Annotated in this window: 47 protein-coding genes and 2 pseudogenes; 8 read left to right on the plus strand and 41 right to left on the minus strand. The window is 65.2% G+C overall.

All coding sequences use genetic code 11. The features are described 5' to 3' along the window. Positions 1–105 precede the first annotated feature (105 nt). From VSX60_RS15240 to VSX60_RS15250, 3 genes are all read right to left on the minus strand, one after another. A complete protein-coding gene (locus VSX60_RS15240; protein WP_327625110.1) occupies positions 106–2,094 on the minus strand; it encodes a PhoX family protein in 1,989 nt (662 codons plus the stop codon). Between the two features lie 109 nt (positions 2,095–2,203). Then, positions 2,204–3,148 (minus strand): DMT family transporter, encoded by a 945-nt coding sequence (locus tag VSX60_RS15245; RefSeq protein ID WP_327625111.1) that lies wholly within the window; start codon positions 3,146–3,148, stop codon positions 2,204–2,206. Positions 3,149–3,230: 82 nt separating this feature from the next. Continuing rightward, positions 3,231–5,531 carry a xanthine dehydrogenase family protein molybdopterin-binding subunit gene (locus VSX60_RS15250; protein WP_327625112.1) on the minus strand — a complete coding sequence of 767 codons (2,301 nt, stop codon included), beginning with the start codon at positions 5,529–5,531 and terminating at the stop codon, positions 3,231–3,233. A 228-nt stretch (positions 5,532–5,759) separates the two neighbouring features. On the opposite strand from VSX60_RS15250, the gene pepN reads away from it, so the two are divergent. Both pepN and VSX60_RS15260 read left to right on the plus strand, forming a co-directional pair. Then, the gene (gene pepN / locus VSX60_RS15255) at positions 5,760–8,408 is read left to right on the plus strand and encodes an aminopeptidase N (protein ID WP_327625113.1); all 2,649 of its coding nucleotides are present in this window, start codon (positions 5,760–5,762) and stop codon (positions 8,406–8,408) included. A 132-nt stretch (positions 8,409–8,540) separates the two neighbouring features. After that, entirely contained in the window at positions 8,541–10,916 is a 2,376-nt protein-coding gene (locus tag VSX60_RS15260; RefSeq protein ID WP_327625114.1) for a PAS domain-containing sensor histidine kinase, read from the plus strand. Positions 10,917–10,941: 25 nt separating this feature from the next. On the opposite strand, the gene VSX60_RS15265 is transcribed toward VSX60_RS15260, so the two are convergent. The 32 genes and pseudogenes from VSX60_RS15265 to VSX60_RS15420 form a co-directional block, all read right to left on the minus strand. Next, positions 10,942–13,944 carry a bifunctional [glutamine synthetase] adenylyltransferase/[glutamine synthetase]-adenylyl-L-tyrosine phosphorylase gene (locus VSX60_RS15265; protein WP_327625115.1) on the minus strand — a complete coding sequence of 1,001 codons (3,003 nt, stop codon included), beginning with the start codon at positions 13,942–13,944 and terminating at the stop codon, positions 10,942–10,944. Then, a complete protein-coding gene (locus tag VSX60_RS15270) occupies positions 13,931–15,343 on the minus strand; it encodes a sensor histidine kinase (protein WP_327625116.1) in 1,413 nt (470 codons plus the stop codon). Before VSX60_RS15270 ends, VSX60_RS15265 begins: the two co-directional genes overlap by 14 nt. Positions 15,344–15,365: 22 nt before the next feature. Then, positions 15,366–16,082, minus strand: a complete 717-nt coding sequence (locus VSX60_RS15275; protein WP_327625117.1) for a response regulator transcription factor — start codon at positions 16,080–16,082, stop codon at positions 15,366–15,368. Positions 16,083–16,224: 142 nt separating this feature from the next. Continuing rightward, a complete protein-coding gene (locus VSX60_RS15280; RefSeq protein ID WP_327625118.1) occupies positions 16,225–17,745 on the minus strand; it encodes a Do family serine endopeptidase in 1,521 nt (506 codons plus the stop codon). A 189-nt stretch (positions 17,746–17,934) separates the two neighbouring features. Next, positions 17,935–18,429 (minus strand): cytochrome c-type biogenesis protein, encoded by a 495-nt coding sequence (locus VSX60_RS15285; protein WP_327625119.1) that lies wholly within the window; start codon positions 18,427–18,429, stop codon positions 17,935–17,937. 3 nt (positions 18,430–18,432) lie between these two features. Then, on the minus strand, positions 18,433–20,418 hold the full coding sequence (locus VSX60_RS15290) for a heme lyase CcmF/NrfE family subunit (RefSeq protein ID WP_327625120.1): 1,986 nt from the start codon (positions 20,416–20,418) through the stop codon (positions 18,433–18,435). Beyond that, the gene (gene ccmE, locus VSX60_RS15295; protein ID WP_327625121.1) at positions 20,415–20,912 is read right to left on the minus strand and encodes a cytochrome c maturation protein CcmE; all 498 of its coding nucleotides are present in this window, start codon (positions 20,910–20,912) and stop codon (positions 20,415–20,417) included. The genes VSX60_RS15290 and ccmE overlap by 4 nt, the downstream gene beginning before the upstream one ends. After that, positions 20,909–22,405: a c-type cytochrome biogenesis protein CcmI gene (ccmI, locus tag VSX60_RS15300; RefSeq protein ID WP_327625122.1), complete on the minus strand. Its 1,497-nt coding sequence runs from the start codon at positions 22,403–22,405 to the stop codon at positions 20,909–20,911. The genes ccmE and ccmI overlap by 4 nt, the downstream gene beginning before the upstream one ends. 142 nt (positions 22,406–22,547) lie before the next feature. Further along, a complete protein-coding gene (locus VSX60_RS15305) occupies positions 22,548–22,952 on the minus strand; it encodes a hypothetical protein (protein WP_327625123.1) in 405 nt (134 codons plus the stop codon). 101 nt (positions 22,953–23,053) lie between these two features. After that, on the minus strand, positions 23,054–24,439 hold the full coding sequence (locus VSX60_RS15310; protein WP_327625124.1) for an ATP-binding protein: 1,386 nt from the start codon (positions 24,437–24,439) through the stop codon (positions 23,054–23,056). Beyond that, the gene (locus VSX60_RS15315; protein ID WP_253963704.1) at positions 24,420–25,091 is read right to left on the minus strand and encodes a response regulator transcription factor; all 672 of its coding nucleotides are present in this window, start codon (positions 25,089–25,091) and stop codon (positions 24,420–24,422) included. Before VSX60_RS15315 ends, VSX60_RS15310 begins: the two co-directional genes overlap by 20 nt. Positions 25,092–25,708: 617 nt before the next feature. Further along, the gene (locus VSX60_RS15320; RefSeq protein ID WP_327625125.1) at positions 25,709–25,915 is read right to left on the minus strand and encodes a hypothetical protein; all 207 of its coding nucleotides are present in this window, start codon (positions 25,913–25,915) and stop codon (positions 25,709–25,711) included. A 33-nt stretch (positions 25,916–25,948) separates the two neighbouring features. Further along, a complete protein-coding gene (locus VSX60_RS15325) occupies positions 25,949–29,839 on the minus strand; it encodes a baseplate multidomain protein megatron (protein WP_327625126.1) in 3,891 nt (1,296 codons plus the stop codon). Positions 29,840–29,842: 3 nt separating this feature from the next. Beyond that, positions 29,843–30,274, minus strand: coding sequence for an NlpC/P60 family protein (locus tag VSX60_RS15330; RefSeq protein WP_327625127.1), 432 nt, complete (start codon positions 30,272–30,274; stop codon positions 29,843–29,845). Further along, on the minus strand, positions 30,271–30,726 hold the full coding sequence (locus VSX60_RS15335) for a DUF2163 domain-containing protein (RefSeq protein ID WP_327625153.1): 456 nt from the start codon (positions 30,724–30,726) through the stop codon (positions 30,271–30,273). Before VSX60_RS15335 ends, VSX60_RS15330 begins: the two co-directional genes overlap by 4 nt. Next, positions 30,618–31,118, minus strand: coding sequence for a DUF2163 domain-containing protein (locus VSX60_RS15340; RefSeq protein WP_327625128.1), 501 nt, complete (start codon positions 31,116–31,118; stop codon positions 30,618–30,620). Before VSX60_RS15340 ends, VSX60_RS15335 begins: the two co-directional genes overlap by 109 nt. Beyond that, positions 31,115–31,756, minus strand: a complete 642-nt coding sequence (locus VSX60_RS15345; RefSeq protein WP_327625129.1) for a DUF2460 domain-containing protein — start codon at positions 31,754–31,756, stop codon at positions 31,115–31,117. Before VSX60_RS15345 ends, VSX60_RS15340 begins: the two co-directional genes overlap by 4 nt. 3 nt (positions 31,757–31,759) lie before the next feature. Next, positions 31,760–32,332 (minus strand): phage tail tape measure protein, encoded by a 573-nt coding sequence (locus VSX60_RS15350; protein ID WP_442872886.1) that lies wholly within the window; start codon positions 32,330–32,332, stop codon positions 31,760–31,762. 4 nt (positions 32,333–32,336) lie between these two features. After that, complete coding sequence (locus VSX60_RS15355; protein ID WP_327625130.1) at positions 32,337–32,573, minus strand: rcc01693 family protein; 237 nt, start codon at positions 32,571–32,573, stop codon at positions 32,337–32,339. Between the two features lie 5 nt (positions 32,574–32,578). Next, positions 32,579–32,923 carry a gene transfer agent family protein gene (locus VSX60_RS15360; protein WP_327625131.1) on the minus strand — a complete coding sequence of 115 codons (345 nt, stop codon included), beginning with the start codon at positions 32,921–32,923 and terminating at the stop codon, positions 32,579–32,581. A 2-nt stretch (positions 32,924–32,925) separates the two neighbouring features. Continuing rightward, positions 32,926–33,339, minus strand: coding sequence for a phage major tail protein, TP901-1 family (locus tag VSX60_RS15365; RefSeq protein ID WP_327625132.1), 414 nt, complete (start codon positions 33,337–33,339; stop codon positions 32,926–32,928). 129 nt (positions 33,340–33,468) lie between these two features. After that, a complete protein-coding gene (locus VSX60_RS15370; protein ID WP_327625133.1) occupies positions 33,469–33,879 on the minus strand; it encodes a DUF3168 domain-containing protein in 411 nt (136 codons plus the stop codon). Between the two features lie 86 nt (positions 33,880–33,965). After that, entirely contained in the window at positions 33,966–34,220 is a 255-nt protein-coding gene (locus VSX60_RS15375; protein WP_327625134.1) for a hypothetical protein, read from the minus strand. Next, entirely contained in the window at positions 34,220–34,552 is a 333-nt protein-coding gene (locus tag VSX60_RS15380; RefSeq protein ID WP_327625135.1) for a phage head closure protein, read from the minus strand. Before VSX60_RS15380 ends, VSX60_RS15375 begins: the two co-directional genes overlap by 1 nt. Next, entirely contained in the window at positions 34,552–34,917 is a 366-nt protein-coding gene (locus tag VSX60_RS15385; protein WP_327625136.1) for a head-tail connector protein, read from the minus strand. Before VSX60_RS15385 ends, VSX60_RS15380 begins: the two co-directional genes overlap by 1 nt. 65 nt (positions 34,918–34,982) lie before the next feature. Then, positions 34,983–36,233 carry a phage major capsid protein gene (locus VSX60_RS15390; protein ID WP_327625138.1) on the minus strand — a complete coding sequence of 417 codons (1,251 nt, stop codon included), beginning with the start codon at positions 36,231–36,233 and terminating at the stop codon, positions 34,983–34,985. Positions 36,234–36,292: 59 nt separating this feature from the next. Beyond that, a complete protein-coding gene (locus VSX60_RS15395) occupies positions 36,293–36,784 on the minus strand; it encodes an HK97 family phage prohead protease (RefSeq protein WP_327625139.1) in 492 nt (163 codons plus the stop codon). Beyond that, entirely contained in the window at positions 36,781–37,122 is a 342-nt protein-coding gene (locus tag VSX60_RS15400) for a DUF6107 family protein (protein ID WP_327625140.1), read from the minus strand. The genes VSX60_RS15395 and VSX60_RS15400 overlap by 4 nt, the downstream gene beginning before the upstream one ends. A gap of 157 nt (positions 37,123–37,279) precedes the next feature. Further along, positions 37,280–38,487 (minus strand): annotated as a pseudogene (locus VSX60_RS15405) (phage portal protein). A 46-nt stretch (positions 38,488–38,533) separates the two neighbouring features. Then, complete coding sequence (locus VSX60_RS15410; RefSeq protein ID WP_442873109.1) at positions 38,534–39,754, minus strand: DNA-packaging protein; 1,221 nt, start codon at positions 39,752–39,754, stop codon at positions 38,534–38,536. A gap of 134 nt (positions 39,755–39,888) precedes the next feature. Then, positions 39,889–40,371, minus strand: a complete 483-nt coding sequence (locus VSX60_RS15415; protein WP_327625141.1) for a hypothetical protein — start codon at positions 40,369–40,371, stop codon at positions 39,889–39,891. Between the two features lie 172 nt (positions 40,372–40,543). After that, positions 40,544–41,020: a YcgN family cysteine cluster protein gene (locus VSX60_RS15420; RefSeq protein WP_327625142.1), complete on the minus strand. Its 477-nt coding sequence runs from the start codon at positions 41,018–41,020 to the stop codon at positions 40,544–40,546. A gap of 161 nt (positions 41,021–41,181) precedes the next feature. Here VSX60_RS15420 and VSX60_RS15425 point away from each other — a divergent pair, with 161 nt between their 5' ends. The 4 genes from VSX60_RS15425 (at position 41,182) to VSX60_RS15440 (ending at position 46,125) form a co-directional block, all read left to right on the plus strand. Continuing rightward, entirely contained in the window at positions 41,182–43,335 is a 2,154-nt protein-coding gene (locus tag VSX60_RS15425) for a transglycosylase domain-containing protein (RefSeq protein WP_327625143.1), read from the plus strand. Between the two features lie 156 nt (positions 43,336–43,491). After that, entirely contained in the window at positions 43,492–44,076 is a 585-nt protein-coding gene (locus VSX60_RS15430) for a DUF1214 domain-containing protein (protein WP_327625144.1), read from the plus strand. Then, positions 44,069–44,692 (plus strand): DUF1254 domain-containing protein, encoded by a 624-nt coding sequence (locus VSX60_RS15435; protein ID WP_327625145.1) that lies wholly within the window; start codon positions 44,069–44,071, stop codon positions 44,690–44,692. The genes VSX60_RS15430 and VSX60_RS15435 overlap by 8 nt, the downstream gene beginning before the upstream one ends. A 371-nt stretch (positions 44,693–45,063) precedes the next feature. Further along, positions 45,064–46,125, plus strand: coding sequence for a hypothetical protein (locus tag VSX60_RS15440; protein WP_327625146.1), 1,062 nt, complete (start codon positions 45,064–45,066; stop codon positions 46,123–46,125). Positions 46,126–46,206: 81 nt separating this feature from the next. On the opposite strand, the gene VSX60_RS15445 is transcribed toward VSX60_RS15440, so the two are convergent. The 3 genes from VSX60_RS15445 to VSX60_RS15455 are packed head-to-tail and all read right to left on the minus strand — an operon-like array spanning position 46,207 to position 49,121. Further along, positions 46,207–46,539 (minus strand): DUF1491 family protein, encoded by a 333-nt coding sequence (locus VSX60_RS15445; RefSeq protein WP_327625147.1) that lies wholly within the window; start codon positions 46,537–46,539, stop codon positions 46,207–46,209. Positions 46,540–46,555: 16 nt separating this feature from the next. After that, positions 46,556–47,266: a peptidoglycan-binding domain-containing protein gene (locus VSX60_RS15450; protein WP_327625148.1), complete on the minus strand. Its 711-nt coding sequence runs from the start codon at positions 47,264–47,266 to the stop codon at positions 46,556–46,558. A 40-nt stretch (positions 47,267–47,306) separates the two neighbouring features. Next, a complete protein-coding gene (locus VSX60_RS15455; RefSeq protein WP_327625149.1) occupies positions 47,307–49,121 on the minus strand; it encodes a sensor histidine kinase in 1,815 nt (604 codons plus the stop codon). Positions 49,122–49,542: 421 nt separating this feature from the next. Between VSX60_RS15455 and VSX60_RS15460 the strand changes: the two genes are divergently transcribed. Together VSX60_RS15460 and VSX60_RS15465 are read left to right on the plus strand one after the other, a co-directional pair. Then, positions 49,543–50,061 (plus strand): DUF5330 domain-containing protein, encoded by a 519-nt coding sequence (locus VSX60_RS15460; RefSeq protein WP_327625150.1) that lies wholly within the window; start codon positions 49,543–49,545, stop codon positions 50,059–50,061. A gap of 188 nt (positions 50,062–50,249) precedes the next feature. Beyond that, positions 50,250–50,672 (plus strand): SufE family protein, encoded by a 423-nt coding sequence (locus tag VSX60_RS15465; RefSeq protein ID WP_327625151.1) that lies wholly within the window; start codon positions 50,250–50,252, stop codon positions 50,670–50,672. 36 nt (positions 50,673–50,708) lie between these two features. Here VSX60_RS15465 and VSX60_RS15470 read toward each other — a convergent pair whose 3' ends face one another. From VSX60_RS15470 to VSX60_RS15480, 3 genes and pseudogenes are all read right to left on the minus strand, one after another. Beyond that, on the minus strand, positions 50,709–51,209 hold the full coding sequence (locus tag VSX60_RS15470; RefSeq protein WP_442873108.1) for a DUF6456 domain-containing protein: 501 nt from the start codon (positions 51,207–51,209) through the stop codon (positions 50,709–50,711). Then, a complete protein-coding gene (locus VSX60_RS15475; protein ID WP_327625152.1) occupies positions 51,209–51,670 on the minus strand; it encodes a helix-turn-helix domain-containing protein in 462 nt (153 codons plus the stop codon). The genes VSX60_RS15470 and VSX60_RS15475 overlap by 1 nt, the downstream gene beginning before the upstream one ends. 231 nt (positions 51,671–51,901) lie before the next feature. Further along, positions 51,902–51,990: pseudogene (locus tag VSX60_RS15480) on the minus strand (IS5/IS1182 family transposase); the annotation flags it as partial.

Here is a 51,990-nt window from a genome sequence, read left to right on the forward strand (position 1 = left end):
GATCTCTGGCGTGCAGTCGGCAACATCTGCGACCTGTTCGAGCCCAAAGAATGTTGGAACTACCTCAAGGCCACTGGCTATGTTGCAGATTAATCGCATGACGCTCTAGGCGATCTTGCCGCCGCCCTGCTTGGTGATAGCGATCAGCGACGGGCGCACCGGCATGTCGTCCTTGAAGTCGGGCCAGCGGGTCGAGGGATCCTCATAGTAGGACGGACGGCCAAAGCCCTCCCAGTCCTCGCCGCCATCCGCCGGATGCTGGACCGCGACGAAGGCGGTCTGCATGTCGGGCAACAGCAGCGGCCCGCACATTTCCGCGCCGATCGGCACCCGGAAGAACAGCTTCGACGTACCGCGCGCCTCGCCCTCGGTATCGACGGCGAACAAGCCGTCGGTGCGCCCGGTTTTCTTCGGCGACATGCCGTCGGTCGCGACCCACAACCGGCCCTCGCTGTCGATCGCGCAATTGTCCGGCATGCCGAACCAGCCGTTCTTGGTCGTCTCGGTGGAGAACGTCGCGCCAACCTCGGCGACGGACGGATCGCCGCATTTGAGAAGGATTTCCCATTTGCCCGTCGTCGCGGCGAAATCTCCCCCGTCCTCGGCGATCTCGATGATGTGGCCGAAGGCATTGTCGACCCGCGGATTGGCCGGATTCGGCTCCTCGCGCTTGGTGTTGTTGGTCAACATGACGTAGACGCGGCCATTGGAGCCATTGGGCTGGATGTCCTCCGGGCGATCCATCTTGGTCGCCTCGAGCAGATCGGCGGCCAAGCGGGTTTCGACGAGCACGTCCGCCTGGCTTTCGAAGCCGTTCTCGGCCGTGAGCGGTCCCTCGCCAAAGGTCAGCGGCAGCCAGGCCACCGTTCCGTCCTCGGCGAACTTTGCGACATAGAGCGTGCCCTCCGCCAGCAGATCCATGTTGGCAGCGCGATCGTCGGCGTTGTAGGTGCCCACGGTGACGAATTTGTAGACATAGTCGAAGCGCTCGTCGTCGCCGAGATAGAAGACGACGCGGCCGTCCCCGTTGACGATCGACTCCGCGCCCTCATGCTTGAACCGCCCCATCGCGGTCCGCTTCTTCGGCACCGAGTTCGGATCCTCCACGTCGACCTCGACGATCCAGCCGAAGCGGTTCGGCTCGTTCGGCTCCTTGGAAACGTCGAAGCGGTCGTGGAACTTGCCCCACGCATAGGTCGCGTCCGGCACGCCGTAGCGCTCGTAGTTCCTGGCCTCGCGGTGATCCGCGGCCAATTCGCCCATGAAATAACCGTGAAAGTTTTCCTCGGCCATCACGTAGGTGCCCCAGGGAGTGACACCGCCGGCGCAGTTGTTGAACGTGCCGAAAACCTTGCGGCCAGTCGGGTCGGCGTTGGTCTGCATGCGCGGATCGCCGGCCGCGGGGCCGGTGAGTTCCATCTCGGTTTCGGCGGTGACCCGGCGGTTGTTCGCGCCGTCCTTCACCACCTGCCACTTGCCGCCCTCCTTGCGGATTTCGACGACCGAGCCGCCATGCGCGGCCATTTCGACATTGACCTGGTTTTCGTCGGCTTCGGCTACGACGAGCTTGTCGCCGTCCACCGTAACGATCCCCGGGAACATGAGATGATCGTTGGTGTATTCGTGATTGACGACCAACAGGCCGTGCTCGGACGAGCCGTCGATCGGGACGTAGCCGACATAATCGTTGTTGTAGCCAAATTGCCGATTCTGGGCGTCCGGCGTCTGGGCCGTCGGATCGAACTCGGGCGAGTCAGGAAAGATCCCGTCGCCCCAGCGCAGCAGCACGTCGGCATCGTAGCCCTCGGCGACATGGTGGGTTTCGTCGACGCCAGCTTCGACTTCGGTGAAGTCGAAGCGCGATCCCGATGCGCTCTGCGCCTTCGCTTCGTCGGCGGCGACAAGCGCTAGGGGGCTCACCGTCGCGGCGATAGCCGTCGCGGCCAACGAGCCGCGCAGAAAGTCACGACGTGAGAAGCGCGCGGCAATGATCTCGCCCATCGTGCGATTGTCGGTCGGATTATGACCCTCGCCCGCCGCGTCCTCAAGCTGCGTGGTCCGGAAGACCGTGCCGTTTCCAACATGTTCGTTCATCGAATGACCCCTTTATTGAAAGGTTAAGAACAATCCATCTTGCAATGGTTCTGCTCTCACCTAAAGGGCCAATGTCACGATGCGATGACGGTGCGCTGTCGGCGCTCTCTCAACCGCTGGGCGGCGTCACCCGCCGGGCCTTCGAGCGCTCGATACCCAGTTGATGCTCCCGCCAGATGATGAAGATGCCGGCGGAAATGACGATGGCAGCGCCGGCGAGCGTCGTCGAACTCGCGGCCTCATCGAAGGCGAAATAGCCGATAGCGATGGCTAGCAGCATCGAAGTGTATTCGAACGGCGCGATGGTCGAGGTATCGGCGAAGCGGTAGGCCGAGGTCAGCAGCAACTGCCCCACGCCGCCGCACAGCCCCGCCAGGACCAACAGCACCGCCTGTTCCCATGTCGGCAGCACCCACCCGAAGAAGATCGAGAAAAGCGCGATGCCGGACGACGTCAGCGAGAAATAGACCACGATCGTCGCGGTCTTCTCCGTGCGGACGAGTCGGCGGATCTGGATCATCGCGACGGCCGCCACCGCAGCCGAAATCACGGCCGCGATAATGCCGATCGCCTCCGCACCGTCGACGGCGTCGCCGCCAAGGGTCAGCTTCGGCAACGTCACCACCACGATGCCGACCAGACCGATCAGTGCCGCGGTCCAGCGATAGAGGCGCACGACCTCCTTGAGGAAGACGGCGGCGAAGACGACCGTGAGCAGCGGCGCGCCATAGGTGATGGTGATCCACTCGGGATAGGGCAGTCGGGTCAGCGCGTAAAAACCGAGCCCCATCGAGGTGACGCCGATCAGCCCCCGGCCGATATGGGCGGGCAGATTGTCGGTCTTGAGCGCCGTCTTCAGATCGCCGAGCCAGGCGAGATAGAGCACCACCGGAACCAAGGCGAAGAACGAGCGGAAGAATACGATCTCGCCGGCCGGGATGCCATCGCCGCCCGCCTTGATCAAAGTCTGCATGGCGACGAACACCACGACCGACAGGCATTTCAGAAGAATGCCGCGCATCGGCGACTCGGCGGATGCCGGCCGACTGTCCATCCTCTCCCCTCTCCTGCCTCAATTTCGCTGTCGGCGCGGACGCACCCGGCCGGTCGTTGTGTCGCTTCCCTCTGCGGAGTCCTTAGCGAGCCGCCTGCAACGCCTCCCAAACCCGCAACGGCGTTGCCGGCATGTCGATATGGTCGACGCCGGCGGGCCGCAACGCATCGGCGACCGCGTTCATCACCGCGGGGGCGGCGCCGATAGTACCGGCCTCGCCGGCGCCCTTGATGCCGAGCGCGTTGGTCGTCGACGGGACGTTCCGGGTCTTGAAGGCAAAGAACGGCAGGTCCCAGGCACGCGGCATGGCATAGTCCATGAAACTTGCGGTGACGAGCTGACCGTCCTCGTCATAGACCGCGTTTTCGAGCAGGGCCTGGCCGATGCCTTGCGCGACACCGCCGTGGATCTGGCCGGCGAGCAGCATCGGATTCACCGTCACCCCGAAATCGTCGACGATCGTGTAGGCGAGGATTTCGATCGTCCCGGTCTCCGGATCGATTTCGACCTCGCAGATATGGGTGCCGTTCGGATAGGTCGCCTCGTCCTGCTTGAACTCCCCGACGGCCTTGCGGTCCTCGGCCGACGGGGCAGCCGCCGCGATGGCGGCGAAATCAATCGAACGGTCGGTGCCGACGATCCGGGCGGTTCCGCCGTCGAGCTCGATATCGCCGATCGATGCCTCCAATTCGTTCGCCGCCAGCTTCTTGATCTTGTCCGCCAGGGTCTGGCTCGCCCGCCGCACCGACACCGCGCCGAGCGGGATCGACCGCGAGCCGCCGGTTCCGCCGCCGGTCGGCGTGTCGTCGGTATCGCCCTGTTTCACGTCGATCAGATCGTAGTCGAGATTCAGCGCCTCGGCGACGAACTGGGCGTAGGCCGTGGCATGGCCCTGCCCGTTGGACTGCGTGCCGATCTTCAGTTCGATGCGCCCCGCCGGGGTCAATTCGGCATAGGCCGGCTCGGAGCCGGCGAAGGCGCAGGCTTCGACATAGGTGGCCATTCCGATGCCGCGAAGCTTGCCTTGTTCCTTGGCGCTCTCCCGGCGCGCTTCGAACTCCTGCCAGCCCGACTGCCGCATCGCCTCGGCGAGATGGCCCTGGAAGTCGCCGGTGTCGTACATGCGGCCGACCGCCGTCGTATAAGGAAGCTGGTCGGGGCGGATGAAGTTCTTCCGCCGGATTTCCTCACGGGCCAGCCCCATGTCGCGCGCGCATCGATCGACCAACCGTTCGATCAGATAGGACGCCTCCGGACGCCCGGCGCCGCGATAGGCATCGATGGGAACGGTGTTGGTGTAGACTAGGTGGCAATCGACATTGACCGCCTCGATATCATAGAGGCCTGGCGCCATCGACATGCCGAGATAGGGAATGAACGGCCCGTTCTGCGACAGATACGCCCCCATATTGGCGTAGAGGTCGATGTCGAGAGCGAGAAAGCGCCCGTCCTCGTCCATCGCCATGCGTGCCGTAACGACATTGTCGCGGCCATGCGCGTCGGAGACGAAATGCTCGCCGCGGTCACCGGTCCATTTGACCGGGCGGCCGAGGCGCTTGGCCGCCACCAGCACCAGAACGTGTTCGCGGTACAGAAACGCCTTGGTCCCGAAACCGCCGCCGACGTCCTTGGTCACGACCCGCACCTTCGACGGGTCGACCTTGAGCACTTTCTTGGCCAGCACCGACTGAATACCGTGAACGCCCTGGCTGCCGGTCGTCAAAATCCAGCGGTCCTCGTCCTGCGACCACTCTCCAAGGGCGGAGCGAAGTTCCATATAATTGCAGACGAGACGGTTTTGACGGAGCGTGATCTCAGTCACCCGGGGCGCGTTCGCGAACGCCTCCTCGGTCCGCTGCTTGTCCCCCATGTTGAGATGGCCGCCGATGTTCCCGTCACTGTCCGGCCATACCGGCGCCGCGCCGTTCGCCGTCGCCGTTTCGATATCGGCAACGACCGGCAGGGGCTCATAGTCGACGACGAGGAGCTCGACGGCGTCCGCCGCCTGGGTCGCCGATTCGGCGACTACGAAGGCCACCGCATCGCCGACATGCCGAACGACATCGCGGCAGAGCACCGGAATGTCGCGGGCCGAGACCTTGCTGCCGTCCGGCTGTTCCAGCAATGCCTGACAGGGCACATCGCCGAGTTCAGCGACGTCCGCATGGGTCAGCACCAGATGCACGCCCGGCGCGGAACGGACGGCTTCGACATCCGTGATCGTGAAATTCGCGTGAGCATGTGGCGAGCGCACCACCACGGCATGCAGGATGCCGGGCCGGGTTTCGTCGTCCGTGTAACATCCCCTCCCCCGGATGAAGGCGTCGTCCTCCTTCCGCAGGGCCGAAGCGCCAAGGCCGAATTTCGGGGTCATCACGTTCATGGGAACAAGCTCCTGGACGGGGATGCGCTGCCGTTGCGGTTCGGCGCGCGAGTAGGGACGAGGCCACAACCGGCGTTTCGAACGCCTCACTTATTGCGTCGAACCACTTCCGTCGAGGGTCGACACCATCCCGAATGCCGGCGCTCGGCCGACCGACGACGCCATCGGTCGGTTGGCAATTCGTCCGCTTGGGGTTACCTCCCGCTGCAATACGAAAGGAACCGCCCTATGCTTCGCACCGACGACGGTCAGACCATCAAGCTCGAAGACTACCGTGCAACGGACTTCGTCCTGCATTCGGTGGCGATGACGATACGGCTGTTCGAGCGTCGCGCCGATATCGACACGACGCTCGAGCTTGAACGGCGCGAGGGAGCCGACGCCGCCGCCCCGCTGGTCCTCGACGGCGACGAATTGACGCTGACGGGACTGGCACTGGATGGCACGCCGCTGGATGGCGACCGGTACGAGGCGTCTCCCGGGCGGCTGGAAATCACCGGTCTGCCGTCTGGCGGACGCTTTACGCTCGACGTCGCGACGTCGCTTGTGCCGGAAAACAATACGAAACTGATGGGGCTTTACCGGTCCAACGGCATCTGGTGCACCCAATGCGAGGCCGAGGGCTTCCGCCGCATCACCTACTTCCTCGATCGCCCGGACGTGCTGGCGCCTTACACGGTCAGAATCGAGGCGGACCGGGTGGTCGCTCCCATTTTGCTGTCGAACGGCAACCCGGCGGAGACGGGCACCCTTCCCGACAATCGGCATTTCGCCGTCTGGGACGATCCTTTCAACAAGCCGTCCTATCTTTTCGCCATAGTCGCCGGCGATCTCGACTCGATCCACGAGCGATTTACCACCGCGAGCGGCAAACCCGTCAGCCTCGGCATCTACACGGAAAAGGGCCGCGCCGCGCAGGCTGGCTACGCCATGGATGCGCTACGGCGGTCCATGATCTGGGACGAACGGCGCTTCGGCCGCGAATACGATTTGGACGTCTTCAACATCGTGGCGATCGCCGATTTCAACATGGGCGCGATGGAGAACAAGGGTCTCAACGTCTTCAATCACAAATATGTCCTGCTCGACCCCGAGACGGCGACGGACACCGATTATGCCGGCGTGGAAACGGTCATAGCGCACGAATATTTCCACAACTGGACCGGCAATCGGATCACCTGCCGCGACTGGTTCCAGCTCTGCCTGAAGGAAGGGCTGACAGTCTATCGGGACCAGGAATTCAGTGCCGACGAACGATCGGCCACGGTTCAGCGCATCAGCTCCGTGCGGCGGCTGAAGGCGCATCAGTTTCCCGAGGACCAGGGACCGCTGCAACATCCCGTCCGGCCGACGGAATATCGCGAGATCAACAACTTCTACACGGCGACGGTCTACGACAAGGGCGCCGAACTGGTCCGGATGATCGCGACGATCCTTGGCCGCGACGGTTTTCGAACGGGCATGGACCTTTACTTCGACCGCCACGACGGCGACGCCGCGACGATCGAGGACTTCATCGCCTGTTTCGAGGCCGCGACCGGCGAGGACCTGTCCCACCTTGCGCGATGGTATGGCCAGGCGGGAACGCCCACCCTCACCGTCACGGAGGATTACGACGCGGCGACCGAGCGTCTGACGGTCGGTTTCAAGCAGACGCTCCAGCAAGGCACCGCAGCCACCGGAACCGCGCCGGTGCATATTCCGATTCGCTTCGGCCTCGTCGGCTCCAACGGACAGGACAAGGATGCCGCACCGGTGTCCGGCGCGGCTTTGCGAGGCGATGTCATTCATCTGACCGAGGCTGAAGACAGCGTCGTCTTCGAAGATCTGAGCGAGCGCCCGTATCTGTCCGTGCTCCGGGACTTTTCGGCACCGGTGACGCTCGATCACGCCCAGAGCGAGGCCGACCGCCTTGCCCTCGCCCGTCTCGACCCGAACCTGTTCAACCGCTGGCGCATCCTCAACGATCTCGTCGGCGCGGCGCTGACCAAGGCGAGCCGGGGTCCATCCCAGGCGGCCCAGGCCCCGCTGGCACCCGAGATCATCGATGCCATCCTCGGCTCGGCCGGTGACGAAAGCCTGGAAGCGGCATTCCGCGCCCAGGCGCTTGCCCTGCCCGGCGAGGCCGAAATCGCCCGCATGCTTGCGGAGAATGTCGATCCCGACGCCGTTCACGCCGTCGTCGAGGTGGCCCGGCGCGACGTGGGCAAGCGCGGCGCTTCGCTGTTCGCCCGTCTCCATGGCGACCGGCAAACCGGCACGGCTTTCTCCCCTGATGCCGTGAGCGTGGGAAGGCGGGCTCTCGCCAATGCCGCGCTCGGCTATCTCGCCACCGCGACCGGGGATTGCGGCCCGGCGGAAGACCAGTATGCGGCGGCCGGAAACATGACCGACCGCCTCGCCGCCCTGACAGTCCTGGTACATCGCTTTCCCGACACGCCGGCCTCCACGTCTGCGCTGAGCGATTTCTACGCCCGCTTCGAGCAGGATGGTCTCGTCATCGACAAATGGTTTGCGATCCAGGCGACGATCCCGAGCCCGAGGGCGGTCGAGATTGTCGCCGACCTCGCCTCGCATCCAGTGTTTTCCCTGAAAAACCCGAACCGCGTCCGGGCGCTTGTCGGTACGTTCGCGGCAGCGAACCAGCTGGCGTTCCACCGTCCCGATGGCGCCGGATACCGCTGGGTTGCCGGGCAACTGGTGGAGATCGACCGCCTGAACCCGCAGGTCGCGGCCCGGATCGCGACCACTTTCCGCTCATGGCGAAGCCTGGAGCCCGCTCGCCGCGACAAGGCGAGTGCGACATTGCGGCAACTGCTTGAACTTAAAGACATCTCGACCGACCTGCGAGATATCTTGGGACGATCTTTGCGATAGGCGATCTGTTCATTGACTCCATAATCTTGTCGCAATTCAGCTCTGGACAAGGTGATTCGCCTCTGATCAATTGGCGGTGATTCGGATGTGCGGCATACTGAATCGTTGAAATGCGGTTACGAGGGGTTAAGCATGAGAGCGGACGCGTCAAACGCGCCGGCCGGGGGACTATTGTCCCGATTCGAGGCTTTGCTGACCGCCAAGACGGAGATCGCCGGGCACGCCAAGATGCTGGCGGGTCCGACCTACGAGAAACTCCTGCGCTCCGAAAAGGCGCTCCGCCGGGCCATTCCCATCCTGATCATTCTGTTTCTGGCGATCGCCGCGATCGCGCGCTTTGCGTCGCTCGTCGAAGAGCGTTTCGCATTGGAGGAAGCCGCACTGCGCGATCTCCAGATCGCCACGACGCTGATGCGGGCGGAAAGCCTGGTCGCCTATGCGTCGGATCCGAAGATGGCGGACGCGGACGCGCTGTTGACCAGTGCGGTTCCGGCCGCACTGATCCAGCAGGGACGCTTTGCCGTCGTCAGTAATGCCAGTGGGCTGATCACCGCGGTCATGCCGGGCTACGAACACCTCCTCGGCGATGATCTGATGCTCTTGCTGGACGAGTCGCAGGCGCTACTGATGTTCGGGCAGCGCGCGGGCGTGCAGCATACGCGGTTCCAGGGCGAGGCCGCCTTTGTCGCCAGCGCGACCCTGGCCGGCGGTCATGGCACCGTCACCTTCATCCAGCCCGACGTCGACCTGCTTGCCGATTGGCGCAGCGCGGTCTCGTTGAACGTCACGCTGTTCGCCTTCACCAGCATCATCATGCTGGTCATTCTCTACGCTTATTTCCGCCAGGCGACGCGCGCCCAGGACGCCGACGCTCTGTATCTGGAGACCCATAAGAAGGTCGACACCGCCTTGTCGCGCGGCCAGTGCGGCCTTTGGGACTGGGACATCGCCCGCGGGCGAATGTACTGGTCACGCTCGATGTACGAAATGCTCGGCCTGCAACCGACGGACAGTGTCCTTGCCTTCGGTGATGTCGCGCCACTGCTCCATCCCGACGACGGCAACCTGCTCGATGTCGCCCGGTGCGTCGCCGCCGGAAAGATCACCAGCCTCGATCACAACTTCCGCATGCGCCGCAGCGATGGCGCTTATGTCTGGCTCCGTGCGCGGGCCCAGGTGACGCGCACCGGCGAGAACGAGGTCCATCTGATCGGCATCGCGCTCGACGTCAGCGAGCAACAGGAACTCGCCCGCCTCACCGACGAAGCCAACAAGCAGCTCAACAGCGCGATCGAGAACATCTCGGAAACCTTTGTCCTCTGCGACAACCGCAACCGTCTTGTCCTCTGCAATTCCAAATACCGCCAGACCTTCGGACTTACCGAGGCGGACGTCGCGCGCGGGACCCCGCTCGACGCGGTCATTGCCAAGGCCCGCAAGCCGATCAATAGCCACACGGTCACCAGCCCGGCATTCGCCGAGGGCGAGCGAGCCTCGGAGGCGCTGCTTGCCGACGGCCGCTGGCTGCTGCTATCGGAGCGACGCACCGCCGATGGCGGATTCGTCTCGATCGGCACCGACGTAACGCAGCTCAAACTGCACCAGGCGCGCCTGTCGGACTCCGAGCGGCGCCTGATGGCGGTCATCGACGATTTGTCGATTGCGCGGCGGGACGCGGAGAAGAAGGCCGTCCAGCTGACCCAGCTGAACCAAAATTACGCCGTCGAGAAAGAGCGCGCGGAGGGCGCCTCGCGCGCCAAGACGACCTTCCTCGCCAATATGTCGCATGAGCTGCGAACGCCGCTCAACGCCATTCTCGGATTCTCCGAGATCATGCGCCAGGGGACCTTCGGCCCGATCGGCTGCGAAAAATACGGCGAATACACCGAAGACATCCATCAGAGCGGCCACTATTTGTTGCGGCTCATCGACGACATCCTCGACATGGCCAAGATCGAGGCAGGGCGCCTCGTCCTCTCTCCCGAGGAAATCGACATCGCGGAAATCGTCGCGGAGGCCACCAAGATCATCGAGGTCCAGGCCGAACAGAAGACGATCCGCTTCGAGGGGAGCGCCCCGGACCAGTTGTCGTTCCAGTCCGACCGCCGGGCAACCAAGCAGATCCTTCTCAATCTCTTGTCCAACGCGGTCAAATTCACCGACCCGGGCGGTACGGTCCGGCTGAGAGTGCGGGCCGTGAACGACGCTGCGCTGATCACCATCTCCGACACCGGCATGGGCATTCCCCAAGCCGCGCTGGCCAGCCTCTGTCGACCGTTCGAGCAGATCGAGAACGAATTGACCCGTAGCAACAAGGGGACCGGGCTCGGCCTCGCCATCGCCCGGTCTCTGGTCGAGCTTCAAGGTGGCCGTATGCGGATCAGTTCATGCGTCGACGTGGGAACTGTCGTGGCGATCCGCCTTCCGATCGCCCCGATCCAGGCGCCAGGCGCCGCGGCAGGGAAAGTCCAGATGGAGCAGGTGACGGCCGCCAGATCGCCAAGCTGACCGCCAAGTCGCCCCGCTTCCACGCTCAGGCCCGGCGAAGCCCCGGGCCGGCAGCCTCTACCTGCGGCTCTTGCGAATCCGCAACGGGCAACAGCGCATGGAAAACCGCCCGGACGGCGGCCGCCGTCTCCGCCAGAAGCGGCTCCAGCCCATCCGTTCCCTCGGCCTCGAGCGCCCGAACCAGGCGGTCGGCAAGCCCCGGCGGCAGATCTTCCACACCCTGAACGCCGCCTGGCCCGAGCCGCAGTATCTGGATGACGCAGGTGTAGCGGCGCATGGCGGCCGCCAGATCGCACCTTGCCTCGACACCGGCGGCCAGATCGGCCGCATCGAGGACGTCCGCCGTCGGCGCACCGACAAGGTCGAGATCGGCGCGACCGCTCAGCAATGCCCACTGCGCCAGAAATTCCAGATCGATGAGGCCGCCCGGTCGCAGCTTGAGGTCGAGCGCCCCCTTCGCCGGCTTGTCGCGTTCGATGCGCCGGCGCATGTCGCCGACGTCACGGGTCGTCGTCGCCTCGTCACGGGGTTGGCAAAGGATATCGCGAACGGTCCGGGTCACCTCCGCGCAAAGCTCCGGGTCACCGGCGATCGGCCGGGAGCGCGTCAGCGCCATCCGTTCCCAGGTCCATGCCTCGTCCAGCTGGTAGCGGCGAAACGAGTCGATGCGGGTTGCCAGCGGCCCCATATTGCCTGAAGGGCGCAGCCGGAAATCGACCTCGTAAAGCACACCCTCACGCATCGGGATCGTCAGCGCCGCAATCAAGCGTTGCGTGAGACGGGCAAAATAAAGACCTGACGTTAAAGGCTTTTCGCCGTCGGATTCTTCGGCCTCTTCATCGTGGTCATAAAGCAGGATCAGGTCGACATCCGAGCCCGCCGTCAACTCGCGACTGCCGAGCCGGCCCATACCGAGCAGGGCGATTTTCGCACCAGCGACATGACCATGACGCACGGCAAAGGCTTCCGTGACCGCGTCCAACGTCGCCTCCAGCACCACGTCGGCGATGTTCGAGAAGGCTAGTCCTGCCCCACCGACATCGACCACGCCGCTGAGCAACCGCGCCCCGACCAGGAACCGCTGTTCCGACGCGAAAATCCGCAGTCGGGCAAGCACGTCCTCGTAGCCGTTGGCCTCGGTCAGGAACATCGCCAGACGTTCGGACATCAGGTCGCGGTCCGGTACCTCGTCGAAAAAGGCCGGATCGAGCAGCGCATCGAAGACGTGCGGACGCGCGGCGATCGTGTCGCGCAGCGCCGGCGCCGACGTGATGATGAGGGCGAGAAGGTCGAGGACGCGCGGATTGGAGGCGATCAGCGAAAAGAACTGAATCCCCGACGGCAATCCGGCCAGGAACGTGTCGAAGGCGGCGATGGCGCCATCGGGGTCTTTCGCACCCGAAAACGCCTTCAACAGCATCGGCAGAACCTTGGTCAGGCGTTCCCGCGCGGTCTCCGAACGGGTTGCGCGATAGCGTCCGTAGCCCCAGGAACGTACAATTCTCGCGACGTCCTCGGGACGGGAAAAACCGAGTTCTCGCAATCGGGCGAATGCTTCTGGATCGTCCTCGCTGGCCAGCAGTGCCTTGAATCCCGCTTCCTCGAGCGCACTGGTTTCGCGGTCGCGTCCGTCGCTGAACAGCCGCGTGTAGCGCCGGTCGACTCGGCTGAGCCGTTCCAGCAGCGCCTTCGAGAACGCCGCGCGATCCTCAAATCCGGCGAGACGGGCGATGCGTTCGACCCCCTCCTCATCCTCCGGCAAGGTATGGCTCTGCTCGTCGGCCACCATCTGGATGCAGTGCTCGATGCGGCGAAGAAACCAGTAGTCCGAGACCAGTTCGGCCTCCGTCTCCTCCACGATCCAGCTCCCGGCGGCGAGCTCGGCGAGCGCCTTGTCGGTGCGGCGCTGGCGCAGCCTGGGTGCGCGGCCACCGGCGATCAGTTGCTGGGCCTGAACGAAGAACTCGACCTCCCGGATGCCACCGCGCCCAAGCTTCACATTGTGCCCAGCAACGCCGATGTCGTCGAAGCCGCGATGTCGATCGATGCGCGTCTTCATCGCCTGGATGTCGGCGATCGCCGCGAAGTCGAGATATTTCCGCCAGACGAAGGGCGTCAGTTCCTGAAGGAACGCCTCTCCCGCCGCGCGGTCGCCCGCCACCGGCCGCGCCTTGACCATCGCGGCGCGCTCCCAATTGCGCCCGCTGCCCTCGTAATAGGTGAGCGCCGTGTCGACCGAGATCGCCAGCGGCATCGCCCCCGGATCGGGCCGCAGCCGCAGGTCGGTGCGAAACACATAGCCGTCGGCCGTGCTCTCGCCGACGATCCGCACCAACCGACGCACCAATTTGGACAGCGTGTCGACCGCTTCCGTGGGGTCGGCGCAGATGCCGGCCGATTCCTCGAAGAAGACGATGAGGTCCACGTCGCTCGAATAATTGAGCTCGCCCCCGCCGAGTTTGCCCATGCCGAGCACGAACAACCCGCACCCCGTCTCCGGGTCCTCCGGATGCGGCAGCACGAGCTTGCCGGCGCGGTGCGCGTCGGCAAGACAGAAACGCAAGGCCGCGCCGATCGCGGCCTCGGCGAGATCGGACAAATCGGCGGTGGTCTCGGCGGGCGTCGCGGCACCGAACAGATCCTGCAAGGCGATCAGCAGCGAGACCTCGCGCTTGATCAGCCGAAGCTCCCTCATTAGCGCGCTTTCGCCCTGATCCGTCGCGGGCAGTTTTCGCAACGGGGCGATCCGCTCGGCGATGCGCTGCTTCGCGTCCTGGTCGAACAACGCCTCCAGCCACTCGGGATGCTGCTGCATCTGGGTGTTCAGATAGGATGAGAGGTCGAGCACGGCCCCAAGACGTTCGGCCTCCGGGCCACCTTCTGTCAGGAACGCCACGAGCCTTGGGCACTCCCCCGCCGCGGCCGCCGCTTTCAGATCGGCGAGCCACGCCGCCGCCTTGTCCGGGTCTAGCGGCGCCAATCGGTGGCCGCCGCCGATCCCGAGACCTCTTGCCTCATCCTTCGCCATCCAGAAGCGTCTTTCCGTCGAGAGGGAACTCCAGGATCACTGTAAGGCCCGGAGCGGCATCCTCAAGCGTCAACGTTCCGCCATGCACACGGGCGATGGCCTGAACCAGCGACAGACCGAGCCCGGAGCCCGGCAGCGAGCGGCTCTGGTCGAGACGATAGAAGCGCTCCAGCACCCGTTGGCGCTGCTCGGCGGGGATGCCGGGACCATTGTCCGAAACCACCAACCGGCACAGCCCCCCGTTCTCCGCGAGCCGGATCGCGATCACCGTGCCGCCGTCGCCGGTTGCGTATTTCAGTGCGTTGTCGAGAAGATTGGACAGCGCCTGGGCGATCAGCTCCCTGCTGACCGAGGCGATCACTGGTGCGGCCGCGTCAATGACGAGGCGGGCGCCGGCCTCTTCGGCCAGTGGCTCGTAGAGTTCACCGACATCGGCGACGATCGTGGCGATATCGACCCGATCCTTGAGAACCGGATGCGAGCCGGCCTCGACCCGCGAGATCATCAAGAGCGCGTCGAAAGTGCGGATCATCTGGTCCGCCTCGGCGATCGTGCCTTCCAGCGCCTCGCGCGGATCGCCCTCACCGGACGCCGTCGTCAATGCCGCCTCGGCGCGGTTGCGCAACCGCGTCAGCGGCGTCTTGAGATCATGCGCGATATTGTCGGAGACCTGCCGGAGCCCTTCCTGCAACAGGGCAACCCGCGCCAGCAGCGTATTGAGGTTTTCCGATAATCGATCGAACTCGTCGCCCGCGCCGGTCACCGGCAGCCGCTCGGTCAGATCGCCGGCCAGGATGCGGGCGCTCGACGCCGACATGCGGTCCAGCCGCTGCAAGGCGCGGCGACCGACCAGGAGCCAGGCGAACAGCGCGCCGGCACCCATCAGCGCCAGCGCCAGGATCAACGCGCTGCGGACGATCTGGCGAAAGCGTTCCTGTTCGGTCTGGTCGCGTCCGACAAGCACGCGCATGCCGTTCGGCAGGCTGACGACCTCGGCGAGAGCGAGATGATAGCGATCGTCGGCATTCTCGGCGAAACGCTCATACGCGAAGACCTTTTCGGTGAAGCCTGCTTCGTCGAGGACGCCGGCCTGAAGGTTCTCGACATTGCCGGCGATGATCCGGCCGGTCGCGTCGGTGACCAGATAGAGCGAAGCCCCCGGTTGGCGGGCCCGCCGGTCAACGGTCCGCACGAGGCCGATGATACCGGTGGTACGGTAGACCTGCGCAAGGTCGCTGAGTTCCTCGGAAATCGCCACGCGGCTCTGGCTCTCCAGAATTCCTGACGCCGTGGCTGTGACATAGAAGACGAGAACGACAGCGAAGACGGCGAAAAGCAGCAGGTAGACAGCCGACATGCGAACGGCCGTCATGCGCATCAGCGCCTTCAGTCGCTCCATGCCCCGAAACCTCTTACCTATTCTATTCGCCGGTCCGCATGATGTAGCCGGAACCACGAACGGTATGCAGCAGCGGGGAATCGAAGTCCCGCTCGATCTTCGAGCGCAGCCGCGAGATATGGACGTCGATGACGTTGGTCTGCGGGTCGAAATGATAGTCCCAGACGTTTTCCAGAAGCATGGTGCGGGTAACGACCTGGTTGGCGTGTTTCATCAGATATTCGAGCAGACGAAACTCGCGCGGCTGGAGCACCACCACCTTGCCGGCGCGCCGGACTTCGTGGGAAAGGCGGTCGAGTTCGAGATCGCCGACGCGGTAGCTGGTCTCGACGTCCTTACCGCCGCGGCGCCGGCCGAGCACCTCGACCCGGGCCAGCAGTTCGGAAAAGGCGAAGGGCTTGGCCAGATAATCGTCGCCCCCGGCCCTCAGCCCGGTAACCCGGTCGTCGACTTGGCCCAGCGCCGAGAGGATCAGCGCCGGCGTCCCGTCGCCCTTTTCGCGCAGCCCGGATATCACCGAGAGGCCATCACGCTCCGGCAACATGCGATCGACGATCAACACGTCGTAGGTGCGGGTGTCGGCCATATGGAAGCCGGTCTCGCCATCGCCGGCATGGTCGGCCACATGACCGGCCTCGCGCAGCGCCTTGACCAGATACGCCGCCGCCTCGCGGTCGTCTTCGATGATCAGGATGCGCATGGATTCGGTCGATGTTCCAAGGGCCGTGGAAGAGGACATGATCGGCTCCCTTATCTGATCCATTTTGCGCAAAAGAAAAGCGGCGAAGGTGCAAAGGCAACTCATTGCGAGCTGCCCGCCCCTTCGCCACCCATCGGGAACCGGCCGGCGACCGGGGAAGGTTACCGACCCGGAGCAGGGATCAGCCCTTGTCGATCGGCAACGCCACGAAGCGGTTCTGGTCGCCGTTCTTCAGCTGGAAGAGCGCAGCCTTGCGGCCGTTCTTCGAGGCATCCGCAAGCGCGGCCTGCACCTCCTTCTGGCTCGCAACGCTCTTGCCGTTCACCGCGATGATGACATCGCCCGCTTCGACGCCCTTGTCGGCCGCCGATGAGTCCGGATCGACATCGGTCACGACCACGCCCTTGCCGTCCTCGGACGGCGTCAGCGTCAACCCGTAACCGGACAAGGAGGACGGATCGACCGGAGCCTTGCGACTGCTGGATTCTTCAGCCGACGACGCCTCGTCGAGGCTTGCGAGATTACCGAGCGTGACCGAAATGTCCTGCGCCTTGCCGGCACGCCAGACGGTGATGTCGACCTTGGTGTCCGGCTTGTAGTTGCCGATCTTGCGAGCCAGCTCACGCGGGCCATCCACCGTCTCGCCATCGACCGCGGTGATCACGTCGCCGGTCGCGACCCCGGCCTTCGACGCCGGCGTTTCCGTCTCCGGCAAGGTAACGATCGCGCCCTTTTCGTCGGCGAGCCCAACTGCTTCGGCGATATCGTCCGTCACCGAGGCGATCTGGACGCCCAGCCAACCGCGTTCGACATTGCCGCCGTCGCGCAGAGAAGCGACGACGTCCTTGGCGACCGAGGCTGGAATCGCGAAGGCGATGCCGACATTGCCGCCGGACGGCGAGAAGATCGCCGTGTTGACGCCGATGACCTTGCCGTCGAGGCCGAAGGCCGGACCGCCGGAATTACCCCGGTTTACCGCCGCGTCGATCTGCAGGAAGTCGTCATAGGGGCCGGCGCCGATGTCGCGGCCGCGCGCCGAGACGATGCCGGCCGTAACCGAGCCGCCGAGGCCGAACGGATTGCCGACGGCCACGACCCAGTCGCCGATGCGAACCGCCTCGTCATCGCCAAACTCGACATAGGTGAACTTCTTGTCGTCCCGGTCCACCTTGAGCAGCGCGAGATCGGTGCGCTTGTCGGTGCCGATCAGCCGGGCGTCGTATTCGGTGCCGTTGTCCATGACGATCGTGTATTTGCTGCCGTCGCCGACAACATGGTTGTTGGTGACGAGATAGCCGTCATCGGAGATGAAGAAGCCGGACCCCTGGCCCATCGACTGGCGCGGCTGGCGGCGTGGGCGCATGCCCTCCGGCATGCCGTTCTGGCCGGGGATGTCGAAGAAGCGGCGAAGCGGGTGATCCTCCGGCAGATTGTCGAAGGGGCTGGCCATATCCTGACCGTCGGCAACCGCAGGCGAGATGTTCTGCGTGACCCGCACCGAAACCACGGCCGGGGAAACCTTCTCGACCACATCGGCGAAGCCGAAGTTCTTTGCTGGCGCCTCGACCTGAACCGGCTGGGCGAAAACCGGCATGGTGTTGGTCACAACACCTCCGGAAAAGGCCAGTCCGGCCACGCCGGCGGCCAGCGCACCGGCGATCAGACCGCCACGCTTGGTCTTGCTCTTCGTCTCGTTCCGCATCGAAAACCCTTTCGCTAGGTCGTTCAAATCCCAGGCGAACCGGCGTACACGCCAAACTCGCCATCGATGCGACCAGAGATAGGGGGTCCGAGGTTACAGGAGCTTTTCGACTGCGTGAAATCTTCGTAAGGTTGCGACGTGACGACGAGCGCCGGTCAGCGCGGCCGCCCGTGTTCCGTCGTTTTTTACCTACTGCCGCGCCTTGACGACGTCGGCAATGGCGGCTTCCTCTTCGGCCGAAAGCCGCGGCGGCGTGCCGCTTTCGCGTCTGCGGCTACGCAGGGCCATCAGAGCGAATCCGATGCCGCCGAGCAGCAGGATGATCGGCGCGCCCCAGAGCGCCAGCGTCGCCCAGTCGAAGCGCGGCTTGAGCAGCACGAATTCACCGTAACGCGACACCAGATAATCGAGGACTTCGTCGTTGGTATCACCGGCGACAAGGCGTTCGCGGACCAGAAGGCGCAGGTCCTTTGCAAGATCGGCGTCGGAATCGTCGATCGACTGGTTCTGGCAGACCAGGCAGCGCAAACCCGCCGAAAGTTCCCGCGCCCGGGCTTCGAGCACCGGATCGCTCAAGACCTCGTCGGGATTGACGGCGAAGGCGGGCCCGACCGTCAACCCGCCCGGCAGCAGAATGGCGAGCAAGGCGAAGACCGAAAGCAGATATCGAAAGCGCCTAATCATGGCTCAGACCTTCGCCATCACGGCCGTTCGCTTCCGGCTGCGCGCCGGTGCGCCGACCCGCAGCCGCCGATCGGCCAGCGAGATCACCCCGCCCAGAGCCATCAGGACCGAGCCGATCCAGATCAGCGTGATGAACGGCTTGTACCAGATGCGCACGACGGTCGAACTGCCGTCGTCGGCCGGATCGCCCAGCGCGATGTAGAGCTGAGAGAACCAGCGGGTGCGGATGCCGGCTTCGGTCGTCGGCGCCTGCCGTGCCGGATAGAAGCGCTTGCCGCTTTCCAGCGTGCCGGCGTCGCGGCCGTCGCGGCTCAGCGCAAACGTACCGACCTGCTCCTCGAAATTCGGCCCCTGACGCGGCGCGATACCCTCGTATCGCAGCGTGTAGCCACCGACATCCACGCTGTCGCCCGGAGCCATCGAAAGCACGTCCTCGGTCTCGAACGACGACACGGTGACGACGCCGAGCACCAGAACCCCGACGCCGAAATGAGCGAGAACCGTGCCGAAGGCCGAGCGCGGCAGGCCCCTCAGGCGTGACAGCCCCTTGCGCCAGCCCACCTTGGCGAAGTTGGCCCGGCCGTAGATATCCGTCAGGCTGCCGACCAGCAGCCAGACCGCGAGGCCGAAACCGAGTGCCGCCAGAATCTTCGTGCCGGAGGTCACCGCGACGACCACGATCACCGTGAACATCACCGCGCCGATGGCGAAATAAAGCCGCTGCGCGGCGGCGAGGAGATCGCCCCGCTTCCAAGCCAGCAATGGCCCGAACGGAAGCGCAAACAAAAGCGGCACCATCAGCGGCCCGAAGGTCAGATCGAAGAACGGCGCCCCGACCGAGATTTTCTCGCCGGTGATGACCTCGAGCACCAGCGGATAGAGCGTGCCGATCAGCACGGTCGCCGCCGCTGTGGTGAGAAACAAATTGTTGAAGACCAGCGCGCCCTCGCGGCTGATCGGCGCGAACAACCCACCCGACTCCAGTGTTGAGGCCCGTATCGCGAACAGCGCCAGCGAGCCGCCGATGAACAGACACAGGATCATCAGGATGAAGATGCCGCGCTCCGGGTCCGTGGCGAAGGCATGCACCGACGTCAGTACACCCGAGCGCACCAGGAACGTCCCCAGCAACGACAGCGAGAAGGTCAGGATCGCCAGGAGGATTGTCCAGATCTTCAGCGCCGAGCGCTTCTCCATGACCACGGCGGAATGCAGCAGCGCCGTGCCCGACAGCCAAGGCATGAAGGAGGCGTTCTCGACCGGGTCCCAGAACCACCAACCGCCCCAGCCCAGCTCATAATAGGCCCAGTAAGAGCCCATCGCGATGCCGGCGGTGAGAAAGATCCAGGCGACCAGCGTCCACGGCCGCACCCAGCGCGCCCAGGCCGCATCGATCCGCCCGTCGATCAGCGCCGCGACGGCGAAGGAGAAGGCAATCGAGAAACCGACATAACCGAGATACAAAAGCGGCGGATGGATCGCGAGGCCGATATCCTGAAGGATCGGGTTGAGATCCCGCCCCTCCATCGGAGCCGGCGCGAGGCGAGCGAATGGGTTGGAAGTAAACAGGATGAACAGCAGGAAAGCGCTGGTGATCCACGCCTGCACGGAGAGGACGTTTGCCTTGAGGGTAGCCGGCAGATCCCGTCCGAACAGGGCGACAAGCGCTCCAAAGAACGCCAGGATCATCACCCAGAGCAGCATCGAGCCCTCGTGATTGCCCCACACGCCGGTGACCTTGTAGAGCATCGGCTTCAGCGAATGGGAATTCTCGAAGACGTTGGCGACCGAGAAGTCCGAGGTCACATAGGCGGTCGTCAGGGCCGAAAACGATATGGCGAGGAGCACGAACCCGCCGGTGGCGGTGATGGTCCCCGTCTCCATCAGCCGGGCATCGCCCGTCCGCGCGCCGATGACTGGCAAGAGCGACTGGACGAGCGACAGCGACAGCGACAGGATCAGCGCGTAGAGGCCGATTTCGACGATCATGAGCTCGCTCCGGTTGCCGTCGGTGTCTGTGCCGGCTCCGTATCGGACTTGACGACGCCCGTGCCCTCTTCCCACAAGCCACGCGCCTTCAGGTCGTCGACGACTTCCTTCGGCATGTAGTTCTCGTCGTGCTTGGCCAGGACCGTATCCGCAACGAAGACGTTGTCCGGTCCGAGCGTGCCTTCGGTGACGACGCCCTGCCCCTCACGGAAAAGGTCTGGCAGAAGCCCGGTATAGGTCACCGGCACGCTCTCGATCGTGTCGGTGACCCGAAATGTCACTTTCTGCGAACCGCCGCGCACGACCGACCCCTCTTCGACGAGGCCACCCAGCCGGATACGCTGCGAAGGCGCCGGTGCACTGGCGACGATGTCGGTGGGTGAATTGAAGAACGCCACCGAATCCGACAGCGCGGTCAGGACGAGGCCGGCCGCCGCGCCGATAACGAGGAGGATGGCCGCGATGGAAGTGAGCCGTTTCGCTTTCCGTGTCATTGGGTCTGTGTCGCCTCCGCTTCCGCCAGGCCGAGTTCCTGTCCGAGAGCGGCGATTTCCCGGCCCGCGGCAGTGTCCGCCTCAAAATGTTGAAACGCCGTCCGCAGCGCATCGCTCGCCTTGTCCGTCTCGCCCAAGACCTTATAGGAGCGAATCAACCGCTTCCACCCTTCCACGTCCCGCGGGTTGGATTCCAGCCGGCTTGCCAGTTGCGAGACCATTCCCTGGATCATCGCCTGCCGGTCGTCCGCAGACATTTCGGAGGCGGCGGCCACATCCGCCTCGCTCGGCCGAGGTGGTGCGGATCGCGCCGTTTCCGCCGGCGTCAGCCCCAATTCCTCGCCAAGCGCGGTGATCTCCCTGCCAGCCGCGGATTCGGGCGCGAAGGCATCGGAGGCGGTCGTCAAAGCCTGAGCCGCTTTCTCGCTGTCTCCCAGAACCGTGTAGGACCGGATCAAGCGTTTCCATCCTTCGAGATCGTCCGGGTTTGATTCCAGCCGGGCTGCCAGCTGCGAGACCATACCCTTGATCATAGCCTGACGGTCATCGACCGACATTTCGGAGGCGGCGACCATGTCGGCTTCGCTCGGCCCCGGCGCTTTCGGATCGGAGTTCTTCACGACGGCGGTTGACGGCGCATCGGTGCCGGTCTTTTGGCGCGCGTCGGCAAGCGCTGCGTCGGCGATCTGCATCCAGGGCGCGTCTTTGGGGCTGATGTCGATGAGCTTCGCCCAAGCCGCCTCGGCCTTGGCGTAATCACCCTCCTGGGAGAGATCGAGCGCCAGGAAGAAATGCGCCGGCAAATAATCGCCATTGATGGTGAGCGCCTGCTCGAATGCCGCCTTCGCATCGTCCGTCACCTCGCCGTCGGCAGCCCGCGTCAACGCCTCGCCGAGGCCGCTCAGGCGGGACGCCGTCGGCTCGAGCAGACGAATGGCGTTCCGGAACGCGATGGCGGCGGCATCCGGACGGTCCAACCGCAGATAGATCGGCGCAAGCACATCCCAGCCGCGACCATCGTTTGGATTGGAACGAAGCTGCGCCTCGGCGGTGGCGACGAGGCCCTCGATATCCGTGCCGGGCACCGGTAACGGTGCTTGCCGCGTGGCGAGCGGCATATCCCGCAGGCCAGGCACCCCAAATTTCATGTAAAGAGCCGCCGAGCCAAGCGGTACAGCGATCACGACAACGCCGATCGCGGCCACGACGCCCGGACGCACCCAGCCTGCTGCGGCACCATCGCCACCGCCCTTCACGCCGCCAGCCGCCTTCAGCAATCGGCGTCCGATCTCGGCCCGGGCGGTTTCCGCCTCACCGGCGGCGATAGAGCCCCGCTCGACATCGGCGTCCAGTTCACGAAGCTGCGCGGCATAAACTTCGACGTCGTGGTCGGCACGCGTGGCCGCCTCATCCGGGGAGGCGCGAAACAAGGGCCAGAGTGCCGCCAAAGTCGCGGCAATGGTCATGCCAGCTGCGATAATCCAGAACGCCATGACACCCTTACACCGAACGCCGGGGATCGAAGCAAATTGCCCCAAATGGCCGGCCGTCTCAAAACCAGATTCCGTCCGACGAGCCCTCTAGCAGACCTGGGCCGATTTGCCCATTCACTTCGTCAGGAATGGGGCGAGTGGATCAGGCGACCGGCTTCCAGAGACCCTTGTCGTTCTTGCAAGCAGTCCCGACGGCTTTGACCGGCTGTGCCTGGCCCGTGAACGTGTGGGAGTAGCCCCGGCAATCCTGCGATCCGACTCGGTAGAGCTGTGTCGGCACGACCTCGCCACTATAGCCATCGACGGACCACTGCACCGCCTGCCCCGCCGAACCGTATTGCAAAGCCTGGAATTCAGCCTCCAGCGCCTTGGCGCGAGCCGCACTGGAAAAGGATTTCGCCGCGTCGCTCTGGCCGACCAAGCCGCCGTCGAGCGCCTGGACGCCGGCTGAGGCCGGAGTAAGCGAGGCGCCCCCCAACCCGGCACTGAGACAGCCCGCGAAAGGAAGGATCAGGAGAGGAAAGAGCAGCTTCAACACGATGCGCATGACGATTTCATCCGAGTGCGGCAGTCCGATGGGACTGAAACGACAGGGTGCGGGGTCCGGAGCAATCCGCGTGCCGCAGTTCGTCGGTTCGGTCTATGATGTCAAGCCGCACCGCCGCCCAAAGCGCGTGGCAGCACGATCGTCACCCGCAGGCCGCCGAGATCCGAGCGGCTGAATTCCAGTGCCCCGCGATACTCGGCCACCATGTCGGAAACGATCGACAGGCCGAGTCCGCTGCCGGGCGTTGCTTCGTCGAGGCGGCGGCCGCGCTTTTGCGCCTCGATGATCTGCGCCTCGGTCAACCCCGGACCATCATCTTCGATGACGGTCGCGAAGCGGTCCTCGGAAACGGGCTTGCCGGTCACGACGATCCGCCCCGCTGCCCACTTGCCGGCGTTCTCGAGCAGATTGCCGATGATCTCCTCGAAATCCTGACGCTCGCCGGCAAAGACCAGGCCCTCGGCCGAGGCCGGATCGAATTTGAGGTCGAGGGCTGGATTGAGCTTGGCGATCACCCGCACCAGCCGTTCGAGAGCCGGTCCGACCGGCGCGCGGAAAACGGTCGCGTCGGTCAGGGCAGCGACCCGCGCCCGGTCGAGATAATGCTGCACCTGCTGGCGCATGCGCTCCGCCTGATCGGCTATCAACTCGCCCTGCGGTCCCCCCAGCGAGGCGGCCTCGTTAACGAGAACCGCTATGGGAGTCTTCAACGAATGCGCCAGATTGCCGACCTGCGTTCGCGACCGCTCGACGATGCGCCGGTTGTTGTCGATCAGCGCGTTCACCTCAAGGGCCAGCGGTTCGATTTCGGCGGGAAACCGGCCTTCCAGCCGTTCCGCCTTTCCAGCGCGCACATTGGTGAGCGAGCGGCGGACGGCACCGAGGGGACTGAGTCCCGCCAGGATAGCCAGGACATTGACAAGGATCGTTCCGACTCCCACGGCACCAAGATAATAGACGAGCGTACGATTGAAGTCGGCGACGTCGGCGGCGACAACACCGGCATTGCCCATCACACGAAACCGCGCCGCGTGATTCTGAGCGTCGAGCACGACTTCCGTCTCGACGACTTTCAACAATTCACCATCAAGGCCGCTCGCGTCGTAACTCCGACGATAAAGGGGATCGAAGGGAACTTGCGACGTCGGTTCGGACGCGATGTCGAGAATTCCGAGGGAACTGGAGATCAGCCGTCCCCTGGTGTTGTCACTCGCCGGAATGACCTCCCAATACCACCCGGACAGCGGCTGGGAATAACGCAGATCGCCGAGATCGGGGGAGCCGGACAGATAGCCGGTCTCGCTGACCGTCACGCTGTTGACGAGATTGTAGAGCTGTGCGGCGAGCAGGTCCTCGAAGCCGCGCGTCGCCGTCCGCTCGTAGAGCGTGGAGATCAGCCCCCCGACGACGACAAGGGCCAAAAGGGCCCAGACGCTGGATAGAACGATGACCCGGACGGTGAGAGAGTTAGCGGCCCGAATGGCCATCGCTCATCCTGTAGCCTTGTCCTCTGACGGTCTCGATCACATCGACACCGAGCTTCTTGCGCAACCGTCCAACAAACACTTCGATCGTATTGGAATCGCGATCGAAATCCTGATCATACAGGTGCTCGATGAGCTCCGTTCGGGAGACGATCTGATCCTGATGATGCATCAGATAATCGAGTAGCCGATATTCGTGCGAGGTTAGCTTCAGCGGGGTCCCGTCGAGCGACACACGCGACGCCCGCGTGTCGAGGCGGACCGGACCGCAATGGATCTCCGACGAGGCATGGCCGGCGGCGCGGCGGATCAGCGCGCGCATGCGGGCCAGCACTTCCTCGACGTGAAAGGGTTTCGTGACGTAATCGTCGGCGCCCGCGTCGATGCCGGCGACCTTGTCGCTCCAACGGTCGCGGGCGGTCAGGATCAGCACGGGCATGGTCCGGCCGTCGCGACGCCATCGCTCCAGAACGCTGATGCCGTCCATGACCGGCAGACCGACATCGAGAATGACCGCGTCATAGGGTTCGGTGTCGCCGAGAAAGTGTCCCTCCTCGCCGTCGAAGGCGCGGTCGACGACATACTCGGCGCCGGTCAGCGCCTCGGTCAGTTGCCGATTGAGGGTTTGATCGTCCTCGACCACTAGGATGCGCATGCCCGGCCTCGTCTTCTCGCTCTCGTCTTATCCTGTCGAATCGCCGCGACCGCGGCTGAAGTCAACGCCTCTCGCCGCTCTGACAATACGGCGATCAGGGCCGTATCGTCACCGTCGTCTTGCGCCTGGGGCCACCGTCCTTGCCTGGCACGAGAAGGGTCACGACACAAACCGTCTCACCGCCCTGCTCGCGACTGGAGACCGAGAGAACCTGGCCGCCGGTCTGGGCGGCCGCTTGCTCTGCGGCTCCCGAGCAGCTTGCGGCGGCGGTTTCGAAAGCGCCCTCGCCATTTCGACGTGGGCCCCGCTCTAACCTCAATCCCGGTCCCGGAGAGACATCCAGACCGAATCCCGAACCAATGCCGCGACCCGAAAAAGGGCTATCCAGGAGTTGAGCGGCAGCTGGCGCGGCCGCCGCGAGGGGAGCGGACCCGACGATCAGGATCGTGACTAGGCTGGCGAGGAGAGTGCGAAATCTTGTCATTTCGGGTCCGGCTGGAGGATGGCAGCGCCGCCGAGAAGGATCGGCGATTGCTCCCGTCCTAGTACATCGTCGCTGAACGACGAATGAATGGCGGACGACCGAGCCGGGTCGTCCGCTGATTTTCATGCCGCAACTAGCGGAGGGTTTTCTGCGCCGCTAGCCGCCCCAGGATCGCGACAACCGCGCCGACTGCCGCCGCGCCGTTGGTCAGCGACACGGCCAGCATATCGTGCGTCGCGGAATCGACTTCCAGGCCGAACAGTCCAGCCATCGCCGCCCCGAAAGCGACAAGCCCGCCCCATACGGTTCGCGATTGATACCACGGCTTTGCCTCGTTCATTTTCCGTTCCTTTCCTTGCTGTTGCGCCGGCGGTCACGCCGGTCGGGAAAAAATCGTCTGCCGAGCAGTCCCCACGCCCCAGACCGGGCCGACCTGGGCGATGGTGGCGACAAGCTCGGCGGGCAGCGCGCCGAACACGGCGGTCTGCTCTTCAGCCGTGAGCACCAATGCCGGCGTTGCGGGCTCGCGCACCAAAACGGCCCCCGATCCGTCGCCGACCTCGATGCGGTAGAGTTCCTGTTCTTCGCCGAGCGGCACGTCGGGGCCATCCCAATTGTCGCCGCCGACGCGGGTTCGGCGAATCCACGACAAGGCCACCGCGCCCGCCGCGTCGAAGGCGGCTTTCGCATGCACCGGCGACAGCGGTTTGACCGCGCGCCGACCAAGCGTGGCGGTGATCGTCACCGTTGCGGGATCGTCAAGCGCCCGGCCGAGCGGAGCCACGCGGACTTCCATCTCGCGGCCGACGTCCGACGTCGTCAGTCCAAGCGGCTCGCAGGCCGCGTCGAGCAAGACGAACGCCGCCCCAGTTGGTGCTCCCACGACCATCGCGTCTTCGGTGCCGCCCTGGGCGCGCAGCAGATCCCGCAACTCGAAGACGCCGGGCGCGATCTCCGCCGCCCTCTCGAATTGCAGCACTTCCCAAGCCCCCGTCGAGCTCCACACCGCGCAGAGATTGCCGCCATCCAGCAGTTCGCCCCTAGAAATTGCGTAGAGCGCGCCCCTGTCGAGCCGCAGCGTAATCGTGTTCCCGCGATCCAGACGTCCTTCCGGCCCCGCACCCAGCGCCGCGATCAACCAGCCAGTGGTTGCCGGGCGTGTCGCCGTCGCTCGCTCCAGGAAAGCGCCGCCCTGCCGGGATGTGGCGATGGAATAGCCCGGCCAGGGCTTGGCCTGCACCGCGAACCGCGCACCATCAATGCCCTGCCCTCCCTCGGGAAGCGGCAGGTCGAGGAGATGCACCAGTGGCCGCGAGGCGATCGCGAGAGCCGGCGGCCGCGGCGGGGTTGGAGGCTCCCCCTGGTCGGCAAGCGAGCCCCTACGCGCCGGCAGACGCCGCGCTTCGATACGGCGGGAGGCACCCGATTCGATCCGGTTCACCAACCAGGCGCCGGGACGCTCCGCGAGGCCGACAACATCGCCTGACTCCAGCGACAAGAGCGACGGTGCAACGCCGAACCGAGCGGTCTCGGCCACGCCGCTCGCCTCCCGCAGCATCGCCGCGGCCAATTCCTTCGCTTGCGCCTCGTCGAGCACCACCGGAAGCTGGATGATGTCCTTGCGGGGATGAGCGGCGCTGGCCCGCACCGCTTCGGCCGAACCGGGCTGATAGGCCCGCGCCGGATCGAGAAACCCGAGCGCGATCTCCTCCGGCCGCTCGCTTGCCTCGCCACGCCGCAGTTCGACATAAGGGCCGTCCTCGTCGGCGAATATCCCGATCTCTCGGCTCGATCGCAGCGAGGCAAGCGAGCGGAAAATCAGTCGCCCGGCCGCAACATGCACGACGGTGCCGGTCAGCCGCAGAAGATCCTCGAGCGTCTCGCGCGCCGTGCCGGGACCGGCGGCGACGTAACCGGTCACGCAGGAATCGACGGCCGAGACGTCGTAATCCGCGATGCCGTGGTCCTCCAAGATGGCGGCGATCAAGACGTCGGCCGGCGCGTTGGCCAGGCGCCCACTCAGCCAGTGGCCCCGACGCCAATTGCCGCCGTCGCTCCACAGGTCGCCGCGCGTCGGGAAGGCGGGATAGGGCCGCGCGTCCCAGGTCCAAACATGGATCGCGGCCGGATCGACCATCCGACCGCCATAGACCGGCGAAATCGGATTGGCGGCGGTCGAAAAGTCCGGCGACGCAGGGTCCCAATACGCCAACTGCGCTTCGAGGAACCGCCGCTGCGCGAGGTCGTCGCGACCTCCGGCGGAAAAATATGGCACGAGGCTTTCCGACGATTTCGGGTCGACGAAGACATTCGGCTGGTTCGCGCCCTTGTCGATCGCCGGGCAGCCAAGTTCGGTGAACCACACCGGTTTCGACATCGGCACCCATGCGGAGGTTCCGGCGGTCTCGACCCCGGCGCGGCGCTCGACATGCGGGTTCGACCACCAGTTCGCCACATCCTTGGCGCGGTAGACCCACGGCTTGCCCGCCGCACCGTCGGTGATCGGCGTGCGGATGCGTGCCGCCCGATCGGCATCGGTGGCATAGTACCAGTCGTAATATTCGCCACCGCCGATCCCGGCTCGCAGCCCGTCCCGATCGTATTGCGAGGACGGTCCCGCCGGGTCCGCATCGAGGTCGCCGTCCCGCCAGTCGGCCAGCGGCAGGTAATTGTCGATGCCGACGACGTCGATCGACGGCGAGGCCCAGAGCGGATCGAGATTGTAGAAGACATTGCCCGAGCCGTCCGTCGGCTGGTAGCCAAAATATTCGCTCCAATCGGCCGCGTAGGTGACGACGGCCGTCGGCATCATGGCCTTGACCTCGGCGGCGATGGCGATCAGCCCCTCGACGAAGGGAAAGCGGCCATCCTGATCGCGAATTCGCGTCAACCCGCGCATCTCCGAACCGATGACGAACGCATCGACCCCGGCCGCCGCCGCGAGCTTCGCCTGATGCAGGATCATGCGCCGATAGGACCATTCGTCCGGCCCGGTATATTCGACGCCGGTTGTCGTCAGCGTGAAGTGCTGCGGCGCGACTGTTCCGAGAAACGCCGCGATATCGGCTCGCGCCGCCGCCGTGCCGTCGGCCGAGCCGGCGCGACCGGTGGCGATGTCGAGCGTCATCCGCCCGCGCCAGGGAAACGCCGCCTGCTCCACGCCGCCATAGGGGTCGGCAAGTCCGTTTCCAGGCGGCACATCCATCAGGATGAAGGGGTAATAGGTCACTTTCAGCCCGCGCGCCTTGAGATCGGCGATAACCCTCAGCACGCCTTGGTCGCTGGGCGTGCCGCCGAAGGCCGGCCCGCCGTCGATGGAACTGACCAGCCGCGCACCGACCCGATCGACGGAGCCGGCGCGCCAGACCTCGGTTTCATCGCGTTGGACGATCTCCACACCCGGCCGAAGGTCGCAACGTCCGGCGCGCAGATCGTCGCCGAACCAGGAAACGACGAGGGCGGCCCGCTCGAGCGACGGGCAGAGCGCGCCGAGTTCGTCGAGCGCGGCCGTCCAGTCGCTGAAACCGTGGAGGACGTTGCGGTTGACGACCCGGTCCTCGCCCGCGCCGAGCCGTTCGCGCACCGGCATCGGGTCGAGGCCGTGTTCGCTGGCGCCCGGGATGATGGTGATCGCCCGCAAGTCGGTTTCGAGCCGCCCGACCGGACGCAGGATTTCACAGGAGATCTGCGGCAAGCGGTTGCCCCAGCGTTCCAGCGGCATCCGCTCAAACACGATATAGGCGAGCCCGCGATAGGCGGGCGCGTTGCCGGCCCCTTGCCGGGCCTCGATCAGCGGATCGGCCTCTTGCGTTTCGTCGCCGCGATAGACACGGTGGACCGTCTCGGTAAGATCGAGTTCCTCGCCGTCCGCCCACACCCGCCTGACGCCAGCGATCGGCCCTTCGCAAAGCCCGACCGCGACATTGCCGTAATAGCTGTAGGTCGTCGTTTCGATGCGCGGGCCGCCGCCCTTGCCGCCGCGCCGTTCGGTGGTCGCGACCTCCTCGAAGCGCGTCGTCCAGATCACCTGACCTGCGACCCGCGCCGTGCCGTAGACCTTGGCGATACCGGCGCCCTCGTCCGCTTCCATGATGCGGCTGTTGCCGAGCCTCGGCCCCTCGCTGCGGCGCGTGCCGCCGAACAGCGAGGCGTCGAGCGATGCCCCGGCGAGCGCGCCGGCCGCGCGGCCTAGAACGGCGCCGAGCGGACCGCCGAGCACGCCGCCAACCAGGCCGCCGGCCGCCTGCAGAAGAATCGTGGCCATGACCTACTCCGGAAAACGAAAGACGCCGGCGATGCGGCGGGTCCAGGCCTGCGGCATCGGCGAAGAAACCACGGTCGCGCCTTCATAGGCGTGGATCAGCCGGCCGCTTTCGTCGAGAATGCCGCAATGCGCCGCCGGTGCGCCGCCGCGCCATCGAAACAGCACGACGTCGCCCGGCCGGGCATCGGCGATATCGACCGCGATCAGATGCCGCCGCGCGGCGTCCAGCAACCGGTCCGGGCCGCCCCGGATCGACCAGTCGACGCCGTAGGGACCGGGATCTTCCGGTTCTTGCCCATAGAGCGCGCGCCAGACACCGCGCAACAGGCCGAGACAGTCGCAGCCGACGCCCTGCCGGCTGCCCTGATGACGATAGGGCGTACCAAGAAACGCGCGGGCTGCGGCGAGCGCGCGAGACGGCGCAAGCTCGCTCATGGCACCACCGGCGAGCCGTCATGGATGCCGTCCGCCTTGGCCACCGCCAGCGCCGCGTCGCTGCCCGGCATATGCGGGAAGCCACGAAAATTCGTGGAATTGGCGAAACGGTCGCGGCAAGTGGAAAAGCGCTTGTCGCAGCCCTGGTTCAGCCGCAACCGGTCGCCGGCAACGAAGCCCGCGTCGATCGACTCGGAGAGCGAAAGGCGAACCGTGCCGAGCCCGGTTTCGCTCGCCGCAACGATATCGGCGGCAAGCCCCACCGCAGCGCCATCGAGAAACTCCAGCCGGCCGTGATCGAAGCCGCCCGGCGCACCGCCCAGATCACCGTCGATCAGGATCGTTACACCCTCTCCGCCATTGACGACGGCTTCGATGGAATAGGGCGGGTCGGACGCCGGAAACCGGCAGCGGGCATCGCCAAAGACCGCGTCGCAGCGACGCCGATAGATGCGTCCGCGCACCCGGTCTCGCCATGCTTGACCTCTCCGAGTTCCGCGACATCCATTAGCACGAAGTCAGCGGGATTCTGCCAGTCGACCACGAAGGTCTCGACCCGCGCCGCGTCGAAGCGGCCGGCGCGAATGTCGGCCTCGCCGATCGCCGCCGAGGACAGCGCGCCCTCGACCTCGCGCGTCGGCGCGGCCAGCCCCAGCGCTTCTTCGGCCTCGCCGCCGGTCAGTCCGGTTGCCGCCTCGAAACGGGTTCCGTCGAAGGTCAGCGCCTCGTCGTGATCGGTGAAGCCGAGAACCACGCCGTCGCGCCGGGTCAGGCGCCAGCAATGGGCCAGCGTCGTCGCCGGGCTTTCCAGACGCTCCGCCAGCCCGGAAGGGATCTGCCTCATGGCCGCACCTCGATCAACGGAATGGATGGGATGTCGCCGGCCTCGAACGCCGCGACATTGACGGCGAGCTGGTCCATGTCGAAGCGCACCGGCACGTCGAATTCGAAGCCGGCGGTGATCGAGAGGCCAACGGCCGGCGCCACCGACAGGGTCACTCCGCCGCTGGCCGTATCGACGTTGAAATCCGTGCCGGCGGCGAGTTCGGTCCCGTCGACGGCGATCCGGACGGTCCCCGGCACCGGTTTTTCGATCGGCCGGCTATAGGCCGCGTCCCCGTCACCATAGATTTTCAGCAACGGAAAGACCGCCGTCGCGCCATCGCCAATACCGATCATCTGGTCGAAGGCCGTGACCGCCTGCCCGTAATTCGACGAGCGCCAGTCGAGCGGATCGCGAAAGCGGAACCCGGTGAGCTTGCCGCGCCGCGCCTCGAAGAAGTCGAGCACCGCGGCAAGGTCGGCGAGGCTCCTGACCCCCGAGCCGGCATCGTAGCGTCGGGCCGAATGGCGATGACGCTGGTTGCGGTGCTCGTAGCCGGTCGACAGGCGCACGATCTCGGTCCGACGCTCCGGCCCGCCGCTGGTGCCGAATGAGACGCGCAGCGGAAACCGTTCTTCGCTGAAGGCTTCGATGGCCATTTCCTACAACCCCCGCCGGCCACGGCTCGCGGCGCGCGCAAGCATCGCCTGGATCTGCGCCTCCGAGCGCTTGAAGCTGGTCGCGTCCGGGGTCGTCACATTGAAGACGATCGACGGTCCTGCGCCCGCCGCCGGTGTTGCGACGCCCAGGGTCCCGTCGGCGCCGCGCTTCAGCGGCAGGATCGCCTCCGCCCCCGCCTCGCCCATCAGGCCGAGCTTGCCACCGGTCGGAAAATAGCTTGGCGCCGCGACGACGCCGCCCTTGGCAAAGGGCAGAATGCCCGTCGGGGTTGAAGCCGTCAGGGCACCGGTCAATCCGCCAACCGCCTTGCCGATGAAGCTCGACGCGATGTTGGTCAGCGGCCGCAGCGCTGCGTCGAGTGCGATGGTGGAAATGCGCTGCCCGAGCTGGCGCAGCACGCTGTCGAAGGATCGGCCGCCGGCAACGGCACCCTTCAGCGCGGAGGTGATCGCCGAGCCGAAGGCGTTCGCCCTTTGAGTCAGATCGCCCATCGCCCGCTCGAAGCCGCTTGTGTCCGCCACGATCGCGACGTTCAACGTCTCGTCCGGTTCCATCCGTTCACCTCTGTGCTTGTGATGTGCCCCAGTCGGGGAAGCGCCGCATCAGCGCGGCCAGATCGGCCCGTTGCGGGGGTATCGCGCCGCCGGTCGCGGTCAGGGGCGCCAGCGCGGCGGCCAGCTCGCGCGGCGTCATCACCCAGAAGGATTGGGGCGAAAGCCGCAGCAGCCCGAGCCCTGCCTCCATCGCTTCCTGCCAAGGGAAAGCCGTGCCGGAGGCCCCTTGCGCTACCGGCACGGCGCTCAAGGGTTTGCGGGTGCCTCGCTCGCCTCCTCCGGCTGTCCGAAAGCGGCCGAAAGCAGCGCCGCCGCCACGGTCGCCGCCCCGGCGACCCCGCCATCGACTTGCATCGCGGCGACGTCGGCTTCGCTGGCATCCGTCCCGGCCCCGCGCAATCCGGCGGCGAGAATGCGCATCAGGTCGCGCGCCGAGAGCCGCCCGCCGCCGAAGCGTTCGGCGAGCGCCGCCAGATTGTCCGAGGCAAAGGCGTCTTCGAGTTCGGCGAGCGCGCCGAGGGTCAGACAGAGCGTGCGCTCACGCCCATCGATGATTGCGGAAACTTCGCCGCGCCGCCGATTGACCGCCATCCTCACAGCACCGCGAAGGTCAGCGCGCCGGCCGATTCCAGCGTTGCCTCGAAGGTGACCTCGCCATTGTGCTCGCCGGCATATTCGAGCGCCGTCACCTGGAACGGCCCGGTGATCGTGCCGAAATCCGGAATGACCGCCTGAAACGGCGCGACGCGGCCGTCGAAGAAGATCTGCCTGAGCGCGGCGTCCGAGGCGGCATCCTTGAAGATGCCCGCCCCGGACAGCGCTGCGCGCTGCACCCCGGCTCCGCCGAGCAGCTCGCGCCATCGCCCGGCGCTTTCGGTGTCGGTGATGTCGACGCTTTCGGCGTTGAACGCGATCCGCCGCGTTCGAAGCCCCGCTACCGTCGTGAAGCTGCCGTCGCCATTGTCGTCGACCTTGAGAAGCAGGTCCTTGCCTTTCTGGGCGGCCATGTCGCGTTGTCCTTTCCCGCGCGGCCGGCGAGCCGGCCAACAAAAAAGGCGGCCCCGAAGGACCGCCCATGATTTGATTTCATCGATGTCGACGCGGCGCTCGCCGCTATCTCGGATAGGCCCCCGCGATCAGGCCAGCGGTTCGGTCACAGCCCGGAACCGCAGGATGCCGTGGTAAGTCGGCGCGTCCGGCTCCTGCCGCGCCTCGGCGAACTGGAGCTGGAGGTTGACCAGATGGTGCCCTTCCAGCGGCAGGGTCGCGTCGTTCAGCTTGCTGGCAACCTTGTCCATGATTTCATAAGTCTCGCGCTTGCCGCCGCCCTTCGCCCACACGTGCAGGGTCAGGATATGCTCCGCCCCATCCTCGGTCCCTGTGGACCAATCGACGACCGCCGTTCGGCCGAACGTCAGATAGGGAAAACTCGCTCGTTCCGGACGGCGGTCGAACACTTTCGGCCCGCCGAGCAGGGTCGTCAGGGCCTGGTCTGAGGTCAGTGTCTGGAAGATCGTCGTCTGTAATTCAGCGCTGGGATGTGCCATGGCCAGAAATCCTCGCTCACGTTTTCTGACAGGTTGATATATGGAGTGTAGCACCTTCCTGTCAGGGGCGCTCGTGACCGTTTGGTTTAAATTTTCGTAACCTCGTCGTGAGTCGTTAACGGGGCTTCTGCGTCGCCGTTCCCGCCTTGTAGCGTTCTGCCGGACACTTCGGCGTGTAGCATCGACCATGCCTCGGGAATGTTAAGGATTCGCGATGTTGAAGGCAGAGATTGAATCCTCGCTTCTCCACCCGTACGCCGCACCTTGCCCAGCGCCGCGCCAATCACGCGATGGGCGGCCGCGCCGAGACGAAGGCGCTTGAGCCGCGCTTCGATACGCATCAGCGTTCCTCCGCGCAGCGGCACACCAGAAACCGCCCGGTCTCGTCCGGATCATGCACCGAAAGGATAGCGAGGCGGCGCGTGCCCAGGCGAAACGCGCGACCGCGCTCGACGTCGGTCGTCCAGCGGCAGATCACCCGATGGGTCACCACCACCTCATGCTGATCGAAGCGCTCGCGAGCGACCACCGAGACCGGCTCGACATGCACCGAGAGCTCGCGAAGCTCCCGCCATGTGGTCGACGCGCCGCCGGCGCCATCCGGCGTAAGATCGGCGGTTTCCAGAACTGCGCGTTTGCGCAGCAGCGCCGGGTCGAGAAACAGCGGCGCCATCAGATTCGGACCCTGCGATAGGGGGCGAGTAGCGAGCGGGCCAGCGGAGGAAGGACGGCCGGCTGTTGGGAAGGATCGACAGCGGCCCGCAACTCATACGACGCCGCCACGATGGTTCGCAGCGCCAGAAGCAGGTTCTCCGGAACCATGCCGACCGCGAACCCCGCCTCGAACTCGACCTCCACGCCGTTCGCCGCCGCCATCCTCACTGCTGGCGACAGCCGGATCGCCTCGATGGTTTCGCGGGCGGCGCGGATCAGATTCGCGATCAGCCCGTCCTCGTCCGCACGGTCGATCCTGGCCCAGATCTTGATATCGGCGGCCGTCATCGGCTCGACGCCACCGCCAAGGTCGATCATCGTCATCATCGTCTCCGGAAAAGGAAACGGCCGGGCAAGAGTTCTGCCCGGCCGGTGCTGTCAGGGGAAGCTCAGAGCGAGAAGTCGAGGAACTTGGCGGCGTCGAAGTCCTGGACGCCGCCGCCGACGCGCTTGGTCGTATAGAAGAGGACGTAGGGCTTGGCCGAGTAAGGATCGCGCAGCACCCGCACACCCTGCCGGTCCACGACGAGGTAGAACCGGCCGAAATCACCGAAAGCGATCGCCTTCGCGCCCATCGCGATGTCGGGCATGTCTTCCGCCTCGACCATCGGAAAGCCCATCAACGTTGCCCGTGCGCCGGCGCCGGTCGGCGGTTGCCACAGATAGGTGCCGTCAGCGTCCTTCAACTTGCGCACGGCCGCCTGCGTGCGCCGGTTCATGACGAAGCTGGCGTTCTGCCGATAGCCGGCCTTCAGCGCATAGACGAGATCGAGCACTGCGTCCGCCGCGCCGCTGGCCGCGAAACCGCCGGCAGCGCCGGTGGCGACGGTGCCGATCGAACCCCACGCCCAGGCGCTTTCTGCTACCGTTGGATAGGTCATGAAGCCCTTCGGCTTGGCTATGCCGTCGCCATTGACGAAAGCGGTGCCCTCCTGGGCCGCGAAGGCCTGTTCGACCTCCTCGCCGATCCACCGGTCGATATCGACCGCCGCGTCATCGAGCAGCGCGTTCGTCGCCGCCGGCATGGCGTAGAGTTCCATGGTCGGAAAGGTGAGTTCGGCGAGCTGCGGCGCCGTCGTCTGCGGCCGGGCGTCGGATTCGCCCACCCAGCCGGTCTGCGCCCCGGAGATCGCGAAGGGCTTCTTCAGGACCGCGGCGGAGACCGTGCGCACCGTGGCGATGGAGCGGATCGGCGAGATCGCCGCGAGGCGCCGGCCGATCTCGGTTTCCGTCTCGTCGGGCACCAGGAAGCCGCCGTCGGCTCCGGTCAGGCTCGACATCGCCTTTTCCTCGATCCGGCGCATGCCCTGTTCGTCACCGGCGCGGACATAGCGCTCGAAGGCCTGCTTATGCTCGCTCGGACCGGCGTTCTGCCGGCGCTCCAAACCTCCGAGCGCCGGGCGGGTCTCCTTCAGCACCAACCGCTCGAAGCGCCGCTCCTGCTCTTCGAGCGCCTTGTTGATGCGGTCGACCTTTTCCTCGGTGATGACGTCGGCGCTCATGCGCTTCTCGATATCGCCGAGGCGTTCGTCATTGGCTTCCCGGAAGCTCTCGAAGGCCTCCATGAAGTCATGGAAAGCCGAACCCGCCTCGGGGCCGTGCGCCTTCGTCTCCGGCGCGGCGTTGGAAATGTCGCTCATGCGGTTCTCCGTTCTGCTTGGGATGGATGGTCAGCGGACTGTCGCGTCGCGATCGGCGCTCAGGCGGCCACAGCCCGCCGTTTCCGGCCGGGCCAGATCGACCCGGCCATGAGCCGTGCGCGTTCCTGCATCGGAAAGGTCACCAGAGAGATCTCCCACAGGTCGATGGTGACGAGGCGTCGGCGGATCGGTCCGACCGCCCGCCGCGCGAGCTTGGTCTTGAAGCCGATCGACAGCCCGTCCAGCGCCCCGGCGGCGATCAGTTCGGCCGCCTCGTGACCGGCTTGCGTGCGAAGCGCGAGCCGGCCTTCGACATAGAGCCCCGTCCGGTCTTCCCGGATCAGTGCCCAGGTTCCGACGGGGCGGCCGGGATCGTGCTGCCAGAGCATGCGAATGCCCGACACGCCCCGCGTCACGACGGATCCGGTAAACGCGCCGGGCTCGATGACGTCGCCCGCAAGATCCGCGTCCCCGAAGATCGCGGCGTAGCCCCGCAGACGACCGGAAGCGTCGGGTCCGACGAGTTCGGTCGACGCCTGTTCGTAGGTCATCGGTCCCTCCATGGCGCCTTGTCCCGGACGCTGAACAGCCGTTCCGCGAAGCGCGCGAGAATGCCGAGCGCCCACCAGGCGCAAAGGCTGGCCGAGGCCGACCCCATCAGCACCAGCTCCGTCGAGCTCAGGGTCTCGTCGAGACCCAGATGCTCGGCCAGCATCAGCCCGGCTGGCGGGCCGAAGACGACGCCGGTGACAATCCCTATGAGAAATCGCGACGCCGCCTCGCGCCGTCCGTGCGGCAATAGATAGGCGACCGAAATGGCCGACCCCGCGACGGCGCCTGCGATCTTGGCGACCCACAGCGCCAGGGCCGACAGCGGCTCGGCGCTCATCGTGGCCACCTGGCGCCGGCAGCGCCGCCACGAGGCTTCACGTTAACAATCGCATGGGTCGTTTGCATCGTTCTGTCGTCCTGAAATCTTGTTGGCGAAACAGGCCTTTGGAGCGGAACTGATCGGTTGCCGCTCTTTTTTGGCCTCGATTTCGGCGTTACTCCTCTGCCCCGTACCCAACGGCCACGCGCTTTTCCGAACGCGTCAGGAAGTCCGCCGCGCCGACCCGCGCCAGAGCGCCTCTCGTTCGGCGCTTAGGCCGTCCACCTGGTCGAGATCGACGCCGAGCCTAAGCTCGGGCGCCGCGAAATGGCCGCCGAGCCAGTCGCCGATCGCTCCGCTCAACCGGGTTATCAAGGGCAGCACGGTCAGCCGGAAAAAGGCGCGGTTCGCCTCGGCGTAGTTCGCGTAGGTCAGGTCGCCCGGTATGCCGAGCAGCATCGGCGGCACGCCGAAGGCCAGCACGATGTCGCGCGCCGCGCCGTTGCGGGCCTCGATGAAGTCCATGTCCTTCGGCGACAGCGCCATCGCCTTCCAGTCCAGCCCGCCTTCGAGCAGCATCGGCCGACCAGCGCGCGCCGATCCGGCATAGCCGCTTTCGAGCTCAGCCTTGAGGCGGTCGAATTGCTCCGGCGCGAGATTGCCGCCGTCGGTGGGCTGGTAGACCAGTGCCCCGGACGGACGGGCGGAATTATCCAGCAGCGCCTTGTTCCAGCGCGAGGCGGCGTTGTGCAGGTCGAGCGCCGTTTGCGCGGCGGCTAGCGGCGAATAGCCGGCCATCTCCGCCAGCGGATGGAACAGGCGCACATGCAGGAGCGCGCTTGGCCGGCCGTCGCTGCCTTCGGCGGCGATGCGGCGGACCGAATGGCCGGCCCTGTACTCGTAGCCATCCGGCCATCCGTCGCGCCCTTCGATGATCCGGACCCGATCCGGACGCAGCGAATACAGTGCTTTGATCTCACTTTCGAAGTTTGCCACCTCGAGATAGGCGTTGCCCGACAGGAGCAGATGGCCGCACAACGTCTCGATGAGGCTCGGCCCATCCGTCGCGGTGTTCGGCCTGCGCAGCAGATCGAGGATCGGATGCCGGACGACCTCATTCGCACCGTCGTAAAGAACAAAGGGAATGGCCGCCGCGGTCTCCGCGATCAGTCGCACCGAACGGTAGACGATCGGGTTTTGCATGAAACCGAGCCGCGCCAGCGCCTCGTAGGATCGTTCGCTCCAGGCGCCGGGATCGGCCGCGCCCGAGAACACCAGCGTGCCGCCGGCATAGCCCGCAGCCTTGCTTTCGCGTCCCGCGGCATTCGCACCGACGGGCGCGCGCGTCTCAGCGCCGCCGAGCCAACCGGCGATCGTCGTCATCAGTCCCATCGATGTCTCCAGGTTATCGTCTTCGGCGCCGCCCGGCTTAAAAGCCACGAACCCGTGGTTCCCGCGCCGGTCCCATCAAAGCCGTCACGGCCCAAACCAGTGCGTCGAGCCGGTCGGGTGACCGGCCGCCCGTCAGCCCATCGGGACCGAAATCGGCCATTTCATCCTCGAGCTCGGGAAACCGTCCCGCATGGCGCACGTGGCCCTGTTCGTAAAGCGCCGCCACTGGCTCCGCCCGCACCCATTTGCCGCGGCTTGCCCGCACGGCGCGGAACGGCACTTGCGGTGCGCAGGTCCGGATCACCGCCTCGACCATATCCCCGCCCTGGTTGACTTCCGCGATGATGCGGTCGGCCGCCAGCCGCTCGTAAAGCGCCACCGCCGTCCCTGCCCACTCATGCGGTTTGGCCCCTTGGCGCGAGGCATCCGCAAGGACGTAGACGATGCCGTCGGCGGCACACCCGGCCGCCACGATGCCGCAGGCATCGGAGCGCGCCGTCGCCGTCGCCGGCGGATCGATCGCCACCACGATGCGTCGCAAATCCGGCGCGGCCCTCACACGCGCGCGCTCGATCGCTTGTAGATCGAACAGCGCGTCCTCCCGCGCTTCGATCATCAGACCTTCCAGTTCCTGTCGCCCGAGCCGGGAGCCGCCATAACGGGCATCCATCGCGGCCAAAAAGCCAGGCGCGAGATTGCGGGCGTTCTCCGCCGTTCGCATGTGGCTCGTCACCGTCGCCGGATCGGCGATCAGCCGCTTCAAGAGCGGGATCGGCCGCGGCGTCGTCGTGAACAGCGCCCGGGGTTGCTCGCCAAGTCGCAATCCGAACTGCAAATTGTCGAAACAGGCCTCGCCATGGACCCATTTGGCGAATTCATCGCCCCAGGCCGCATCGAATTGGTAGCCACGCAGCGCGTCCCGATCCTCCGACGAAAAGATCTGGGCGATCGCACCGTTCGCAAACACCACCCGGCGGCGGCTCACCTCGAAAACCGGCCGCGGTCCTGTCGAGACGGCCATTAGCCCGCTTTCGCCGTCGACCATCACCTCGCGCGCATCACCGAGCGTTTCGGCGATCAGTGCGATCCGGCCATGCGGCCGGGTGGCGAATAGCCCATCGCCCGCCGCCATCGCCCGCATCCATTCCGCACCAGCTCGGGTCTTGCCGGATCCCCGGCCGCCGATCAGCAGCCATTGCCGCCACGCGCCGGGCGGCGGCAATTGAGCTGGCCTTGCATAGGACGGCCACATCGGCATCGCCGCCCGAAGCGCGGATGCCGGAGTTTGCTCAAGGGTATCGCCGGTCTGGTCCCAGAATTCGGTGTCCGACAAAGGTCGGGCGTCCTTTTGTCCGCCCTCTATCTTCCCTTCCCGCTCCGCAGCGTCCGTCATCAGGCCCCTGCCGGCACGCCGGCCGGTTCATCGGTGCCCCGCTTCTCCGGCGTTGGGGCCGCCCCGTCGCTCGGCGGCGTCGCGGCGTCGCCGGCGAACGCGCCCGTAGCGGTGTCGAACAGCGCCGGTCCAGCCCGCCGCCGCGCATCGAGGCTGCGCAGCCGGTTCAACAACTCCTCGCGAAGCCGCGCCGTCTCGGCCTCGTCCTCGTCACCGCCTTGGGCGGCGAGCATTTCGAGCCGTCGCAGTTCCAGAAGCTTTTCCAATGTGCGGGTCATCAGGACGAGGAGGTCGATGCGCTCCTTGGCCGCCACGAATTCTCGCGTCCTGTCTGTCCCTGCGCCGGCTGCCACCCTCGGCCGCCCTACTGCGGACCGGCCAGGCGTCGCTTTGACCGGTTTATATTCCTTTATCGCGATTTCGAAGACGTCGATCTCACGCGTCAGGAGAGCCAAGAGCCGATCCGATGGCAGCTTCACCATGTTCCGCTTCCCTCTCATCTACCGGGATATTCGGCAGGATATCAAGGATACCCCACAGAAAAGGCGGCTGGGGTGAAGACCCCGCCGCCCGCAATTTCTCGACTGTATGTGAAAGCTAGCAAACCACCGTGACGGTGTCAAGGAATATTTTCATATTTCCGATCGAACCTGTTCAAGCCGCATCGTCCATCGGGTTCGTCCCGGGCCATTCCGCCACGTACTCTTCGTAGTCCTCCAGTTCGATCCCCACTTCGCTGACCGTACGGTCGCGCACCGATATGCCGGCTTCATGCACGGTCTCTCGATCGCCGGATAACAGATGATGCCACCAGTAGAGATCGCGCCCCTCGCCCACCAGGCGATAGGCGCAGGTCGGAGGCAGCCAGGTCAGCTCACGCACCTTTTCCACATCGAGCGCGACGCAATCGGGCACGGTGGCTTGCCGGTTCTCATAATCGCGGCACCGGCATGCGTGTCCGTCGAGCAGCTGACAACTCACATTCGTCCACGCGATCTCGCCGGTATCCCAGTCTTCCAGCTTGTTCAGGCAGCAGCGTCCGCAGCCGTCGCACAGCGATTCCCACTCCTGCGAGCTCATCGCCTCAAGCGGTTTCTCACGCCAAAAAGGCTTGTTGCCGAAATCACGCATGGGCGAAATGTCTGACCTTTCTCGCGACTTTTTCATGTGGCCTAGGTATATGGGAATGACAGGGTTTTCTAAAGGGACGTTGGTAACCGGGGTTCGCGGGCGGCACGCTTTGTCGTCGCTGCGACGGGCCGCTGGCCCCCGCCAACAGTGACAGGTTGAAGTTGCAGAACTCCTCGAACAGAACTCCCCGGCGCCGGCAGCCGTCGCGATTGATCGAGATCGATGCCTGGATCGACTCCAGCCTGTGGCGATTTTTCCGCGCCTTCGCCGCGTGGTGGGAAAACGTCACAATCGTCTCACGCAAGTTCCGGGCGCGCGGCTTCAACCGGTTCGTTTTCGAGGTCGCCGGAGAAGGAATGACCCTCGGCCTGGCGGGTTTCGTCCTGCTTTTGGCGCTCGCGCAACCGGCGATGAAGGTCACCGCCAAGGGACTGCCGCAAGAAACCGACTTCTCGGTGCTGTTCCTGGATCGTCACGGGGATGAGATCGGGCGACGCGGCGTGCTTAGGTCAGCGGAGGTGCCGATCGATGAATTGCCCGATTCGTTCGTCAAGGCGGTGCTAGCGACCGAAGATCGGCGATTCTTTGAGCATTGGGGAATCGACCTGTTCGGTCTCGGTCGGGCTCTGTCGGAAAACGCACGCGCCGGCGGCGTTGTGCAGGGCGGCTCCACCCTCACCCAGCAATTGGCCAAGAACCTGTTCCTGTCGAATGAGCGGACCCTGGATCGCAAGATCAAGGAGGCGTTCATCTCCCTCTGGCTGGAATCCCACCTGACCAAACGCGAAATTCTCGCGATGTATCTCGACCGCGCCTATATGGGCGGCGGCAGCTTCGGCGCGGCCGCGGCAGCCGAATTCTATTTCGACAAGAACATCCGCGACGTCTCGATGGCCGAGGCCGCGATGCTTGCGGGTCTCTTCAAGGCTCCCGCCAAATACGCTCCTCACATCAATCTGCCGGCGGCCCGCGCTCGTGCGAACGAGGTGCTGACCAATATGGTCCAGGCCAACTTTGTCACCGAGGGTCAGGTCGTGGCCGCTCGTCGGCAACCAGCCATCTCCGTTGACCGTTCGGTGACGCAGTCGCCCGACTACTTCCTCGATTATGCCTTCGAGGAGGTCCAGCAGATCGCCCGTGACAGCGGCCTGAAGCAGCGCAATTTTATCGCCCGCGCCACGATCGACCTGAGGCTTCAGCAACTCGCGGACGAGGCAGTCGAATACCACCTGCGGCAGTTCGGCACGAAATACGCCGTCGAGGAAGCCGCGATGGTGGTGCTTGGTGACGATGGCGGCGTGCGCGCCGTGGTCGGCGGAAGAGACTACGGAATCTCGCAGTTCAACCGCGCGACGAGGGCGCTGCGGCAGCCGGGTTCCTCGTTCAAGGCTTTCATCTATGCCGCGGCGATGCAGGCCGGAATGAAGCCGGAAGATACTATCGTCGACAGCCCCGTCACCATCGGCAATTGGTCACCGCAAAACTACGGCCGGTCGTTTGCCGGCCGGGTGACGCTGGCCAATGCACTCGCGCGCTCACTGAACGTGCCGGCCGTCAAGCTCAGCCAGAAAGTCGGCATGGACGCCGTGACCGCCACAGCGAAGGCGATGGGTGTGGAATCCCCTCTGCGTGGCGACAAGACGATGGCGCTCGGGACGAGCGAAGTGACGGTCCTCGACCAGGCCACAGCCTACGGTGTCTTCGTCAATGGCGGCATGGAGACCCGACGTCACGCGATCACGCAGCTTTCGGATGCGTCGGGGAAGACGCTCTGGGACGTGCGGAATGATCTGCCGCCGCGTCGCCGTGTGCTCAGCGAGGAAGCAACCAAGTCGATGAACGAAATGCTGGTCGGCGTCACCGAGCGCGGCACGGCGAGGCGGGCACAGCTTTCGATGACCCGTGTGGGCGGCAAGACCGGTACGACGCAGAGTTATCGGGACGGCTGGTTCGTCGGCTACACCGGTAATTTCAGTGCTGCCGTCTGGTTCGGCAACGACAGCTTCAAGCCGACCAACAATTTGACGGGCGGCTCGCTACCCGCAATGACTTGGCAACGCTTCATGGAGGCGGCCCACCAGAATATCGAATTGAAGCCAATCCCGTTCATCGACAACCCCTTCCCGGACGAAAAGCGCGAGGTTGCCGCGGCCGATGGCGACGCGCCCGCTGCCCGCGGCCCACAGACGCTCAGGAAAGCCGCGGAGGATGTCCTGGCCGACATTGCCGAGCGACTCGAAACCTTGCCGCCGCTTGAGCCCGATCAACTGGCAGCGGCGCGATCGGCGGCCGATGCGGCCCCGGCGCGGCAATAAGCTTCCAGGAGCTTCAGACCTCGCGCCGAATGAGGAAAAGTGGGAACCGGTTTTCCGCCCGCATTCTGCGCTCACTGACTGGAATTGATCGCCTTCATGAAATCGGATCGACTCGGTCCTGTTTCATCGTGATCTATCGGACCGGATAATTGGCTTATGCGTTACACCCTCCTCGTCCTGATTGCCCTGGCCATCGCGCTCGGCCTCGGTGGCTGGTCGGCGAACTGGGCGTTGGATGAATCGGCGGAGATCGGCACCGTGACGGTAGGCCCTTGGGCGGCCAATCCATTTGCCGGCTCTCCCGACGCCGACCCCTATTCCAAGGCGCGTTTGGCGCGGGTAGGCAATCTGACGCTTGGCATTGGCGAAGGCATCTTGTTCACCGCTGACCGAGACGGTGCGGATCGACCGCTGCGCCGCCAATGCCAATATAGGATTGCCGGACAAACTCCGCCCACCCGGATCTGGACACTCTCCCCGTATACGCCGGAGGGCCGGCTGATCCAGCCCGGCACCGGCAGGGCTGGCTGGCTGACCTCGCACAATCTCATGCGGGCCGAGGACAATTCCTTCATGGTCGCGATCGGCCCTATGGCCAGAGCCGGCAACTGGCTCGCCACGTCCGGTCAAGGGCCGCTCGTCCTTGCACTGGCGCTGTATGACACTCCCGCCAGCGCATCCAGCGGCGTCGACAGTCTTTCCTTGCCCGATATCGAATTGGAGACCTGCTTCGATGGGTAAGCCGCTTCTTGCCGTCGCGATCGGCCTGGTGGGCGCGGTTATCGTCCACATTGCCGTGATTTTCGCCATGCCGCACGTCGCGGGAAACAATGCGTGGGCACGTTTCTCCAACCTTGGGCAAATTTACGATATCGTCAGCGTCGAACCCTTGCGCAGCGCCGGATCGGACGTGATCGCGCCGATGCTGGGGTCGGACCGGCAGGATTTCGCCTTTGTCGACCCCGCATTCGTCACCGCGAGTTGCCGCTTCTCGGTCGCGAAAGGACCCGTTCGCATCCTTGCCAACTATGACGAGAGCCCCTTCTGGTCGGCCTCGATCTACGACCGGCGCGGCGACAATCTCTACAGCATCAACGACCGGTCGGCCGTTGACGGCATGTTCAATCTTCTCGTCGGAAGCAAGGAACAGATCGTCGAGTTCAATGCCGATCTTGGCCCGGACACCGAGGAGACCACGATCCCGGTGGAACTCGACCTGAGCGAAGGCTACATGACCATTCGCGTCCTGGTCGATGAGGAAAGCAAACGCCCCTCTGCCAGAGCCTTCGTCAATTCACTGCGATGTGAGCCAATCGAACCGGCGGTGGCGAGCCGCCCGGACAATCGCGACAGCTGACCCCGACCGCCCTCCTCAAGCGATCGTCATGCCGATCGCTTCTTATCACGGTCTCGTGACGTGCCGGTCGAAGCGATGTCTTGCCGCGTCGAGCGATTCACGACGAATACAGGGCAAAAGGATGATCTCGCCCTTTGATTCACGCGAGCGGATTTCGTTTCGCCGGCGTGCCGGGGCCGGGCCACGGGGCACAAATTTCAGAACGACTGTCACGGTCCGCTTCCCTTCTGGCTGGCCGACTTGATCGGCACCGGCGCGTTGCTCGCCGGCCTCCTTGCGAGAGCAGACCCCAGGAGGGTTAACAGCTTGCTAAGAAATCTTGCGTAATTCTTCGCGGCGAGGAAACCATTGATCAACCATCCAGGAGTCCCATGAAGGACGTCGTGCCGAGCATTTTTCGATCACTCGAAAAGGAGGCCGGCCAAGGCGGTTTCGACACGATCGTGGCTGCCGCCGTCGCAAGCTTTGCCGCCCATCGCAATCCGAGCGAGCGGCAGGCGCACGAATTCGGTCGGCTCGTCGCCCCGGCCTGGGACAAGATCGGTACCAAGACGAAACGCGCCCTCGCGGCAGCACTCTCCCAGTCCCCGCGGGTTCCGCGATGCATCGTCGAAAAACTCATCGCCGCCCCCATCGTCACTGCGGCGCCATTCCTCTTGGCGAGCCCCTGCCTGACGGCTGACGATATCGAGACGCTCGCCAAAAGGTCCAGCCCGAAGCTGCAACGTATCCTGGACCGTCGGCGAGCGGCCGAACAAGCGACGCTCTCACAGCTTGCCGAGGCAGCAGTCCCGGCCGCCGTGCCTGCTCGCACGATCGCCCCCTTGGGCGCGGCGAAAAAGAAAGCGGCAGACGTCGTCGCCGCCGACGAGAACGTCGCGCCCAAATCGCACACGGGCGAGCCAGCGAATGTCAGCGCGGCGCGCGCCACCCTGCTTCGCTTGGCTGAACCCGGAAAGCATCTCGCCAAGCCCGGGGCCAGCGCCCCGACAACGGTCGGCGGCGTCGTCGAAATGGGACGGTCCGGATGCAAGCAATTGGCCTATGACGGTCTCGCGCACATGCTGACACTCACGGCGTCTCGCATGCAGGAGATCATCGACGATCCGACCGGCGAGATCCTCGCTGCGGCTTTGAAGGCGATCAGCGTGGGTCCCGCTGACGCCTTGACGATCATCATGCTGCTGAAACCGCGGATCGGCCTGGACATTGCCGCCTTCACCGCGATGAAGTCCGCCTATCGAGACCTCGACGTCGATGCGTGTCGCGGCCGCTTCGGACTTTCCTCCGCGCCCCCCGCACGCAAGCCGGCCACCCACCAGCGCCAATACACGGACCTTGAACCGAGAATTGAAGCCTCGGCCCCTCGCCCCGCCTTCGGCCGGCGTCGCGTGCTACCGTCCAGAACCGAGCAACTCGGCACCAAACGCTGACGCCTGACGACTGACGATCTTCCCGCCGTGATTCCGCGCTGGCCATTTGCCGTCAGCGACAGGCACGCCCGTCGATACGGGTCAGCCTTCGACGATCTGGAGAAAGGTCGGCGCGTCGTCCGTTTCGATTTCGACCACCCAGAAATCCGGGTCGAATCTGGCCTCACGCGCAAAACGCGCTTCAAGCGCGGCCTCGTCATCGACCGGTTCCGGCATGAATTGCCGCAGGCCGCTGTCGTCGTTGAGGCTTTGAACCGCCGGCCCGAAAAGCTGGATCTCCCCGGCGCGATTCCGCGTCACCACGTAGATCGCGCCGGCCGAATCGGCCCCCTTACGAGCCACGACGGCAAATCCGCCAGCGGCGAACAGGCGGCGGACGAGTTGCGCCACAAAGAGTTCGCTGGTTATGCGCATCGCTACGGCACGGACCTCAATCGACTGCGCCAATCTCGATCAGACGCTCGAGAATCCGAGCATCCGGCGAGCCGGTAATCTCCAGCCCCTCCAGGGCCTCGAAGGTACGGATGGCGGCCCGCGTCCGCTCACCGGGAATTCCGTCAGACGAGAGTTCGGCGACCTGTGCCGCCGTCAGGCCGGCCTGGATACGGCGCACGAGTTCGTCCTGGTCGAGCGCGGCAAGTCCGGATTCAGCCAATCCCTCTGGAATTTCCGCTGAACCGTCGGCCATGCCGGAGCTGCCGCCCATCCGTTCGTCGAGGCTGGCGAATTCGTCCGGTCGCCGCGAGGGGTTGGGCGCATCCGCCGAAGCCTGTCTGATCTGCGCGAGCAGCAGCGGCGTTGCCGCCCCGTCGGCTGTCAGCCCATGCGCCTTCTGAAAGTCGCGGATCGCGGCTTCCGTCGCGGGGCCAGGCTTTCCGTCGACGGGCGCACGGTAGTGACCGATTGCAGTAAGTCCGGCCTGAACCTCCCGAACGAGCGGAACCGGCATCAATCCGTGCGTGTTCGCCAGGCGCGGGCGCTCTATACCCTCGGCCCCGCCCCGCGTGGCCAGGATCGGGCTGGGGTGCGGCCCAGCCTGGCCATAGATCGCATTGCCGGCCATTCCTGCGAACAACACGCCGAAGGCCGTCAGCCCGGCAGATAACGCCGGACGCCGCCAGACGCCGGCAGCCGCCGCCATCACGCCGCGTTTTCCGAACGACAGAAGTCGACCGCCGAAGCTAGGCCGTGCGCCGCGTCGCGGGGGTTTTCGGTTGGGGTGTCGTTTTTGTACGGGCATCACTGAGTGCTACAATATTTTCCTTGAGAGACTGTGACTTGTCTGTTCGTCGAGTGCAGTCGGTCGGCAGCCGCACGGTCACCATCGTGCCGATCCCTGGCTGACTGCGAATGGTCATGGCGCCACCATGCAATTCCGCCAAGCCTTTCACCAGGGAAAGCCCGAGCCCCGTGCCTTGATAGCGACGCGCTGGCCCGGAAGACAGCTGGGTAAAGGGTCGGCCTAGCCGCTCTATATCCGCTTCGGCGATCCCGATGCCGGTATCGCTCACCGAAAGCTCGATCGCTCCGGCATCGATCTGGCTTTCGAGCGTGATAACGCCCGAATCCGTGAACTTCACCGCGTTCGACAAGAGGTTCAGAAGTATTTGGTGACAGGCACGCTGGTCGGCGATGATCGTCTCGCCCTGGCAGCTGGAACGCACGTCCAGTCGCAGGCCCTTGCGTCGTACTTCCTCGCGCACGACGCCGGCGGCGGTGATGACCGCTTCGTCCATTGAAAACGGCTCGGGCGTCAGCTCGTATCGACCGGCCTCGATCTTGGAGACGTCGAGCAGTGAGTTCACGACCGACAGCAGATGCTGGCCCGATTGGCGGATGAGGCCGACATATTCCTTCTGCCGTTCGCTCTCGAACCCGCCGAAGAATTCTTGATCCAGAATATCGGAGAAACCGATAATGGCGTTGAGGGGGGTGCGGAGCTCGTGGCTGACGGCTGCCAGGAACTGGCTCTTGGCGGCAGATGATTGGTGCGCGGCATCGAGCGCCACCTGCAGCCCCTGTGCCACCTTGCCTTCTTCGACGGCGAGCGTCATGGCGATGTGGACCAGAGCCGCCCGATCATCGGCCGCCGTGGCGACTAGGAACCGCATGACGGCCGGGACATATTGTCCGTCCGGGCGGCGAAGCCGCCCTTCGACGCGAGAGCCGCGGCCGTCCGTCTTGGCGTCGGCCATCGCCTTCAAAAAGGCGATACGATCGGCCACCAGCACGCTGTCGAGGAGCCGCAGCCCCTCGATACTCCCGCCATTTTCCGAAAACAGCGTACGCGCGCCCTTCGAGGCAAAGACGATCCTTCCCTCGACGTCGAGGCTCACCATCGCCGCGCCGAATAGCTCGGCGGCATCGGCCATCGGATGAACCGATGTCCCCGCCGGATGTCCCTCCTGTGCAGGGCGCTTCGCGCTCCTGCGGGCCACTGTCGCGACATAGGCGAGTAACAGCACGGCCGACGCGAGGTCCGCAGGCTGGATCGTCGATGCGCTCTCCGCAAGCATCACCGCCGAGCCGGCAACGGTCGCCGCCGAGCCGGCGAGACCAAGAGCCAGCTTGCGCCGTCCCGCGATAGCCGCCTCCCCCGGCGCGATCGCCAGCACCAGAAGCCAGGCCGCGAGCGGGGCTTCGACCGCGTAGGCGATCAGCCCGAGTGTTATGGAAAGAAGTGTGCCGACGAGCCAGGCCACATGATCCAGCGCGCCGGTTGCCGAGAGATAGGCCGCGGCAGCCAGAGTCAGGCTCGCGATGATCATCGGAGTCGCGGCGGCGAGAGCACCGGCCTGAAGCACGGCGAGCACTGGCGAAGCCATCGCCATGAGGAGACCGGCGACAATGAGCGCACCGATCGCTCGTCCCTGGAGGCGGCGCTCGCTTGGAACAAGGACCTTGGCCGCAACGAGCTCGTCCAACCGTTCGCGAAGCTGCGACATGGCGCCGGCCGGCGCCGCCACTGCCCGACCGTTGTTCGACGCCTCTGTCATACACGCACTCGCATTCGCCTTGCCTCGTGGGTCCACCATTGTGAAAATGCCGGACCCAGTGGCTTGATCGCGATAATGCGGACCACCGTTTAAGGAAGCCATAAACCATGCCGCCGCCGACGCCGCCTGCGGCCAAGATTACCGGGCCAAAGGCAGATTCGGACCTTGATGATTGCCGTTATGGTTAATGCTTCGCGACAGAACCGTCGCCCTCACGCGAAACAGCCGCGATCGTAGGGCGAGCATCCCTCGAAAGAAGCTGTGGACAAGCCGCGGGATCCGCAATCCGTAAAATTTGAATCAAACATGTCTCGCAGTTTCAACGCAGCCTTTGTCCCCCGTCGGCATTATGCCTTCACGAAACGCAATTGACCGGGCCGAGAGATCCAGCCCTCACCGGCAAGCGTCCAGAGGCAATTTGATGATCCGGTTCATTCTGAAATCAGCGTTCTTTCTCGGCATCGTGGCGATGCTTCTTCCGGGCGGCGACCAGGGCGACAATGCCGGCCAAAATCAGGTCGACGTCTTTTCCACTTTTGTCGGCGCCCAGGCGGCGATCGCCGACTTGTCCAACTTTTGCGACCGGGCACCGACGGCGTGCGATGCGGGCGGCAATCTGGCCCGTTTTGCCGGCGAGCGGATCGGGGACGGAATTGCCCTTGCCTATAATTTCGTCGAGGCAGAGCGAGATGGCAGTCCCGCCTCCGGGAATTCGGCGGCGGTTCCGCTCTCACAATATCCGGACGCGATCGTCACTGGCGCGGTCGACCGCGCCCTGTCGCTCGCCTCGTCCCGCGCAACGCAAGCGCGCCAGCCTGTTGCCATGCCACGCCTCGATGAGCCGGCGAATGCGCGGCATGTCTTGCTTCCATCCGCGACGATCCCTGGACATGCCGCCCTGTCGCGTCTGCCGATCCCACGTTCGGCGCCCCGCACCTGACATCGACCTCCCATAGCCTTATATCCAGCGTACCGTCCGACACGAACGCTACCTCGCGCGGAATGAGGAAATGTGGGAACCGGTTTCCCGCTTGCATTTCGCGCTGACTGGCTGGAATCGATCATCGTCATGACATCGGATCGAATCGATCCTATTTCATCGTGGTCGAGGGCCGCTCGGGAGAAAGAATGCCGACGATCGAAGACATCACCGCTGATTTCGAGTTCCTCGACGATTGGGAAGACCGGTACCGCTATCTGATCGAGCTCGGGCGTTCGCTGCCGGCGATGCCGGAGGCTGAACTCAACGAGGCCAACAAGGTTCGCGGCTGCGTCAGTCAGGTCTGGCTGACCACTCAAACCGACGATGCCAGCCCGCCCCGTCTGTCGTTCCTTGGTGAATCCGACGCCCATATCGTTCGCGGTCTTGTCGCCATCGCCCTCGCGCTTTTCTCCGGTCGTACCGCGCCCGAGATTTTGGAGGCCGACGCCGAGGCGACCTTTGCGCGACTGGGATTGCAGGACCATCTGACACCGCAGCGCTCCAACGGCCTCCGTTCGATGGTTGCGCGGATCAAGGACGATGCGCGGCAGGCTCTCGCCGCCGCCTGAGCCTCGCCGCCATTCGTTGCGCCCGGCGCCGGATATTCACCGGCCGCTGATCGTCGGCCGGTAATCCTCCGTTCCCCACTGCCGGATGCGCGAAGAACGGGACGTGGTGCTCCCGGCCATGCCATAATGGCGAGCCAGAACGCCAAGGCCGGCTTTCAGCAGCAGTTTGGCGGAGCGCGCTGGCCAGCGCCGTTCCCGCTCGACGGTTTCCAGTCCCTTCAGGAAGCAGCAGATGTCGACGAGAACGCCCGCGAGTTCCGGCCCGACAGCCTTGATCGCGGCATTGACCCGTTGCCGCGCGTCGATCGCCGAATCCGACAAATCGCCCGCACCGCGCCGGCTCCCCTTCTCGTGGGGCTGGGCATCCCAACGCTGCGTGATCCCGGGCATCAACTGACCGCGCGTGAAATCGGCCCGCAGCCGCTCCCCGGCCAGCGCTTCCGCTTCGGCCAGGAACGGCTCGCCGCCCTTGCCGCGTCGCTGGGCCAGCCGCGCCAAAGGGGACTCGTTTGGATTGTAGCCGGCAAAGGCCGCCATCAGGCGTCTCCCCGCCCACATCCCTGATCGCATGTTTCGAGCGCCGCACGGACCGCGTGTGCCAAGCCTTCCAAGCGCTCGACAGCGGAATCGAATGCCTGATCGTCGCGTCGATCCTCGATGCGGCGAATGGCATAGGCAATCGTCGTGCGGTCGCGTCCGAACCCCTCGGCCATCGCGGACAAGGGAATCTGGAAGGCGACATGGGCCAGATACATGGCGACGTGCCGGGCCTCGCATACGCTGGCGATCGCCCGGCCGGGCCGTTCGATCTCCCGGACGGGGATGGCGAAGAAGGCGCCGGCGATTTCCCTTGCCAGCCGGCAGGTGCGCCAAACCGCCTGGTGATCGATCCCGGTAACGCGGCCTGCCTCGGCTTCCCTCGGCCCCGCATCGCCGCGGGCGACAGGAGGTAGGTGCAACGGTCGGGTGGAAACCCGGTCTGCGGAAAAGGACTGCATCGCGTTTGACCTCCTGTTGGCGGCGACAATCCGTCTATAGGCCACCACTGCCAAAAGGGGAAATAATTCCTATTGCACTCAGCGATGCGCAGAAAAACCCTCTAAATATTAGGGTTAATCGCCCACCCGCCAGCCCAGATTAGAGGATTTTATCCCCGCCCCCACCAATTGCCGGACTCTTTGCGGACTACTCACCGGAGCGTCCGCATGACTAGGCTCAGGACTCATTGATCAGAGCCAGAAGATGACGGCGGCTGCGATGCAGATGGCCGAGAAGAAGGTGTGGGCGCAACGATCGTAGCGGGTGTGAATGCGCCGCC

Source organism: Aurantimonas sp. A3-2-R12, from assembly GCF_036016755.1.
GTDB classification, from domain to species: Bacteria; Pseudomonadota; Alphaproteobacteria; order Rhizobiales; family Rhizobiaceae; genus Aurantimonas; species Aurantimonas coralicida_A.

Excerpts from the sequence above, each read along its gene's own strand:
- VSX60_RS15240 (WP_327625110.1), bottom strand. The coding sequence starts at position 2,094 with ATGAACGAACATGTTGGAAACGGCACGGTCTTCCGGACCACGCAGCTT.
- VSX60_RS15245 (WP_327625111.1), bottom strand. The coding sequence starts at position 3,148 with ATGGACAGTCGGCCGGCATCCGCCGAGTCGCCGATGCGCGGCATTCTT.
- VSX60_RS15250 (WP_327625112.1), bottom strand. The coding sequence starts at position 5,531 with ATGAACGTGATGACCCCGAAATTCGGCCTTGGCGCTTCGGCCCTGCGG.
- pepN (WP_327625113.1), top strand. The coding sequence starts at position 5,760 with ATGCTTCGCACCGACGACGGTCAGACCATCAAGCTCGAAGACTACCGT.
- VSX60_RS15260 (WP_327625114.1), top strand. The coding sequence starts at position 8,541 with ATGAGAGCGGACGCGTCAAACGCGCCGGCCGGGGGACTATTGTCCCGA.
- VSX60_RS15265 (WP_327625115.1), bottom strand. The coding sequence starts at position 13,944 with ATGGCGAAGGATGAGGCAAGAGGTCTCGGGATCGGCGGCGGCCACCGA.
- VSX60_RS15270 (WP_327625116.1), bottom strand. The coding sequence starts at position 15,343 with ATGGAGCGACTGAAGGCGCTGATGCGCATGACGGCCGTTCGCATGTCG.
- VSX60_RS15275 (WP_327625117.1), bottom strand. The coding sequence starts at position 16,082 with ATGTCCTCTTCCACGGCCCTTGGAACATCGACCGAATCCATGCGCATC.
- VSX60_RS15280 (WP_327625118.1), bottom strand. The coding sequence starts at position 17,745 with ATGCGGAACGAGACGAAGAGCAAGACCAAGCGTGGCGGTCTGATCGCC.
- VSX60_RS15285 (WP_327625119.1), bottom strand. The coding sequence starts at position 18,429 with ATGATTAGGCGCTTTCGATATCTGCTTTCGGTCTTCGCCTTGCTCGCC.
- VSX60_RS15290 (WP_327625120.1), bottom strand. The coding sequence starts at position 20,418 with ATGATCGTCGAAATCGGCCTCTACGCGCTGATCCTGTCGCTGTCGCTG.
- ccmE (WP_327625121.1), bottom strand. The coding sequence starts at position 20,912 with ATGACACGGAAAGCGAAACGGCTCACTTCCATCGCGGCCATCCTCCTC.
- ccmI (WP_327625122.1), bottom strand. The coding sequence starts at position 22,405 with ATGGCGTTCTGGATTATCGCAGCTGGCATGACCATTGCCGCGACTTTG.
- VSX60_RS15305 (WP_327625123.1), bottom strand. The coding sequence starts at position 22,952 with ATGCGCATCGTGTTGAAGCTGCTCTTTCCTCTCCTGATCCTTCCTTTC.
- VSX60_RS15310 (WP_327625124.1), bottom strand. The coding sequence starts at position 24,439 with ATGGCCATTCGGGCCGCTAACTCTCTCACCGTCCGGGTCATCGTTCTA.
- VSX60_RS15315 (WP_253963704.1), bottom strand. The coding sequence starts at position 25,091 with ATGCGCATCCTAGTGGTCGAGGACGATCAAACCCTCAATCGGCAACTG.
- VSX60_RS15320 (WP_327625125.1), bottom strand. The coding sequence starts at position 25,915 with ATGAACGAGGCAAAGCCGTGGTATCAATCGCGAACCGTATGGGGCGGG.
- VSX60_RS15325 (WP_327625126.1), bottom strand. The coding sequence starts at position 29,839 with ATGGCCACGATTCTTCTGCAGGCGGCCGGCGGCCTGGTTGGCGGCGTG.
- VSX60_RS15330 (WP_327625127.1), bottom strand. The coding sequence starts at position 30,274 with ATGAGCGAGCTTGCGCCGTCTCGCGCGCTCGCCGCAGCCCGCGCGTTT.
- VSX60_RS15340 (WP_327625128.1), bottom strand. The coding sequence starts at position 31,118 with ATGAGGCAGATCCCTTCCGGGCTGGCGGAGCGTCTGGAAAGCCCGGCG.
- VSX60_RS15345 (WP_327625129.1), bottom strand. The coding sequence starts at position 31,756 with ATGGCCATCGAAGCCTTCAGCGAAGAACGGTTTCCGCTGCGCGTCTCA.
- VSX60_RS15350 (WP_442872886.1), bottom strand. The coding sequence starts at position 32,332 with ATGGAACCGGACGAGACGTTGAACGTCGCGATCGTGGCGGACACAAGC.
- VSX60_RS15360 (WP_327625131.1), bottom strand. The coding sequence starts at position 32,923 with ATGGCGGTCAATCGGCGGCGCGGCGAAGTTTCCGCAATCATCGATGGG.
- VSX60_RS15365 (WP_327625132.1), bottom strand. The coding sequence starts at position 33,339 with ATGGCCGCCCAGAAAGGCAAGGACCTGCTTCTCAAGGTCGACGACAAT.
- VSX60_RS15370 (WP_327625133.1), bottom strand. The coding sequence starts at position 33,879 with ATGGCACATCCCAGCGCTGAATTACAGACGACGATCTTCCAGACACTG.
- VSX60_RS15375 (WP_327625134.1), bottom strand. The coding sequence starts at position 34,220 with ATGCGTATCGAAGCGCGGCTCAAGCGCCTTCGTCTCGGCGCGGCCGCC.
- VSX60_RS15380 (WP_327625135.1), bottom strand. The coding sequence starts at position 34,552 with ATGGCGCCGCTGTTTCTCGACCCGGCGCTGCTGCGCAAACGCGCAGTT.
- VSX60_RS15385 (WP_327625136.1), bottom strand. The coding sequence starts at position 34,917 with ATGACGATGATCGACCTTGGCGGTGGCGTCGAGCCGATGACGGCCGCC.
- VSX60_RS15390 (WP_327625138.1), bottom strand. The coding sequence starts at position 36,233 with ATGAGCGACATTTCCAACGCCGCGCCGGAGACGAAGGCGCACGGCCCC.
- VSX60_RS15395 (WP_327625139.1), bottom strand. The coding sequence starts at position 36,784 with ATGACCTACGAACAGGCGTCGACCGAACTCGTCGGACCCGACGCTTCC.
- VSX60_RS15400 (WP_327625140.1), bottom strand. The coding sequence starts at position 37,122 with ATGAGCGCCGAGCCGCTGTCGGCCCTGGCGCTGTGGGTCGCCAAGATC.
- VSX60_RS15410 (WP_442873109.1), bottom strand. The coding sequence starts at position 39,754 with ATGCCGATGTGGCCGTCCTATGCAAGGCCAGCTCAATTGCCGCCGCCC.
- VSX60_RS15415 (WP_327625141.1), bottom strand. The coding sequence starts at position 40,371 with ATGGTGAAGCTGCCATCGGATCGGCTCTTGGCTCTCCTGACGCGTGAG.
- VSX60_RS15420 (WP_327625142.1), bottom strand. The coding sequence starts at position 41,020 with ATGCGTGATTTCGGCAACAAGCCTTTTTGGCGTGAGAAACCGCTTGAG.
- VSX60_RS15430 (WP_327625144.1), top strand. The coding sequence starts at position 43,492 with ATGCGTTACACCCTCCTCGTCCTGATTGCCCTGGCCATCGCGCTCGGC.
- VSX60_RS15435 (WP_327625145.1), top strand. The coding sequence starts at position 44,069 with ATGGGTAAGCCGCTTCTTGCCGTCGCGATCGGCCTGGTGGGCGCGGTT.
- VSX60_RS15440 (WP_327625146.1), top strand. The coding sequence starts at position 45,064 with ATGAAGGACGTCGTGCCGAGCATTTTTCGATCACTCGAAAAGGAGGCC.
- VSX60_RS15445 (WP_327625147.1), bottom strand. The coding sequence starts at position 46,539 with ATGCGCATAACCAGCGAACTCTTTGTGGCGCAACTCGTCCGCCGCCTG.
- VSX60_RS15450 (WP_327625148.1), bottom strand. The coding sequence starts at position 47,266 with ATGGCGGCGGCTGCCGGCGTCTGGCGGCGTCCGGCGTTATCTGCCGGG.
- VSX60_RS15455 (WP_327625149.1), bottom strand. The coding sequence starts at position 49,121 with ATGACAGAGGCGTCGAACAACGGTCGGGCAGTGGCGGCGCCGGCCGGC.
- VSX60_RS15460 (WP_327625150.1), top strand. The coding sequence starts at position 49,543 with ATGATCCGGTTCATTCTGAAATCAGCGTTCTTTCTCGGCATCGTGGCG.
- VSX60_RS15465 (WP_327625151.1), top strand. The coding sequence starts at position 50,250 with ATGCCGACGATCGAAGACATCACCGCTGATTTCGAGTTCCTCGACGAT.
- VSX60_RS15470 (WP_442873108.1), bottom strand. The coding sequence starts at position 51,209 with ATGGCGGCCTTTGCCGGCTACAATCCAAACGAGTCCCCTTTGGCGCGG.
- VSX60_RS15475 (WP_327625152.1), bottom strand. The coding sequence starts at position 51,670 with ATGCAGTCCTTTTCCGCAGACCGGGTTTCCACCCGACCGTTGCACCTA.